General features: G+C 65.4%; 39 protein-coding genes and 3 pseudogenes. 19 read left to right on the top strand and 23 right to left on the bottom strand.

What is annotated here, in order from left to right; all coding sequences use genetic code 11:
• Window positions 1-70 precede the first annotated feature (70 nt).
• Complete coding sequence (paoC, locus tag MKK64_RS12185) at window positions 71-2,281, top strand: aldehyde oxidoreductase molybdenum-binding subunit PaoC (protein ID WP_243935135.1); 2,211 nt, start codon at window positions 71-73, stop codon at window positions 2,279-2,281.
• A gap of 220 nt (window positions 2,282-2,501) precedes the next feature.
• Here the strand turns inward: paoC and MKK64_RS12180 are convergent, their stop codons facing one another.
• The 4 genes from MKK64_RS12180 to MKK64_RS12165 all read right to left on the bottom strand — a co-directional run bounded on the left by MKK64_RS12180 (window position 2,502) and on the right by MKK64_RS12165 (window position 5,837).
• Window positions 2,502-3,908, bottom strand: coding sequence for an amidase (locus MKK64_RS12180; RefSeq protein WP_243935133.1), 1,407 nt, complete (start codon window positions 3,906-3,908; stop codon window positions 2,502-2,504).
• A gap of 123 nt (window positions 3,909-4,031) precedes the next feature.
• Window positions 4,032-4,715: a type 1 glutamine amidotransferase domain-containing protein gene (locus MKK64_RS12175; protein WP_243935132.1), complete on the bottom strand. Its 684-nt coding sequence runs from the start codon at window positions 4,713-4,715 to the stop codon at window positions 4,032-4,034.
• A 164-nt stretch (window positions 4,716-4,879) separates the two neighbouring features.
• Window positions 4,880-5,113, bottom strand: coding sequence for a hypothetical protein (locus tag MKK64_RS12170; RefSeq protein ID WP_243935130.1), 234 nt, complete (start codon window positions 5,111-5,113; stop codon window positions 4,880-4,882).
• 121 nt (window positions 5,114-5,234) lie between these two features.
• The gene (locus MKK64_RS12165; protein WP_243935128.1) at window positions 5,235-5,837 is read right to left on the bottom strand and encodes a TetR/AcrR family transcriptional regulator; all 603 of its coding nucleotides are present in this window, start codon (window positions 5,835-5,837) and stop codon (window positions 5,235-5,237) included.
• A gap of 551 nt (window positions 5,838-6,388) precedes the next feature.
• Between MKK64_RS12165 and MKK64_RS12160 the strand changes: the two genes are divergently transcribed.
• Entirely contained in the window at window positions 6,389-6,877 is a 489-nt protein-coding gene (locus MKK64_RS12160; protein WP_187274927.1) for a response regulator, read from the top strand.
• Window positions 6,878-6,921: 44 nt separating this feature from the next.
• Here the strand turns inward: MKK64_RS12160 and MKK64_RS12155 are convergent.
• Window positions 6,922-7,014: pseudogene (locus MKK64_RS12155) on the bottom strand (IS5/IS1182 family transposase); the annotation flags it as partial.
• A gap of 224 nt (window positions 7,015-7,238) precedes the next feature.
• Between MKK64_RS12155 and MKK64_RS12150 the strand changes: the two are divergent.
• Window positions 7,239-8,573, top strand: coding sequence for an MFS transporter (locus MKK64_RS12150; protein ID WP_147725706.1), 1,335 nt, complete (start codon window positions 7,239-7,241; stop codon window positions 8,571-8,573).
• 244 nt (window positions 8,574-8,817) lie between these two features.
• On the opposite strand, the gene MKK64_RS12145 is transcribed toward MKK64_RS12150, so the two are convergent.
• The 8 genes from MKK64_RS12145 to MKK64_RS12110 all read right to left on the bottom strand — a co-directional run bounded on the left by MKK64_RS12145 (window position 8,818) and on the right by MKK64_RS12110 (window position 17,232).
• Window positions 8,818-10,191 carry an LLM class flavin-dependent oxidoreductase gene (locus MKK64_RS12145; protein ID WP_243935126.1) on the bottom strand — a complete coding sequence of 458 codons (1,374 nt, stop codon included), beginning with the start codon at window positions 10,189-10,191 and terminating at the stop codon, window positions 8,818-8,820.
• On the bottom strand, window positions 10,188-10,841 hold the full coding sequence (locus MKK64_RS12140; RefSeq protein ID WP_243935124.1) for a methionine ABC transporter permease: 654 nt from the start codon (window positions 10,839-10,841) through the stop codon (window positions 10,188-10,190). Before MKK64_RS12140 ends, MKK64_RS12145 begins: the two co-directional genes overlap by 4 nt.
• Window positions 10,822-11,955 (bottom strand): methionine ABC transporter ATP-binding protein, encoded by a 1,134-nt coding sequence (locus MKK64_RS12135; protein ID WP_409567939.1) that lies wholly within the window; start codon window positions 11,953-11,955, stop codon window positions 10,822-10,824. Before MKK64_RS12135 ends, MKK64_RS12140 begins: the two co-directional genes overlap by 20 nt.
• A gap of 2 nt (window positions 11,956-11,957) precedes the next feature.
• Window positions 11,958-12,758, bottom strand: coding sequence for a MetQ/NlpA family ABC transporter substrate-binding protein (locus tag MKK64_RS12130; protein ID WP_243935122.1), 801 nt, complete (start codon window positions 12,756-12,758; stop codon window positions 11,958-11,960).
• Between the two features lie 109 nt (window positions 12,759-12,867).
• Window positions 12,868-13,668 carry a MetQ/NlpA family ABC transporter substrate-binding protein gene (locus tag MKK64_RS12125; RefSeq protein ID WP_243935121.1) on the bottom strand — a complete coding sequence of 267 codons (801 nt, stop codon included), beginning with the start codon at window positions 13,666-13,668 and terminating at the stop codon, window positions 12,868-12,870.
• A gap of 174 nt (window positions 13,669-13,842) precedes the next feature.
• Window positions 13,843-15,180 (bottom strand): LLM class flavin-dependent oxidoreductase, encoded by a 1,338-nt coding sequence (locus MKK64_RS12120; RefSeq protein ID WP_243935117.1) that lies wholly within the window; start codon window positions 15,178-15,180, stop codon window positions 13,843-13,845.
• 14 nt (window positions 15,181-15,194) lie between these two features.
• On the bottom strand, window positions 15,195-16,238 hold the full coding sequence (locus tag MKK64_RS12115) for an LLM class flavin-dependent oxidoreductase (protein ID WP_243934438.1): 1,044 nt from the start codon (window positions 16,236-16,238) through the stop codon (window positions 15,195-15,197).
• A gap of 4 nt (window positions 16,239-16,242) precedes the next feature.
• Window positions 16,243-17,232: an ABC transporter substrate-binding protein gene (locus tag MKK64_RS12110; RefSeq protein WP_243935115.1), complete on the bottom strand. Its 990-nt coding sequence runs from the start codon at window positions 17,230-17,232 to the stop codon at window positions 16,243-16,245.
• 463 nt (window positions 17,233-17,695) lie between these two features.
• Between MKK64_RS12110 and MKK64_RS12105 the strand changes: the two genes are divergently transcribed.
• Both MKK64_RS12105 and MKK64_RS12100 read left to right on the top strand, forming a co-directional pair.
• Window positions 17,696-18,916, top strand: coding sequence for a monooxygenase (locus MKK64_RS12105; protein ID WP_243935113.1), 1,221 nt, complete (start codon window positions 17,696-17,698; stop codon window positions 18,914-18,916).
• A gap of 31 nt (window positions 18,917-18,947) precedes the next feature.
• Window positions 18,948-19,687: pseudogene (locus tag MKK64_RS12100) on the top strand (NtaA/DmoA family FMN-dependent monooxygenase); the annotation flags it as partial.
• 22 nt (window positions 19,688-19,709) lie between these two features.
• Here the strand turns inward: MKK64_RS12100 and MKK64_RS12095 are convergent.
• The 6 genes from MKK64_RS12095 to MKK64_RS12070 form a co-directional block, all read right to left on the bottom strand.
• A complete protein-coding gene (locus MKK64_RS12095) occupies window positions 19,710-22,073 on the bottom strand; it encodes a hypothetical protein (protein ID WP_243935111.1) in 2,364 nt (787 codons plus the stop codon).
• A 36-nt stretch (window positions 22,074-22,109) separates the two neighbouring features.
• On the bottom strand, window positions 22,110-22,568 hold the full coding sequence (locus tag MKK64_RS12090) for a hypothetical protein (protein ID WP_243935109.1): 459 nt from the start codon (window positions 22,566-22,568) through the stop codon (window positions 22,110-22,112).
• Complete coding sequence (locus MKK64_RS12085) at window positions 22,549-22,794, bottom strand: hypothetical protein (RefSeq protein ID WP_243935107.1); 246 nt, start codon at window positions 22,792-22,794, stop codon at window positions 22,549-22,551. The genes MKK64_RS12090 and MKK64_RS12085 overlap by 20 nt, the downstream gene beginning before the upstream one ends.
• Before the next feature lie 284 nt (window positions 22,795-23,078).
• Window positions 23,079-23,573 carry a hypothetical protein gene (locus MKK64_RS12080; protein WP_243935106.1) on the bottom strand — a complete coding sequence of 165 codons (495 nt, stop codon included), beginning with the start codon at window positions 23,571-23,573 and terminating at the stop codon, window positions 23,079-23,081.
• Window positions 23,570-24,628, bottom strand: a complete 1,059-nt coding sequence (locus tag MKK64_RS12075; RefSeq protein ID WP_243935104.1) for a hypothetical protein — start codon at window positions 24,626-24,628, stop codon at window positions 23,570-23,572. The genes MKK64_RS12080 and MKK64_RS12075 overlap by 4 nt, the downstream gene beginning before the upstream one ends.
• A 2-nt stretch (window positions 24,629-24,630) precedes the next feature.
• Window positions 24,631-26,799: a type I secretion system permease/ATPase gene (locus MKK64_RS12070; RefSeq protein WP_243935103.1), complete on the bottom strand. Its 2,169-nt coding sequence runs from the start codon at window positions 26,797-26,799 to the stop codon at window positions 24,631-24,633.
• Window positions 26,800-27,925: 1,126 nt separating this feature from the next.
• On the opposite strand from MKK64_RS12070, the gene MKK64_RS12065 reads away from it, so the two are divergent.
• From MKK64_RS12065 to MKK64_RS12055, 3 genes are all read left to right on the top strand, one after another.
• The gene (locus MKK64_RS12065) at window positions 27,926-28,513 is read left to right on the top strand and encodes a hypothetical protein (RefSeq protein WP_243935101.1); all 588 of its coding nucleotides are present in this window, start codon (window positions 27,926-27,928) and stop codon (window positions 28,511-28,513) included.
• A 439-nt stretch (window positions 28,514-28,952) separates the two neighbouring features.
• Window positions 28,953-29,489 (top strand): hypothetical protein, encoded by a 537-nt coding sequence (locus MKK64_RS12060; RefSeq protein ID WP_243935100.1) that lies wholly within the window; start codon window positions 28,953-28,955, stop codon window positions 29,487-29,489.
• 10 nt (window positions 29,490-29,499) lie between these two features.
• Window positions 29,500-31,341, top strand: coding sequence for a hypothetical protein (locus MKK64_RS12055; protein ID WP_243935099.1), 1,842 nt, complete (start codon window positions 29,500-29,502; stop codon window positions 31,339-31,341).
• Between the two features lie 262 nt (window positions 31,342-31,603).
• Here the strand turns inward: MKK64_RS12055 and MKK64_RS28430 are convergent, their stop codons facing one another.
• Window positions 31,604-31,930 (bottom strand): hypothetical protein, encoded by a 327-nt coding sequence (locus MKK64_RS28430; RefSeq protein ID WP_409567938.1) that lies wholly within the window; start codon window positions 31,928-31,930, stop codon window positions 31,604-31,606.
• A 321-nt stretch (window positions 31,931-32,251) separates the two neighbouring features.
• Here MKK64_RS28430 and MKK64_RS12045 point away from each other — a divergent pair, with 321 nt between their 5' ends.
• From MKK64_RS12045 to MKK64_RS12025, 5 genes are all read left to right on the top strand, one after another.
• Window positions 32,252-33,463, top strand: a complete 1,212-nt coding sequence (locus tag MKK64_RS12045; RefSeq protein WP_243935098.1) for a tyrosine-type recombinase/integrase — start codon at window positions 32,252-32,254, stop codon at window positions 33,461-33,463.
• Window positions 33,456-34,310, top strand: a complete 855-nt coding sequence (locus MKK64_RS12040) for a hypothetical protein (RefSeq protein WP_243935096.1) — start codon at window positions 33,456-33,458, stop codon at window positions 34,308-34,310. The genes MKK64_RS12045 and MKK64_RS12040 overlap by 8 nt, the downstream gene beginning before the upstream one ends.
• A 171-nt stretch (window positions 34,311-34,481) precedes the next feature.
• Window positions 34,482-34,688: a helix-turn-helix transcriptional regulator gene (locus MKK64_RS12035; RefSeq protein ID WP_243935095.1), complete on the top strand. Its 207-nt coding sequence runs from the start codon at window positions 34,482-34,484 to the stop codon at window positions 34,686-34,688.
• Window positions 34,689-34,888: 200 nt separating this feature from the next.
• Window positions 34,889-35,140, top strand: coding sequence for a hypothetical protein (locus MKK64_RS12030; RefSeq protein ID WP_243935094.1), 252 nt, complete (start codon window positions 34,889-34,891; stop codon window positions 35,138-35,140).
• Window positions 35,130-36,395 carry an AAA family ATPase gene (locus tag MKK64_RS12025; RefSeq protein WP_243935093.1) on the top strand — a complete coding sequence of 422 codons (1,266 nt, stop codon included), beginning with the start codon at window positions 35,130-35,132 and terminating at the stop codon, window positions 36,393-36,395. Before MKK64_RS12030 ends, MKK64_RS12025 begins: the two co-directional genes overlap by 11 nt.
• Window positions 36,396-36,476: 81 nt before the next feature.
• Here MKK64_RS12025 and MKK64_RS12020 read toward each other — a convergent pair whose 3' ends face one another.
• Together MKK64_RS12020 and MKK64_RS12015 are read right to left on the bottom strand one after the other, a co-directional pair.
• Complete coding sequence (locus MKK64_RS12020; protein ID WP_243935091.1) at window positions 36,477-37,028, bottom strand: hypothetical protein; 552 nt, start codon at window positions 37,026-37,028, stop codon at window positions 36,477-36,479.
• A 212-nt stretch (window positions 37,029-37,240) separates the two neighbouring features.
• Window positions 37,241-37,441, bottom strand: a pseudogene (locus MKK64_RS12015) (hypothetical protein).
• Window positions 37,442-37,748: 307 nt separating this feature from the next.
• On the opposite strand from MKK64_RS12015, the gene MKK64_RS28425 reads away from it, so the two are divergent.
• The 4 genes from MKK64_RS28425 to MKK64_RS12000 all read left to right on the top strand — a co-directional run bounded on the left by MKK64_RS28425 (window position 37,749) and on the right by MKK64_RS12000 (window position 39,644).
• Window positions 37,749-37,976 carry a CopG family transcriptional regulator gene (locus tag MKK64_RS28425; protein ID WP_405044380.1) on the top strand — a complete coding sequence of 76 codons (228 nt, stop codon included), beginning with the start codon at window positions 37,749-37,751 and terminating at the stop codon, window positions 37,974-37,976.
• 11 nt (window positions 37,977-37,987) lie between these two features.
• Window positions 37,988-38,797 carry a hypothetical protein gene (locus tag MKK64_RS12010; RefSeq protein WP_243935089.1) on the top strand — a complete coding sequence of 270 codons (810 nt, stop codon included), beginning with the start codon at window positions 37,988-37,990 and terminating at the stop codon, window positions 38,795-38,797.
• Window positions 38,794-39,063, top strand: a complete 270-nt coding sequence (locus MKK64_RS12005; protein WP_243935084.1) for a hypothetical protein — start codon at window positions 38,794-38,796, stop codon at window positions 39,061-39,063. Before MKK64_RS12010 ends, MKK64_RS12005 begins: the two co-directional genes overlap by 4 nt.
• A gap of 230 nt (window positions 39,064-39,293) precedes the next feature.
• On the top strand, window positions 39,294-39,644 hold the full coding sequence (locus MKK64_RS12000) for a hypothetical protein (protein WP_243935083.1): 351 nt from the start codon (window positions 39,294-39,296) through the stop codon (window positions 39,642-39,644).
• 13 nt (window positions 39,645-39,657) lie between these two features.
• On the opposite strand, the gene MKK64_RS28420 is transcribed toward MKK64_RS12000, so the two are convergent.
• Complete coding sequence (locus tag MKK64_RS28420) at window positions 39,658-39,909, bottom strand: PilZ domain-containing protein (RefSeq protein ID WP_409567937.1); 252 nt, start codon at window positions 39,907-39,909, stop codon at window positions 39,658-39,660.
• A 228-nt stretch (window positions 39,910-40,137) separates the two neighbouring features.
• On the opposite strand from MKK64_RS28420, the gene MKK64_RS11995 reads away from it, so the two are divergent.
• Both MKK64_RS11995 and MKK64_RS11990 read left to right on the top strand, forming a co-directional pair.
• Complete coding sequence (locus tag MKK64_RS11995; protein ID WP_243935082.1) at window positions 40,138-40,755, top strand: terminase small subunit; 618 nt, start codon at window positions 40,138-40,140, stop codon at window positions 40,753-40,755.
• Window positions 40,748-41,683: hypothetical protein (locus tag MKK64_RS11990; protein WP_243935081.1), on the top strand; the 936-nt coding region annotated here is incomplete at its 3' end. The genes MKK64_RS11995 and MKK64_RS11990, both read left to right, overlap by 8 nt.

The raw sequence follows: 41,683 nt of genomic DNA, 5'->3' as shown, positions 1-41,683 counted from the left end.
AACGCCTACAAGCTGACGCTCGCCGAGCGGACCCTGTCCGCGGCGCTCAACCAAGCGAGGGCCTGAAGCCATGAAGTTCGACCAGCCCGCCGGCCAAAACCCGATCGACCAGCTCAAGGTCGTCGGAAAGCCGACCGACCGGGTCGAAGGACCGCTCAAGGTCACGGGGACCGCGCCCTACGCCTACGAATGGCACGATCCGCACGCGAACCTCGCCTACGGCTTCATCGTCGGCGCCGGCATCGCCAAGGGCCGGATCGCGACCCTCGACGTGGCGCGCGCGAAGGCCGCCTCGGGCGTCGTCGCCGTCGTCACCCACGAGAATGCCGGGCCGCTCGGCCAGGGCGAGTTCTACGTCCACCGCTTCCTCGCCGCGCCCGTCGTCGACCACTACCACCAGGCCGTCGCGGTCGTCGTCGCCGAGACCTTCGAGCAGGCGCGGGCCGCCGCGGCCCTGGTCCGGGTCACGTATGTCGCGGAGCCGGGCGCCTTCGACCTCGCCGCGCAGGAAGCGACCGCGCCCGTGGCCGAGCAGGGCCCGTTCGGCGGCAAGCCCGAGACCCGCGTCGGCGACTTCGAGGCCGCGTTCGCGCGGGCGCCGGTCCAGCTCGACGCGCGCTACACCACCCCCGACCAGGCCCACGCGATGATGGAGCCGCACGCCACCATCGCCGCCTGGGACGGCGACCGGCTCACCTGCCACACTTCCATCCAGCAGATGAACTGGGGCGTGCGCGACCTCGCCAGGACGCTCGGCATCCCCAAGGACAGGATCCGCCTCGTCTCGCCGTATGTCGGCGGCGGGTTCGGGGGGAAGGGCACCGTCCAGTCCGACCTCGCGCTCGCGGCGGTGGCGGCGCGGGTGGCCGGCCGGCCGGTCAAGCTCGCGCTGCAGCGTGCGATGATGTTCAACACCACCATCCACCGCCCCGCGACGATCCAGCGCATCTGGATCGGCGCGACCCGGGACGGGCGGATCACCGCGATCGGCCACGACAACCTCAACGGCAACCTCGCCGGCGGCCGGACCGAGCCGTCGACGGCGGCGACGCGCGCCTTCTACGCCGGCGCCGACCGGATGACCCGCCAGCGCCTGGCGGTGCTCGACCTCGCCGAGGGCAACGCGATGCGGGCGCCCGGCGAGGCGCCGGGCCTGATGGCTCTCGAGATCGCCATGGACGAGATGGCCGAGAAGCTCGGGATGGACCCGGTCGCGTTCCGGGCGCTCAACGACACCCAGGTCGACCCCGAGCACCCGGGGATCCCGTTCTCGACCCGGCCCTTCGTCGCGTGCCTGCGCCTCGGTGCCGAGCGCTTCGGATGGGAGCGCCGCCAGGCGCAGCCGGCCGGCTTGCGCGACGGGCGCTGGCGCGTCGGGTTCGGCATGGCCGGGGCGATCCGCGCGGCGAAGATCGCCCGGTCCGCCGCCCGCGTGCGCCTCGACGCACGCGGCGTCGTCACGGTCGAGGTCGACATGACCGACATCGGCACCGGCAGCTACACCATCGTCGCGCAGACCGCCGCCGAGATGATGGGCGTGACGCCGGATCGGGTCGTCGCGCGCCTCGGCGATTCCGATTTTCCGGAGACGCCGGGCTCCGGCGGCCAGCAGGGGGCCCCTTCCGTCACCGCGGGCGTCTACGCGGCCTGCGTCAAGCTTCGCGAGGCGGTGGCCCAAAGGCTCGGGTTCAACTCGGCCGACGTCGCCTTCGCCGAGGGCGAGGTCCGCTCCGGCAACCGCGCCGTGCCGCTCGAACGGGCGGCGGAGGCCGGCGACCTCGTCGCCGAGGACACCATCGTGTTCGGCGATCTCGCCAAGCGCTTCGCGCAGCAGACCTTCGGCGCGCACTTCGCCGAGGTCGGCGTCGACGCCGACACCGGCGAGATCCGCGTCCGCCGGATGCTGGCGGTGTGCGCGGCCGGGCGCATCATCAACCCCAAGGCCGCGCGCAGCCAGATCATCGGCGGCATGACCATGGGGATCGGCGCCGCCCTGATGGAGGAGATGGTCGTCGACACGCGGCGCGGCTTCTTCGTGAACCACGATCTCGCCGGCTACGAGGTGCCGGTGCACGCCGACGTGCCCCATCTCGAGGCGGTCTTCCTCGACGAGGTCGACCCGACCATGTCGCCGGTCAAGGCGAAGGGCGTCGGGGAGCTCGGCCATGTCGGCGTCGCCCCGGCGATCGCCAACGCGGTCTACAACGCGACCGGCGTGCGGGTGCGCGACTACCCCATCACCCTCGACAAGCTCCTCGACCGGATGCCGGACTCGGCCTGACGACGCCTCGGGATGCGGGACACGACGATCCGCGCGCCCGGTGCGCGATCGATCCGCCGGCCCGAAGCCTGGCGGCCCTTCGAGAGTCCATCCGCCAGCGGCGCTCCGGTGGCGCCCCCTCGACCGTCCATCGCGAGAACGGTGCGAAGGTCGGCCGGATGCAGGCTTTCGTGCCGGCGGTCTGGGAGCGCGGTGCGCGACCCGGGCCTGTCCCCTCCCGTCAGAGGCTCGGGTGCAGGCCGCGGACCGGGCTCACGCCCTCCAGCAGCGCGGCGGCGTGCAGGATCGTCGCCTCCGCCTGCCAGCTGCCGACCAGCTGCACGCCGATCGGCAGGCCCTCGCGGCTGGTGCCGAACCGCATCGACACCCCCGGCAGGCCGGTGACGTTCAGGGGCACGGTCGCGCCCTGCAGGTAGGTCAGGTCGACGGTCTCGCCGTCGACGACGAGGTCCCGGATGCCGTGCTTGTGCGCCGGCACGGGCAGCACGGGCGTGAGGAGCACGTCGTAATCCCGGAAATAGGCGGCGTAGCCGTCCCGCAGCCGCTCGGCCGCCTGCTCGGCCGCAACGTAGTCCGCCATCGAGGTGTCGGGCAGCGACAGCATCGTCCGCGCCATCCTGTACATCCGGTCCTCGTGCCCGGCGGTCGCCTCCCGGAAGGCCGGCTTCATTTCCATGACGTGGAGCTTGTTGAACACGTCGAGGGCGAAGTCGCGTTCCAGGGCCGGGATGCGGACCTCCTGCACCGGGTGTCCCTCGCCCGCGAGCGCGTCCGCCGCCGCCCGGACGGTAGCCGCGACCTCCGTGTCGATCGGCCCGAAGCCCGGCCCGACCATCCAGCCGACGCGGAGCTTACGGCCCGGTGCGATGCCGGCTCCGGCGTCGAACGGGCCGCCTTGCGAGGCGAAGCCGTCGAGGCCGTCGGGACCGGCCAGCTGCGCGAAGGCGAGCGCGAGGTCGCGGATCGAGCGCGCCATCGGGCCGACGTGCCAGAACCGGCGCGGCGCGCGCGGCCAGATGCCGGTCATCGGCACGCGCCCGTGCGTCGGCTTCAGCGCGACGATGCCGGTCTGCGCGGCCGGGCCGCGCACCGAGATGGCGAGGTCGGTGCCGAGGCCCAAGGGCGACAGGCCCGCCGCGATCGCCGCCGACTCGCCGCCGCTCGATCCGCCGGGCGTGCGGTCGAGGTCCCACGGGTTGTTCGAGCGGCCCGAGAGCAGGTTGTCGCTCTCGATCCAGTAGGAGAACTCCGGCAGGTTGGTCTTGGCGAGCAGGATGCCGCCGGCGCTCTTCATGCGGGCGACGCTGGTGGCGTCGGCGTCCGGCCGGCGGCCCGCGAAGATCGGCGAGCCGCGCTGGGTGAGGACGCCTGCCGTGTCGATCGAATCCTTCACGGTGAAGGGCACGCCGTGCAGCGGCCCGAGCTCCTTGCCGGCCATGACCGCTGCCTCGGCCTCCCGCGCGGCGGCGAGCGCGCCCTCCGCGAGGGTGACGATAGCGTTGACCTTGGGGTCGACCGCCGCGATGCGGTCGAGATGGGCCTGCACGACCTCGACCGGCGAGACCTGGCGTGTGCGGATCAGCGCGGCGAGGCCGGTCGCGTCCGAGAAGACGATGTCGGTGGTCATGATCTGAGAGCCTTCGCGATCGCCGATGCGGGCATGGTGCCTCGGCCGGGTCATGGGGAGGGCCGTGCGGTGCGCCGGCCGTGCGATGGTCGGGGGCGGGCGCCGCGGGGGACGCCCGACCCGTCAGCGGTTCGCGAGGCGTGCGACGAGCGTTTCGGCGGCAGGGCCCGAGGAGGCGGGGTTCTGGCCGGTGACGAGCAGGCCGTCGGTGACGACGAAGGGGGCCCAGTCGGCACCCTTGGCGTAGAGGCCGCCGTTGCGTGCGAGCTCGTCCTCGACCAGGAACGGAACCACCCGGGTGAGGCCGACCGCCTCCTCCTCGGTGTTCGCGAAGCCGGTGACGTTGCGGCCCGCGACCAGGGGCGTCCCGTCGCCGGCCTTGGCATGGCGCAGCACGCCGGGGGCATGGCAGACCAGGGCCACGGGCTTGCCGGCCGCCAGCGTGGTCTCGATCAGCCGGATCGAGGCCGGGTCCTCGGCGAGGTCCCAGAGGGGGCCGTGCCCGCCGGGATAGAACACGGCGTCGAAGCCGTCGTGGCCGACGCCGACGAGCCGGCCGGTCTCGGCCAGCACCGCCATCGCCGCCGCGTCCGCTTCGAAGCGGCGCGTCGTGTCGGTCTGGAAGCTCGGCTCGGCGCTCTTCGGATCGAGCGGCGGCCGGCCGCCCTCGGGCGACACCAGCACCACCTCCGCGCCCGCATCCTTGAACACGTAGTAGGGGGCGGCAAGCTCCTCCAGCCAGAAGCCGGTCTTGCGGCCGGTGTCGCCGAGCTGGTCGTGGGAGGTCAGGACCATCAGGATCTTCATGTCGTTCTCCGGATCGTTGGCTTGGGTGAGGGGAGGTTGGGTGAGGGGAGGTTGGGCGAGGGGAGGTTGGGCGAGTGAAGGTGGGGTGCGAGGACGTCCTCGAGGGGGACTCCCCGCGCGGGGGCCGGCATGGGGCGGACCGGCGCTACCGCGGCTTGGCGGTGCTACCGCGCCTTGGCGGCGCGTTCCGCGGCCGGGTCGCGGGCCGGGGCCGCCTGCGCGGGGCGGAGTTCCGCATTCGTGCCGCGGACCTCCTCGAACCGGGCCATGCGGACGGCGCCGATGGTCTCCAGGGTGATCCGCTCCTGCGCCGTCGCGTCCGTGGTGGCGCCCGGGAGGGCCGTCAGGCCGGCGGCTGCGAGGAGGGCGGCGGCCAGCGTCTTGGTGTGGTGAGGCATCGGTTTTCTCCTTCCGGTTCGCGTTCCCCCCGCCGGCCCAGGGGAATGATGAGGATCTGAGTAGACCGGTCGTCTCGGTTTTGCGCGGCCATGCGTGCCGTTGCCGGCGCCGAAGGGATGATCAGTGCGACGCGAGGCCGAGGATGCGCCGCGTCGTGCCCAGGGCGGCCTCGAACGGGGCGTCGGTCCGCACGATCTTCGCCATCAGGCTGGCGCCGAGCCAGACGTGATACAGGTCCTCGGCGGTCGTGTGCGGCTCGCTCGCGATCGTGAGCGAGCCCTCCGCCACGCCGGCCGCGATCGCCCGCGACAGGCGTTCGATGATCCCGGCGGTGCCTGCCTTCAGGGCGAGGCGCATGGCCTCGGAAAGGTCCGAGACCTCCGCCGCGAGCTTCACCGCCAGGCACCTGCGCCGGTCGTCGATGCCCCCTTGCGTCGCCTGCCACTTCCGCCAGTAGGTCATCAGGCGGTCGGCCTGGCTCAGGCTCGGCTCGGCCAGCATCGCGTCGAGCTCGGCGAGGTAGGTGTCGAAGTAGTCCTCCAGAAGCGCCTCGCCGAACGCCTCCTTCGAGCCGAAGTAGTGGTAGAACGATCCCTTCGGCACGCCGGCCGAAGCGAGGATCTCGTTGAGCCCGACCCCGGAAAACCCCTTGGCGCCCACGAGGCCGTAGGCGGTGTCGAGGATGCCCTGGCGGGTGTCGGTCTGTGCGGTGACGCGTGCCATGACCGGGAGATAGCTCGGATTAGACCGGTCGTCTAGTGGGGCCGAAAAGATTTTTCCCTGGCAGGGGACGCGGCGGGCGAGACGAAGCTCGGGGCGAGCGTTCGAGGCGGAGGCCGGAAGCGTTCCGGCATCGCCTGGAGCAGGCCCGTTCGCTCCGCCGCCAGGCGAAGGCGGCCGCGCTAACCCTTCGGCGGAAGGCGGAGCGGGCTCGCAGGCACGCCGTCTCCCCTCCGAAACCGCGACCGCGGCGTAGGAAGCCGTCGTTCCATGACGTCGGAACCGCCGCGCCCGCCGACGCGGATGCGGATGCTCCGTCCCCATCCCGACCGCCCGCATCCGAGCAGGGTTCGGCCGGCCGGATATTGCCTTCCGCCATGCGCGATCGGACTTGGCGCGCCGAGGATTCCGATCGCGCCCGGATTAGGAGGTTTTCGTCGGGTGCGGTATCAGAGTTCGCGGCTTCGAACTCTTCGGAGCGGCCATCGCCATGCCGGAGTGCTCCGCAGCTCCTCGTCTTGACGACCTTGAGACGGACATCAGGAGCGTATTCGATGATCGGTGACGGCAGGCCTCTCGCCATCCTCATCGCGGAGGCGGACCAGCTCGTCCGCATGGTCACCGCCGACATGCTGACCGATCTCGGCTACCGGGCCATCGAGGTCGGCACCGCCGCCGAGGCGCTGGCGGTGCTCCAGGGACCGGACACCGTCCGCATGCTGATCACGGGGCGCAGCATCGTCGGCGACGGCGTCGCCCTCGTCCATCTCGTCCACCACCGCTGGCCCGGCGTCGGCATCATCGTCACCTCGGGCGCGGGCGCGGATCTTCGCAGCGCGCTGCCGCCGGGGACGCGCCTGCTCAGCAAGCCGTACAAGTTCGCCGACCTCATCCAGGAGGTCGAAGCCGGCCTGGGGCAGGTGCGGGACGAGCCCGCGACCGCGCCCGTGCTGCCGAGCGGCGTGCCGCCCCACCGGGGATTGGAGATGGGCAACGGCGTGGGCGCCCTCGCCGCCCCCTCGACCGAGCCGGACAAGTCCTAGCCGCCGCCCGCGGGATGCCCGGTCCGGATCGCCCGCCGCAGCGAAATTTCCCACGGCAGCCTCGTGCGCGGCCCGAACAGGATGCCCGTGAGGGCAGCCCGGTGCTCGATCGGACGACGCCCGCCCTGCGCCAACGGAACGCGCCGTTCGCCGCGGGAACGCCGGCATAGGCGGCCGTCTGGATGCCAAGGCGGCGCACCGTGCTCACCGGCTTCGTGCGACGCGACATCGATCATCGTCGGGTCGCCGATGCGGTCGATGGCCTGATGCTGCGCGGCAACCCCGGCTTGCGCGGCGGCGGCGGTCGTGACCTGATGACCAGCCGGGTGATGCGCGCTCGGCCCCCGGTCGCGGAGCGGACATGCAGGCGTCACCCACTCCCTCCGCGGGCGTCGCCGATCAGTCGCGCCGCGCCGCGGTCGCCGCCTTCATCGGCACGACCATCGAATGGTACGACTTCTTCATCTACGGCGTCGCGGCTGCGCTGGTGTTCGGCCCGCTGTTCTTCGCGGGCGAGACCCCGTTCCTCGGCACGCTGTCCGCGTTCGGCGCCTTCGCCGTCGGCTTCCTGGCGCGCCCGGCCGGCGGCCTCATCTTCGGCCACCTCGGCGACCGCTTCGGGCGCAAGCGCGCACTCATCGCCACGCTCGTCATGATGGGGCTGGCCACCAGCGCGATCGGGCTGCTGCCGACCTACGCCTCGGCCGGCATCTGGGCCCCGGTTGCCCTGGTGCTGCTGCGCCTCTTCCAGGGCATCGCGGTCGGCGGCGAGTGGGGCGGCGCCGTGCTGCTCGCCGCCGAGCACGCCCCCCGCGGTCGCAGCACGTACTTCGCCTCCTTCGCCCAGCTCGGCAGCCCGGCCGGGCAGATCCTCTCGCTGCTGGCGTTCCGCCTGGCCGGGCTGATGGACAAGGAGGCGTTCCTCGCCTGGGGCTGGCGCCTGCCGTTCCTTGCCAGCGTCGTGCTCCTGGCGGTGGGGTTCGTCATCCGGCTCGGCGTCGCGGAATCGCCGGCGTTCCAGGCCGCGCAGGCGGCCGATCGGGAGGCGCTCGCCCGGGCGGCGCCGATCCCGGAGGTGCTGCGCACGCAGCGCGGCCCGCTGCTGATGGCGATCGCCGCCAACACCTTCGCCATCGCCTCGGTGTATCTCTACCAGGTGTTCCTGATCACCTACGCCGTGCAGTACCTGCATATCGAGCGCGCGGTGATCCTCGACGCCCTGCTGATCACCGCCGGGGTGCAGTTCGTCGTCCAGCCGGTGGCCGCGCGCGTGGCCGAGCGGCTCGGCGACGAGAGCCGCTTCCTCCAGCTCTCGCTCCTTTGGTGCATCGTCACGCCCTACCCGCTGTTCCTGTTGCTGGAGACGCGCTCGTTCGCCGCGATCACGCTGGGCCTGTGCCTGATCCAGCTCGGTATCGCGAGCTTCTACGCGGTGGTGGCCGGCTACGTCGCCGGCGCCTTCCCGACCCGGGTGCGCTACACCGCCATCTCGATCGGCTACCAGTTCAGCGGCGCGGTGGCGGGGGGCCTGACGCCGATCGTCGGCACGGTGCTGGCGGAAGCCTCGGGTGGGGCGTGGCTGCCGATCGCGCTGTTCGGCACGACGCTCGCGGGCATCTCGCTTCTCGGCATCACGCTGCTGCGGCCGCATGTCCGGGCGCTGCGTCGCTGGGGCGAGGATGAGGCGGCGACCTGATCGCGGCTTGCCGGTCCCCGTTTCGCTTCGCCGCGCCGCTCGTTCCGCAGGACCGCCACCGTGATCGTGGGCGATACGTCATGTCGTCCGGCGGCAGGCCGGCCGGCGTCGCGGGCGAGGGCGCCGGCGACCCGTGAGATCCATCGCGGGGGACTCGCCTCGATCCGGCCGAAAGGGGGCCGGCCATCCGAGCCTCGCTGTTGTCGCAGCCGGGCTCTTCGGAATGGCGGCAGGACGCTTGCGGTCAGCCTCCGAGCGCGGCGGCGCCGCGATAGGCTTGTGCGGCGTGGCGGGCGGGCAGGCGGTCGCCCTGGCCGAACAGCTTGTTTCTGAGCGAGCCCGGCGTGTAGGCGGTCTTGTACAGGCCGCGGTCCTGGAGCTCGGGGATCACGAGGTCGATGAAATCCGAGAAGCTTTCCGGCACGACGAGGCGGCTGAGGTTGAACCCGTCCACCTCGCCCTCCTCGACCCAGGATTGCAGCTCGTCGGCGATGGACGCGGCGTCGCCGGTCAGCACCGCGTAGCGGCCGCCGAGGCCCATTTCCGAGAGCAGGTCGCGCTTGGTCAGCCTGCGCTTGGCCGCCGCGGCGGTGGCCGACTGGATCGCGTTGCCCGGGGCGTAGGGGATCGGCTCGTCGAGGCCGTAGCGGGCGAAATCGATGCCGGTGGAGGCGGAGAAGTGGGCGAGCCCGGCCTCGGCGCTGGCGTAGCGCATGTACTCGGCGCGCTTGTCCTCCGCCTCGGCACGGGTGCGGCCGGGGATGGCGGCGATGCCGATGAACACCTTCACGTCCTGCGGGTCGCGCCCGGCAGCGGCGGCCTCGGCGCGGATCGCGCGGACCGAATCGCGGGCCGACGTCTTGTCGCGCGCCGAGATGAACACGCACTCGGCGTGCCGTCCGGCGAAGGCCCGACCGCGGCCGGAGGCGCCCGCCTGGTAGAGCACGGGCGTCCGCTGGGGCGAGGGTTCGCACAGGTGGTAGCCGTCGACCGCCAGAAACTCGCCGCGATGGGAGACCGGCCGGATCAGCGCCGGATCGCTGAACACCCGCGCCTCGCGGTCCCGGCGCACCGCCGCGTCGTCCCAGCTTCCTTCCCAGAGCTTGTAGAGCACCTCGAGATACTCGTCGGCGTAATCGTAGCGCCTGTCGTGCGCCGGAAGCGCCTCGCCCCGGCCGCGATGGGCGCTCTCGAGGTAGCCGGTGACGATGTTCCAGCCGACCCGCCCGCCGGTGAGATGGTCCAGCGTCGAGAGGCGCCGGGCGAAGGTGTAGGGCGCCTCCGCGAAGACGTTGAGCGTGATGCCGAAGCCGAGATGCTCCGTCACCGCGGCCATGGCCGGAACGATCAGCGTCGGGTCGTTCACCGGCAGCTGCACGGCTTCCCGCGCCGTCACGTCGATGCCGCCGCCGTAGATGTCGTAGACGCCGAGGATGTCGGCGATGAACAGCCCGTCGAACAGGCCGCGCTCCAGAAGCTTCGCCTGGTCCGTCCAGTAGCGCAGGGTGTTGTACGCGGCCGAGCGGTCGCGCGGGTGGGTCCACAGGCCGTGGTTGATGTGGCCGACGCAGTTCATGTTGAACGCATTGAGCCGGATCTGCTTTCGGCCGTCGCTCATCGCGCCCGGAGCCTCCGCACGACGCTGTCGCCCGTGAATTGCACGAGGCAGACGAGAACGATCAGGATCGCGATCACCACCGACATCACGGTCGTGTCGAAGCGCTGGTAGCCGTAGCGGATCGCCACGTCGCCGAGCCCGCCCGCGCCGACCGCACCGGCCACGGCCGAGGCGCCGATCATCGACACGACGGTGATGGTGAAGCCGCCGACGATCCCCGGCAGGGCTTCGGGCAGCAGCACGTGGAGCAGGATGTGGCGACGGCGGCAGCCGATGGACTGGGCCGCCTCGACCAGCCCGGGATCGACCTCCCGCAGCGAGACCTCGGCGATCCGCGCGAAGAACGGCGTCGCGCTCACCGCCAGCGGCACGATGGCGGCCCAGACGCCGATCGTGGTTCCGACGACGAGCCGGGTGAACGGGATCAGCGCGACCAGCAGCACGATGAAGGGCACGGCGCGGAAGCCGTTCACGACGAGGCCGACCAAGCGGTTCGCCCGCGGCGCCGGGAAGATGCCGCCCGGCCCGGAGGTGACGAGGAACAGCGCGAGCGGGATGCCGGCGACCACCGCGATCCCCGCCGAGACCCCCACCATGAACATCGTGTCGAACGCCGCCTGCCAGAGGCGGTCAATCATCTGCGGCGACATAGCCGATCCCCTCGACGGTTTCCCCGATGGCCCTCAGCCGGGCCTCCGCCTGCATCCCCTTGGCGGCGATCAGCAGGCGGCCGACGGCATGCCCCTGGATGCGCTCGACGCCCGCCTGCAGAAGCCGCACCGATCCCCCCGTCGCCGCGACGAGGGCCGACAGGTCGGGCGCGGACCGCCCGGCATAGGTGATCCGCAGCACGGCCTGCGCGCCCGGCGCGGGATGCGACAGGAGCCGCTGCGCCAGGTCGTCCGGCACGTCGCGGGTGAGGGGAGCCAGCAGCGCCCGGGTCGCCGGGTGCTCGGGCGCGCCGAACACGCGCCAGACCGGGCCGGATTCGGCGATCCGCCCGGCTTCCAGCACGACGACGTCGGTGCAGATCTCGCGGATCACGCTCATCTCGTGGGTGATGAGGATGATGGTCAGGCCGAGCCGCCGGTTGATGTCCCGCAGCAGGCCGAGGATCGACAGGGTGGTCTCCGGGTCCAGCGCCGAGGTCGCCTCGTCGCAGAGCAGGATCTCGGGGTCGCTGACCAGGGCGCGGGCGATGCCGACGCGCTGCTTCTGCCCGCCCGAGAGGCGCGACGGATAGGTCTCGGCCTTGTCCTCCAGGCCGACGAGGCGCAGCGCCTCCGCGACCCGCCGGTCGACCTCCGCCTTGCCGATGCCGGCCACCTTGAGCGGCAGGGCCACGTTCTGCCGGACGGTCTTGGTCGACAGGAGGTTGAAGTGCTGGAAGATCATGCCGATGCGGCGGCGCAGGGCCACGAGACCGTCCGTGCGCAGGGCCTCGATGGGCTCGCCGTTGACCAGCACGCGGCCCGATGTGGGCTCCTCCAGCCGGTTGACGGTCCGGAGCAGGGTCGACTTGCCGGCGCCCGAGCGGCCGATGATGCCGAAGATCGCGCCGGACGAGACGTCGAGGCTGACGTCGTCGAGGGCGCGGACCTCGCCGCCCGCGGAGCGATAGGTCTTCGCGACGTTCTCGAACCGCACCGTGCCGACGCCGCGTGGGCCCGTTTCCGTCCGGGCCACCGGGACCGCGTTTGCGCCCGTCGCCTTCGGCGCGGCCGGATCGATCGATCCGAGACTGTCCAGAGCCAAGCTCGCCATCGTCAGTTCTGCCACGCGAGCAGGTACAGCTTGTCGCTGCCGGCAAAGGATCTGTCGATCTGCTGCTTCACGGCCTCGGAGTTCTGGAAGATCTGGACGAATTTCCGGATCGTCGGATCGTCCTTGCGAGCGGCCTTCGTGACGAAGCTCACCGCGAAGAGCTTGTCCTCGATCCCGGAATAGATCAGCCCGCTCGTCGGATCGAAGGCACCGGCGGCGACGATGAAATGCGGATACCCCTGCGCGAGATCAACATCGCCGGTGATCCGCACCAGTTGCGGCCCCTCGACCTCGGTGAATTTCAGCGTCTTCGGGTTCTCGACGATGTCGTCGACGGTGCCGAGGAAGCCGACATCGTCCTTGAGCTTGATGAGGCCGGCCTTCTGCAGCAGCAGCAGGCCTCGGCCCTGGTTCACCGGATCGTTGGCAATGGCGACCTTGCCCCCCACCGGGACCTGGTCGAGGCTCTTATGCTTGAGCGAGAACAGGCCGATGTTCTGCAGGATGCCGAGCCCGACGATGTCGAACCGGTAGCCCTTCTGCTTCGCGGCGTTCTCCATGAAGGGACGATGCTGGAAGAAGTTCAGATCGATGTCGCCCCCGTCGAGGGCGACGTTGGGCGTCGTCCAGTCGCTGAACTCGATCACCTTCACGTCGATGCCCTGCGCCTTGGCCTCCTTGGCGGCCGCGGTGACGGCGTCGCTGTAGGCGCCCGGCACGGTGCCGATCTTCAAGGTCTCGGCCTGGGCCGCCATCGCGCCCATGGACAAGAGAACGACGGCGAAAGTCTTCAGGAAGCGCATCGGTCGTGGACTCCGGTCGCTCGGCCCGGCGAAGCCAGGGCAGCGGGCGGGGGTAAGGGGGCAGAGGGTCGATCGGTGGGCCGGAGCTGGCTCGCCCGGGCCGTGCCGGTCAGGACGGGCGGACGGGGACGACCGAGCCGCGGTAGCGTTTGCGGATGAAATCCGCGACCTCGGCCGAAGTCAGCAGGGTTCCGAGGCGCAACACGCGGGGATCCTTCGCCAGGCCCTCCGTCGTGACGAGGACGTTCGCGTAGGGGTTGCCCTCGGCCCGTTCGAGCGCCAGCGCATCCCGCGCAGGCTCCAGCCCCGCTTCCAGCGCGTAGTTGCCGTTGATGACCGCGAGCGCCACGTCGTCGAGGGAGCGCGGCAGTTGCGGGGGCGCGATCTCGACGAACCGGAAGCTCTTCGGGTTCTCGACGATGTCGTCCACCGTCGCGTTCACGTCCGCCTCCTTCGCCCGCAGCCGGATCAGGCCGTTGGCCTGAAGCAGCGACAGCCCGCGGTGGGTGTTCGAGACGTTGTTCGACAGGGAGACGACCCCGCCGGCCGGCAGGTCCGCGAGCGCCTTGGCCCGGCGGCTGTACAATCCCAGCGGCTCGACATGCACCGCCGCCACGACGGCGAAGCGCATCCCCATGGCGGCCTCCTCCGAGCGGAGGAAGGGGACGTGCTGGAAGAAGTTGGCGTCGGCGTCGCCGTCACGCAGCAGGGCGTTCGGGCGCAGATCGCCCGAGATCTCGATCACCTTCAGCGGCAGGTCGGGGGCGAGCTTGTCGCCGACGAATTCGAGGATCTCCGCATGCGGCAGCGAGGAGGCCACGACCCGCAGGGGCGCCGACGCGGCGCGGGCCGGCCCGACGCAAAGGGCCAGGGCGCCGGACAGGAAGACGCGACGGGTCGATGCAGGCACGGCGCACGCTTTTCGATGGGATTTCGATGATGAAGACTGGTCTTGGTATCTCGAAACGAAGGTCTCGCATCAAGAGCAGCGATTGCCGAATTTCGGCGCGTTCGAAGGGGATCGTCGCCGTGTTTCGCGGCGGGAGGATAGCGATGTTCTCCCGGCCCCTTGCAGCGACGGGGCTCACGCCGAAGCGGCGGCCCCCGTCGCGGCGAAGCGGCTGGCAGGGCGCGCGAGGCCGAGATGATCCCGCAGGGTGGTCCCGGCGTAGTCGCGCCGGAACAGGCCGCGCCGCTGGAGGATCGGCACGACCGCGTCCACGAAGGTCTCCAGGCCGTCCGGAAGCACGTCGGGCATCAGGTTGAAGCCGTCCGCCGCGCCGGCCCGGAACCAGGCCTCGATGTCGTCGGCGATCGCTTCCGGCGTGCCCGCGACGATGCGGTGGCCGACGCCGCCGCCCAGGGCCCGCAGGAGCTGGCGTACCGTCAGCGCGTCTCGGCGCGCGAGCGCGACGGTGCCGAGGAACATCGTGTGGTTGGCATCCGGCGGCAGCGGCAGCGGATCGGGCAGCGGCTTGTCGAGGTCGAGGCGGGCAGGATCGATCCGCAGCGTGCCCGCGAGGCGCGCGAGGCTGTACTCCACCGGCACGAGGTCCCAGAGCGCGTCCTGGCGCCGCCGCGCCTCGGCTTCGGTGGAGCCGATCACGGTGGCGAGGCCCGGCAGGACGACCAGCGCGTCGGCCCCCCGTCCGTAGCGCGCCGCCCGCGCGCGCAGGTCGCGGGCGTAGGCGGCGCCGTCCTCGATCGTCTGGGCCAGGGAGAACACCGCGTCGGCGGTGGCGGCGGCGAGCTCGCGCCCATCCTCCGAACCGCCGGCCTGGAAGGTCACCGGGCGTCCCTGCGGGCTGCGCGGCACCGTGAGCGGCCCGGCGACCGAATAGTGCGTGCCGCGATGATTCACGGCGTGGACCTTGGCGGCGTCGACGAAGCGGCCGCTCGCCTTGTCGCCGACGAACGCGTCGTCCTCCCAGCTGTCCCACAGGGCGTGGACGAGGTCGGTGAACTCCCGCGCCCGGGCATAGCGCGCGCCGTGCGCCGAGGCGCCCGCGAAGCCGAAGTTGCGGCCGGCGGCGGCGTCGGCCGTCGTCACCACGTTCCACCCGGCCCGGCCGCGGCTCACGAGGTCGAGGCTCGCGAAGCGGCGGGCGAGGTTGTAGGGCTCGTTGTAGGTCGTCGAGGCGGTGGCCACGAGGCCGACATGGCGCGTCGCCGCCGCCACGGCCGCGAGCACCACGGTCGGCTCGAGGGCGTTGAACGGCCGGTGGTCGATCCGGTCGTTGATCGCTGGCGTGTCGGCCAGGAAGATCGCGTCGAGCTTGCCGCGCTCCGCGATCCGAGCGACGCGCACGAAGTGGTCGACGTCGACGAAGGCGTCCGGCCGGCTGTCCGGCAGGCGCCAGGCGGACGGGTAGACGCCCGAATGCAGCAGGTTGACGTTGAGGTGCAGCTGGCGGCCGCTCATCGATGGTCTCCGGTTCAGCGCACGCGCGGCAGGATCTGCTCGGCGAAGCGGCGCATCTCCGCCTCGAACGGCTGGAACTGCAGCATGAACAGGTCGATGCCGGCGGCGTGGAAGGCGCGGATGCGCTCGGCCACCGTGTCGTAGCTGCCCACCAGCCCGGCGGCGGTGCCGCCATTGGTTCCGACGTGCCGCGAGGCGGCGGCATCGGTCTTGGCGAACATCACGCTCGCCTGATCGGTCCGGGCGCGGGTGTCGGCCCGCAACGGCGCGTCGCGCTCTGCGAGGGCGAGGAGGCGGGCATGCTCGGCTTGCGCCTCGGCATCGGTGTCCCTGGCGATCACGAAGGCGGAAAGCCCGTAGCGCAAGGGGCCGTTGGCGGCGGGACGCCGGCGCAGGTCGGCGATCAAGGCCGCGACGTCCCGCAGCGGTTGGCCGTTGATGAACCACACGTCGGCGTGGTCGGCCGCCAGCGCCCGGGCCGGCTCGGATTCGCCGCCGAGATAGATGGTCGGCCGCGGCCGGAAGGTGCCGGCCGGGCGGAGCCGATACTCCTCGACTTGGAAGTGCGCACCCGCGAAGGTCACGGTCTCCCCGCGCATCAGCCGGTCCACGAGGCCGATCCATTCGCGGCCGTAGGCGTAGCGGTCGTCATGGGCCGGGAAGGGCAGGCCGGCCCGCTCGAACTCCGCCTTGTTCCACGCATTCACGAGGTTCAGGGCGAAGCGCCCGCCGCTGATATGCTCGATCTGCAGCGCCATCTTGGCGAGCACCACCGGGTGGTACAGTCCCGGCTTGATCGCCGCGATGATCTCGATGCGCCGGGTCAGCGCCGCGAGCGCCGCCGCCCCGGTCCAGGCCTCGAGCTGGTCGCGCCCGGAATCGTAGGGGTTCATCGTGTGCTGGGCGACCAGCACCGCGTCGAAGCCGAGCGCCTCCGCCTCGAGCACCAGGGCGCGGTTGCGCTCCCAGCCGGCATCGTCCGGCTCGTCGGGATCGTGGTGGGAGGCGCGGGAGCCGTGGACGGCGGCCCAGATGCCGAAACGGGGAGCATGGGTCACGGCGTCAGCCCCGGCCGACGGGGGGCTGGAAGATCGGCACGTCGGTGGCGTCGATCCGGCGGGGGATGAGCTTGGCCTCGTAGAACACGTCGGCGATGGCCTGCTGCTCGCCGAGCTGGGCGCGCTCCACCGGCTCGACGGCGTAGGTCCGGCGGCTGTTGGCTGCGGCGACGACCGCGGGCGGCAGGTCGCCCCAGATCGGGGCGAGCAGCGCCACGGCCGCCTCCGGGTTCGCCTTCATCCAGGCACCGGCCTCCACCAGGGAGCTGTAGACGGTCGCCACCACCTCGGGCTGTGCCGCGACGAAGCTGTCGTTCGCCAGATAATAGCGGTGGTAGCTCGTCAGCCCGCCGCCGTCGGCGATGACCCGCACCGGGCGCTTGGCCTCCGCGAAGGCCAGAAACGGGTCCCAGATCGACCAGGCGTCGAGGCTGCCCTGATCGAAGGCGACGGCTCCGTCCGGCGCCTGGAGGTAGGCGGGCTTGATGTCGGCGAACGTCAGGCCGGCGCGCCTGAGCGCGGCGGCCAGCACGTAATGGCTCCCCGAGCCGCGGGAGACGCCCACCGTCTTGCCCTTCAGGTCGGCGATCGTGCGGATCGCGGAGTCGGCCGGCACGATGATCGCCTCGGCCGCGGGCGCGCCCCGCTCGCGGGCGTAGAAGGTGAGCGGCGCCTTGGCCGACTGGGTGAAGATCGGCACGGCGTCGGCGACGTCCGCATGAATATCCACGGCGCCGGCATTCATCGGCTCGATCACGCTGGTGAACAGGTGCCAGGACGGCGTGAAGCCCAGCGGGGCGAGCCGCTCGGCGAGCGTGCCCTTCACCTTCAGCACCGTGAACAGCACCGACGAGCGCTGCATGCTGATCTTCACCTCGCGCGGCGCCGCGCGTACGGCCGGCGCACCGAGCGCCAGGGCAGCGGCTCCGCCGAGCCCGGTGCGGAGGAGCGAACGGCGGGAGGGCGCGATCCGCCACGGGGTCTCGTCGGTCATCGAAGGCTCGCACATCTGCTGGAAGGCGGGAGAGAGGCCGATACGGTGGCGGCCACGCCGTCTCGGGCCCGCCCGCCGCTCGCCGGCTCGCGTATTGAAGTCGAGCAAGGGCGTCGGATCAAGAAACCACGGTTTCGATTTTCCCCGGATGCGTGGAAGCGCCTTCTTCGATCGGCTTGTCGGAGAGTATAGGTCTCCTGTCTGTTCGTGAGCGGCCGTATACGGGCAACACCGAGATCCTGCCGAGCGATCGGTCCGAGCTTGATGATCCAGATCTGGACCGGGAAACCGTCTTCTTTCCTGTCGGCACAGATCGAAACGAAATTGCCTTGCTCTCCACAAAGCCAGGGCAGACGTTCCAAAAACATGTGCTTGCACGATGCTCGGCTTGAGATCGGAGGGCAATTCATCGATTTATCGGTCGCTCTGTCGCGCAGTCGGCCGGAATCGGGAAATCGTGTTCATGTCTCAGACGGATGCAGGCTGGGGTGCGGGGCCGAGCGGGCGCTACGAAGAGCTCGCGGACCGGTTCCGCCCGGTCCTCGCCGAGATCCGCGCCACGGCGATCGAGCGGGACCGCAGCCGTCGCCTGCCTCATGCCGAGATCGGCTGGTTGCGGGAAGCCAACTTCACCACCCTGCGCCTCGCGCCGGCCGAGGGCGGCCACGGCGCGAGCCTGCCCGAGCTGTTCGCCCTGCTGGTCGAGCTGTCGGCCGCGGATTCCAACGTCACCAATGCGCTCCGGGCCCATTTCGGCTTCACCGAGGATGCGCTCTGCTCGTCGTCGCCGGAATGGCGCGCGGCCTGGATCGGGCGGATCGGAGCCGGCGAGACCATCGGCAGCGGCGTCTCGGAAACGGGGCCGGCCAAGGTCGGCGCCTTCGACACGGTGGTGCGCCGGCGTGACGGCGCCCATGTGGTGGATGGCCGGAAATTCTACACGACCGGCTCGCTCTTCGCGGACTACATCCACCTCTCGGCCGAGGACGAAGCGGGCGGCCCGGTCACCGCGGCGGTGCCCGTGCGCGCGCCCGGCGTGACCATCGTCGACGATTGGGACGGATTCGGGCAGGCGCTCACCGCCAGCGGCACCGCGACCTTCGAGGGCGTGGTGCTCGATCCGGGCCTGATCAAGCCCGATCCCGCCCGCTTCCCCTATGCCATGGCGTTCTTCCAGCTCGTGCACCTGGCGACGCTGGCCGGCGTCGGCCGGGCTGCGGCCGACGACGTGGCGCGGCTGGTGGCCGAGCGGACCCGCGTCTACAGCCACGGCAATGCCGGGCGGACGGCCGACGATCCGCAGATCCAGGCGGTCGTGGGCCGCGTTCGGGCCAACGCCTACGCGGCGGGCGCGATCGTGCTCAAGGCCGCCGAGGCGCTGCAGAGGGTTTACGACGCGCACCGTGCCGGATCGCCGGATGCGGAGCGACAGGCGACGCTCGCCGATGTCGAGGTCAACCAGGCGGTCGGCGTGGTCACCGACCTGATCCTGACCGCGACGACCAGCCTGTTCGACGCGCTCGGCGCCTCCGCGGTCAAGGTCGGAACCGGGCTCGATCGCTACTGGCGCAACGCCCGCACCATCGCCTCGCACAATCCGCGGATCTACCGGGACCGCTCCGTCGGCGCCTTCGCGATCTCCGGCGCGGCGCCGCCGCGCCAATATCGCGTCGGATCGGCGTGAGGCGGCGACGGACATAGGACGCCGCGACCGCATGCGCCTGGGCGCGTTCCTGTATCGCGGCGGACACCATGTCGCCGCAGGCGGCATCCGTCGTTGCAGGCCGATGCCGGGATCAACGCCGCCCATGACCGGCAGATCGCCCGCACCGCCGAGGCGGCGAAGTTCGACCTGATCTTCCTCGCCGACGGGGTTAGCGTCCGGGGCGACGACCTCGACGCCCTGAGCCGGACGGCGATCCGCTATGTCGGCCGGTTCGAGCCCTTGACCCTGCTGTCTCACCTCTCGGCGGTCACGGAGCGCATCGGCCTCGTGGCGACCGCGTCCACGACCTACAACGAGCCGTTCCACGTCGCGCGCAAGTTCGCCTTCCTCGACCATCTGAGCGGCGGCCGCGCGGGCTGGAACCTCGTCACCTCCGCCGACCCGCGCGAGGCCTGGAATTTCAGCCGCGCGAGCCACCTCGCCCATGCCGACCGATCCGCCAGGGCGGAGGAGTTCGTCGATGTCGTGCGCGGCCTGTGGGATTCCTACGCGGACGACGCCTTCGTGCGCGATCGCGAATCCGGGCGCTTCTTCGATCCCGAAAAGCTGCACCTCCTCGCGCACGAGGGGGCGCATGTTTCGGTGCGCGGCCCCCTCAACGTGCCGCGTGCGCCGCAGGGGCATCCGGTCGTGGTGCAGGCCGGCTCCTCGGAAGCCGGCAAGGCGCTCGCCGCCCGCACCGCCGAGGTGATCGTCACGGCCCAGCAGGCGCTGGAGGACGCGGTCGCCGGGAGGTGCCATTCCGGACAGCCTAGGCCGCCAGCCTGCGCGCTTGCGCGGCGGTCGGATCGACCGTCAGGGCGATTTGACCCGATGGCGGGGCGGTCTGCACCGTGCTTTCCGCAGCGGGGCTGACGCCGAAGGTCGACAGCGCCGCGACGAGCTGCGACGCCTGCGTCTGGGTTCCGGGATCGATGGCGGCCGGGCCGTTCGAGACCGGCGACGGGTTCGTCCGGAACCGCAAGGCGACGTCCGCGATGTCGCCGCGAGAGCCGTCGGCCCACGTGAACCTCCCGTCGGCCAAGATCGTGTTTCCGTGATCGAGGCGACCATCCGGCGTGGCGTTCAGATCGATAGACACGATGCCCAGATCGCCCAGGGAGTGGAGCGAACCGGGGTCCGATACCGCGGTCCCGGACGCATCGACCCAGACCTTCAGGTTGCTCCAGCCCGCATCATGCGCATCGAGCACGCTGTCATGGTTCGTATCCGCGGCTCGTAGGGCTTCGAAGGTCGGCACGAGATCGGCAGCATCGGTCGGGGTCTGGGCACCGCTCGGAAGGTCGACGAGATAGGCTTCGCCTGGCGTTCCCCATCCTGTCTGAACCCGGCTGCCGTCGTTCCCCATATCGAAGCGCGCGGGCGAATGGTCGGCGTTCACGGTCTGAACGCCGCCGTGGGCGAGGTCGAGGATCAGCGGTTCGCCGAAGCCACCAAAGAAACCTCCGTCGTCCCCGCCGTCCGCACCGATTGACCCGTCCGAGCCGTCCGAGTTGCCGGGGCTGGTGGAACCGTCCGAGCCGTCCGCGCTGCCGGGGTTGATGGAGCCGTCCGACCCATCCGAGCCGTCCGGGCTTCCGGGGCTGGTGGAGCCGTCCGAGCCGCCTGGATCGTCTCCTTGACCAGAACTGCTTGGATCATCCCCGCTATAGTATCCGTTGTCGAAAGGCGCGTTTCCTTCGTAATCGCTCATGAAGTCATCCGGGGACGTGATCTGGTCCCCCGGCGCCGATGAGTATCCGTCGCCCGTTCCGTTGAGAGACGCCTGCGTTTGGGGGCCGAAGAAGATCCCGGTGGTCTGGTGATCGATCGCATCCGAATTCTCGCGGTCATTGCTGACATTAAGTGTATCGGGATTACCGTCTGTATTTCCGACGTAGATGCGTTCGTCGGCGCCCCCGTTGATGGTGTTTCCCCCGCCATGGACGGCAATGCTGTCGCCGGTGTTGAGATTGATCGTATTACCAGAGCCGTCGATGTTCGCGGCCGAGTTGGCGGTGAGGTTGATGCCTTCACCCGATCCGCTGATGACCTCGTTCACAACAGCCGGCGCGGTGTTGACGGTCGAGCCGCTGTCGCCGAGCATCAGGCTTTGTCCATTGTTAATAAGGCCTACAGTGCCGCCACCGTTGACGGTTGCCGTGGTTCCGTCACCGCCGAGGTTGACTACGTCGTTGCCCGTGTCGCCGTTGACGGTTTGGTTTTGGCCAAACACGCCGATCTGATTGTCGGCGTTGCTCTGAAGTTGAATAACGTCCCCTGTCCCAGAAATGTTTATTAATTCACCTGACATAATATTTATATTTGCGCCGTCAAAATTATAATTTCCACCAGCATATATATCGACAGATTGTAGATTTCCACTCTGATCGTAATGGTAGACCGAATTTTCAACACCTGTTGTACTATAGTCGGCGATACTGTTGTTACCGTCTTCGTCTTGGCTTTTATATTTATATGCACCAGCCTCACCAATATCTGGGGCGTCATATTCATCTTTTTGCGCCTTAGGCGATAGAAATTGCTTAATACCGCTGTTTTCATCCCTAAGGATATTTATTGCTTGTGCGGTATTATTGATTTGATCTAATTTTATGCCGCTTGCCAAAAACGCGTCATTTTGATTTGCATCAGCTAAATCACTAGTGCGCGCGGCATTTTCATCACTATCATGATTTCCAAACAACCTGTTTGCCGTGTCTATAGTTATGGTCCTAAATAAATAATCGCCGACTGCATTGTCGTGCCCAATCCTCGTGTCCCCAGAAAAATCTGGGAATTCTACGTGTACTGCTTCATGCACTGCGGTGATCTCAAAGGGCTTGGCTACACCATTTGAATTTATCATTACAACGCCCCCGGCACCATCGGGATGCATATTGTTAATATTAAACGTTGTGACTGCATTCTCCCCGCCGCCGCTCGTTGTTGCATTTTTAGCTGGATCGCCGTTTGAAAAAGCAATTCGATAGCTGGTATTCTGTCCTTGTATCAAATCTGACGTTTGCGCGTCGCCGCAAAGCGTTGCAAATGTTGATTTCACCGACGATAACATATTTGCCGGAACACCAGTATAGTCAATTGTCACATTGCCAATTCTTTGTGTGTTAGCCATTTGTCATCTCCATGCAAGAGTAATGACGTATTGATTTTACTTTAGGCTTGTCTTTTCCCAAGTGCCATTTAATCCGCAATCTTCGAATTGTAATTTGGAATTGTCTATTGAAACATTGTATTTACATTTATCTACTTCATTTGGAGAGGGCCACCCATTTCCGGGAAACCCCATGATTGTGATAGAGGTTGATGTGGCCTGGAAAATACCATTTTCGGAAAATGCTTCGCCGCTTTTTGATGTAATTCCGGTAACTGTGCCCTTTGAGTCAAAGCACAAGCGATCGATAATTTCTCCATCTGATTTTTTCCAGCACCCTAAAGCAAACAAGTAAAATGGTGTATTCCTGTTTTTGGCGTATGAATGTCTCGGAATGGCAGTGAAAAAAATTATAGCTACAAGAAAATATGATCGAGATGTTGCAATCAGAAATTTGACAATCCAGACGGATATTGGGGAGATAGCGGCCGATTTTCTATAAAGTTTTACCGACATGCCCGGCCTCCTCGACATGATTCTCGATGGGATTCAAGAGGAAAGCGATCGCCCAGTGCTGGCTGGTGGCGATGTCGACCTGCGCTGGCATCCCCAGCCGCAGTGCAATGTCCGCCCCCTCCGCGCGGACCTGCGCGCGATGCAAGGAGACGAGGAGACGGTAGCCTTGTCCCCCGCGGTCGCCCGACAGGCCGTGAAGTTGCGCCCGACTGATCGTTGGCAACACCTAGTGGTTTCTGTCTATTATTTGTAGAATCGTCATATAGCACGCTATAGATGCTGATAAGCAACGGAACAGGTAGATCATTTGGGTTGTCGGTCGCAACCACATCGTTAGACCCGCGATGAAATCCGTGCCCGGTTATGACAATCGAGCGGTCGACCCGAGCATCGGTGTCGATCAACTTATGAGCATAATTCACCAGTGCATCTTGGTGGCTCCCGCTAACGATGATTTTGACCGGGCCGCCATCAACAGTTTGTGCCATTTTCTTCTCCTAACAATGAGGTTCAATTTATCCTGCAGAGTCGATTTATTTGATTTCTTTCAACGTCTATTCTTTTTATTTTTCCATCAGGGCTTCTTGTTGCATGAATAATAAAACTACCTCCCACTATATCAGTCACTACTATGTATCTGATGATAGAGGAATCATCCGGCAATTGTTCGATGTGATCATATGTTTCCATAAAAATCCCCTTGACATTCTCGACTGAATACGTCGGGTTGCCTCTTACAGTAGTTATTACAGCACTTTCATCAGAAATATGCACTTTAAATATCTGATGTCCATCCAGCTTGTAAACGAATGTGTCTTTGTCTTTCGTCGGGGAAAAGCTTTTGATTTTGGATACAAATTCCTTTATGTCTGTACATCTATTGAAGATTATTTCCGCATGCGATCTTGAACATGAGGATGATATTGTGAAATAAAACACGGTAAATAACACGTGCATTGTCAACGTACGGAAATAAGCGACCTGTCCTCTGGTTCTATCGTTCATGTCCTGCCTCCGAGACGTGTTTCTCGAGGGGATCGAGGAGGAAGGCGACGATCCGGCGCTTGCCCGTGGCGATGTCGACCTGCGCCGTCATCCCCGGCCGCAGCGCCACCTCCGCCCCTTCCGCGCGGACCTGCGCCCGACACCGAAGCCCGCAAGTGCCGCAAGGCCTCGCGCTGGCGCTCCTTGCGCAGGCTCTGGTCGGCCACCGCCACCTTCTGGAGCGCCTTCACCCGCTGGTCGGCCGCCTCCTTCAGGAACTGCGCGTGCACCTGCGCCCGCTTCTGCTCCAGTCCCGCGATCTCCGCACGGAGCTGATGTGCCTGCTCGGGCAGGGATCGTTTCTCGGTCAACTTGTCGATCAGGTCGTACTGCGCCTGCAGCAGATTGAGCTTCGAGGCGTTGCCGCGATCGTACAGGCCCTTCTGCGTCGCGTAGCGGTCCTCGGCCAGCGGGGTCAGCTCGGTGTTCCTGGCCGTCTCGAACGCCTTCGCGGCGAGGGCCGCATTCTTGTCGGCGATCTCGCTGCCGAGCTCGGCCAGGGCCGCGCGGTGCTCGCTCATCTGCAGCCGCACCTGCTCCTGCGTCGCCGCGAGCAGGGCCGGCTCCACCTCCGCCAAGGGCGCGATCACCGGCTCGGGCGTCTCGCTCAGGAGCAGGCGCGCGGCCTCCGCGTCGAGGAGCGCCTGCATCCGCTCCATGCGGGTGGCTTCCAGGTCCGCCGAGGCCTCCGTCGGGTCGAGGTCGACCAGCACCTCGCCCTCCACGACATGCTGTCCCTCGAGCACGTGGATGCCGCGCACCACGCTCGTCTCCAGCGGCTGCACCAGCTTGACCTCGCCGACCGGCACGACGCGCCCCTGCGCGGTGGCGACGATCTCGATCTCGCTGAAGCAGGCCCAGCCGACGGCGCCGGCGACCAGCGCCATCAGGACCCAGCCGGTCGCCCGCAAGGTCGGCGAGGCCGGCGTCTCCAGCAGCTCGAGGTGGGCCGGAAGGAAGGCCCGCGCCGTCGCCCTGCCGGCCTCGGGGATCGGGAAGGGGTGAACCTGGCCCATCGTCAACCTCCCGCCACGGCGACGAGGCCGGCGTAGAGCCCACCGGGCCGGGTCGCGAGATCCTGGTGCGTGCCCTCCTCGGCGAGCCGGCCGCGGTCCATCACCAGGATGCGGTCCGCCCCGCGCACCGTCGAAAGCCGATGGGCGATGATCAGCACCGTCCGCCCCCGGCAGATCGCGCGCATGTTGGCCTGGATCGCCCGCTCGCTCTCGTAGTCGAGGGCGCTCGTCGCCTCGTCGAAGATCAGGATGCGCGGATCGGTGGCCAGCGCCCGGGCGATGGCGATCCGCTGGCGCTGGCCGCCCGAGAGGTTGGCGCCGCGCTCCTCCAGGACGGTGTCGTAGGCCTGGGGCAGCTCCAGGATGAAGTCGTGCGCTCCGGCGAGCTGCGCCACCGCGATCACCCGCTCCATCGGCAGCGACGGATCGGCGAGCGCGATGTTCTCGCGCACCGTGCGGGCGAACAGCACGTTCTCCTGCAGCACCACGCCGACCTGCCGCCGCAGCCAGGCCAGGTCCATCAGGGCGAGGTCGACGCCGTCGATCAGCACCTTGCCGCGCTCGGGCACGTGCAGGCGCTGGATCAGGCGCGTCAGGGTCGACTTGCCCGAGCCGGAGCGCCCGACGACGCCGACCACCTCGCCGGCCCGGATCGCGATGTCGACGGCGCGCAGGACCTCGGGGCCGTCGGGGCGGTAGCGGAAGCTCGCGCCCTCCAGCCGGATCGCGCCGCGCAGCGGCGGCAGGTCCTGGCGGGTGCCGGTGCCGGCGAGTTCCGTCGGCGTGTTCAGGATGTCGCCCAGGCGCTCGACGGAGAGGCGGAACTGCTGGAAGTCCTGCCAGAGCTGGGCCAGCCGCAGGACGGGCTGGTTGACCTGCCCGGCCAGCATGTTGAACGCGACCAGCGCCCCGATCGTGAGGGCACCGTCCATCACGTCGTGCGCACCGAACCACAGCACGATCGCCGTCGTCAGCTTGGCCACGAGCTGGATGGCCTGGCTGCCGGCGGCGGCGAGCGACCCCACCCGGAACGAGGCGGCGATGTAGGCGGCCAGCCCCTCCTCGTAGCGCCGGCGCGCCTGCGGCTCGATCGCCATGGCCTTCACGGTCTCGATGCCCGCCAGGCTCTCGACGAGGAACGATTGCTGCGCGGCGCCCTGCCGGAACTTCTCGTCGACCCGTCGCCGCAGCATCGGCGTGAGAATCAGGCTCAGGGCGACGTAGAGCGGCAGCCCCAGCACGACGATCAGGGTCAGCCTCGGGCTGTAGCTGGTCATCACCGCCAGGAAGACGAACGAGAACACGAGGTCGACGGTCAGCGTCATCGCCGACGAGGTCAGGAACTGGCGCACGTTCTCCAGCTCGCGCATCCGGGCGACGGTCTGCCCGGTGGCGCGCGCGCCGAAGTACGCGATCGGCAGGTCGAGCAGGTGCCGGAACACCTGCGCGCCCAGCACGGCGTCGAGCCGGCTGGTGGTATGCGCGAAGACATGGGTCCTCAGGTAGCCGAGCACCGCCTCGAAGCCGGTGACGGCCACGAGCCCGAGCACCAGCACGTCGAGGGTGGTCAGCCCCTTGTGCACGAGCACCTTGTCGACCACGACCTGGAAGAACAGGGGGGCGGCGAGCCCGAGGAGCTGGATGACGAAGGAGACCGCCAGGATCTCGCCGAACAGGGCCTTGAACCGGGCGGCGGCCGGCAGGAACCAGGCGAGGCTGAAGCGAGTCTCGTGCGGGCCGGGCGCCCCGTCACGGCTGGTCAACAGGACGAGCTCGCCCGACCATTCCTGCGCCAGATCCGCATCGGTCCAGACGGCGGGCGCCTCGCCGGGCCGCTGCACCAAGGTGCGATCGTCCTGCCGGCGGGCCAGCACGAAGAACCGGCCGTCGCGGGATCGGCCGATGGCCGGCAGCGGAAGCGCGGCGAGGCGGGCCGGTCGCGATCGAACCGCTCGGGCACGGAAGTGGCTGCGCCGCGCGGCCAGAACCAGTTCCGATAGCGTCAGAGGCTGTCCCGGGCGTCCGGTCTCGTGCGCGATCCGGGACAGGTCCAGCGGCCGCCGATGAACCGCGGCGACGATGGCGAGGGAGAGGCCGCCCGTGTCGATCAGCGCGTTTTGCTGCTGTCCGGTCCGATGATCGTCGGATGAATGCGCGGCCTGATCGAGCAAAACCGATGCTCCCCCTCGGCTAGGAACGTTAGCCGGATGCCTAGGATCGATATGGCATCTGTAGGCCCGTTTTCTCAAAAGCCATGGTCATGAGTCAAGGCCGCGAGAGACTTTGTTAACGATCAGAAATAACGCCTAAATGAATGCAAGATCCTATTTCGAGGGATTCGGATACAGGCTTCCCGCTGGCATTCGGCGCATTCCGCGACGCGCACATGGCATGCGCGCTTCTCATGTCGGCCGACGCCCATCATTCAAAAGGCATTATTCAAGTGCGGATATAAGAAAACATGCTTGACGTGAGCGGGATTTGATCCTAGCCCTTCCCGGCGGCGTGAGCTTCGATTGCTTGGATAAGGGCAGGATCCTTATGCAAATCACTGGCGCAATTGGTCGGCTGGACACTATCAACGCGGATCCCGGTAGTAGATCCTTCGTCGATACGGATACGGTCTCCGCGGTCCTCTCGATCCTCGCGGCCGCGCATCGACGCCCGATCGGCATCGCTCGCATCGGCCGCGACGACGGACGCCTCGGCCAGCCTCCTAACCTCCAGGAACGCGTCCCGGCCGCACCCTGACCAGCGACCCGGCGAGGCCCCCGACGGCCAGGAGCGCGGACGCGCTCGCGCGGGCCTGGTCCGGCGATCTCCTCCCCCTCGGCGCACGCGAGGGCACGGCGGGGGCGCCTCGATCTTACTTGGTTCCCGACCGCAACTGCTTGGTTCGAGGCGCGGTCGACGAGGTCCGATCACGCTCGACGTGCTGGTCCTCGGCTTGGCCGCGTTCGCCGTCGTCGAACTCAGGTTGTCTTCCTTCGCACGAATAGGGGGCAGCGCACACAGGCATGGAGGCGTGAATCGATGGAACGATGGGAAGCGTCACTCATCGGCTGCTGGCTTGATCCGGGTTCCAAGAAACGGATGGACGTTGGGCCATAATAATAAGACGCATCGATCCAGCAGAACTCTATACTCTGATGGCGCGAGCGGTGCGCTGAAGCGGCTTAGCGTAGAGCGATGCCGTCGGGCTCCGGTACCGCCGCCCCAGCTCACGTTTCATGCGGCAGGCGACGAGCCTTGCCATTTCCTCACAACCGGGTGCGCGACATATGGCGGAGAGCAAGCATGAGCAGTAAGCATTCGTCACGCCTGAACGCGAGAAGACGGCGCGGCGCGATATATCTATGTCTTTACTTGATTTCTGCCAGTGCAACACCGGGCCGCGCAGAGGTGAGGGCAGATGACGCAACCCGGCACGAATCGATCACTCCGGAAACATTCGAAAAGGAATACGTCGAATTAAAAGAGACAAAGCATTTGAGAGCGACGCACAATTCCGAGACTGTCGATATCGTCATCGACACATATGTCAAAGAAATCTACAATAATCACAGCTATAAGATTCATATATTCAGCACCGAAGCCGAAGGTCGCAGATACATTATACCATTCGATCAGCCGGATCATTCATCAGAAGATTTCATCGGCTCTGCATTGTATGACAAATGTCAGGGAAGCGAGGTCAGATTCAAAAAGTCTGATGGTCAAATTCGCATTCTTGAGATCAAGCCCATATGGTCTGATCGGCATCAAGCAAGATATGTACTAAGTCAACTTTCATTTGAGGACGGCAGTATCGCGGGCATCACAAAGATGTACTTCTCCGTCGTGGGGGAGGGGCAATTTACACACCAATGCAAAGATGAGGAATAGGCAGGAGAATTAGGCAATGTCATATATCGCAGCCATGCAGGGGCCGGTACCTCACGGGTTTATCTTTATGGGAACGGCAATGTCGACATTCTCAGTGGAGGAACGAGGGCCGCAAGCGCCTACGATCCGAACGACACCTGCGCGCCTTACGAGCCCGGCGATCCGGAGCCCGGAACGCCTTTCGATCCCGGTGTGCCTGCATTCCGGGTCTCCCGAAGCCGGGCTCCGGTTGAGCGCCGAGGATGGCAGCTACCGGATCGCGGTGGGCCCGGACGGGAGGGCGTGAACGTCGCAGCGCACACCATGCCATTGCATCCCGGAACGGCGGCCCAGACGGATACCGGAACAGGTCAACGGCCTGCGACCGCGGTCCTGTTCGATCCGATCGCGAAGCATCTCGCGGAGGCGGGCATGAGGGACAAACCTCGCTGCGACGTGAATGCTGATCGTTGATGTTTTAGACAGGCGCGAGAAGATGAGAATCATCAGGAAGTGCAATAAAAAATTTATTCTGAGTTCTATATCGATAGTAATTCTATTTACTGCTATATATAATTTTTACGCGCTGATCGGGTTGTTCGTTGGAACAGTTAGATCTACCGAAGACAAAACCAGAGATGCAATGTTCGATAAGGCAATCGAGCAAATTTCTGATGATAAGAGCAAAAAAATCGAACTTTACGATGTCGATCTATCGCACTATTTCGCAAATGTAAGATCCGGCCTAACCGATAAGGAGTACGAAAACTATATCGATAAGCGGCTCGGATTAAAAAGAGGTCCGACGATATCGGAATATCTCGGATATTCACCGGTCTACCAGCTCTCTGGTGGTATTTCTGGTCTTACTCTCAAATCCTATAGTCATAATTTTTCGCTAGACGAACTATTGATATTTGGCTTTTCATTTTCTGATCCGCAATATTCTCATTTAATAAGAACTGGGACACATCTTGTGTATACAGGCGCATTCTAGGAGAACAACCATGGCGACGATCGAGTTGTTTTTCAAGCCGGCGACGAGCTCTGGCGTATCTTCTACTGACGGCGTCGGTGTCGCAAGCCACGGGTTCCTCATTTATAGGGATGATGATGGGCAAGTTACTGGATATGCACGAGGAGGCCCAGAAGCAGCGAGGACATCAAGTTTGACTGGCTTGGGTGTGTTCGGCAACATTGTTACCGATCATGGTCAATATATCGATGGCACTAGAGATTTTGATATATCAGTCCTTCATAACCCTGGATTCATTGTGCATAGTGGAACAAATGATGAAATAGAGGCAATAAAGCAAAAAGATTACAATACTTTGGATCAAATTCAAGATCTTGGATTAAAATACAGTCCGTTTTACAGCAATAGCAATTCCGTCGTTGGGACAATATTGAAATCTGACGGTTTCGATGTTCCCCAAGCGGCCTTGAAAAGTATTTATTCGGCTCCTGCCATCGACCAAGATCTGCTAGATCAGAATTTCATTAACAATGATCGGCAAACACAAGACGCTTTGCGAAATCTATCTGATTCACCGAAAACTTACGATGCTTTATCATTTGAGGAAGGTAAGGCAGGCGGTATTACAGCGGTAAGGGGCGATCAAGTCCCTGTAAATCAATCCGACCAAAAGATAGCAGTTGTGGATGATTCTACGGTAAGTATAAATGGGGATAGAAATAGCATAACTCTTGGAATCAATGCCGGCGGCGGGATTTCCGGCACCGGAAATACCATCAACCTGCAGGCCGACAGCAACGAGACCATCGGCATCACGGGCCAAGGGCTGACCGTGACCGGAGACGCCGGCAACGACGTGGTCAACCTCAATGCCGACACCGCGGCCACGGTTTCGGGCGGCGGCTACGTCGGCCTCTGCGGCGACCGCGCGAGCGTCACCCTCACCGACCCGGGCTCATCGGTGCAGATGGTGGGCAATGCCGAGAACGAGTCCGTCAGCGCCAACAATTCCACCATCACATTGAGCGACGGCTCGCTGGTGAACATCAACGGCACCAGCAATACCATCAACCTGCAGGCCGACAGCAACGAGACCATCGGCATCACGGGCCAGGGGCTGACCGTGACCGGAGACGCTGGTAACGACGTGGTCAACCTCAATGCCGACACCGCGGCCACGGTTTCGGGCGGCGGCTATGTCGGCCTCTGCGGCAACGGCGCGACCCTCAAGACCGACGCCGATCAGGCCTTCACCATCAACACTGCCCCGAACGTCACGAACGACACCATCTACGCCGACAACTCGACCATCAACCTCGCCCCGGGCTGGTCTGGCAGCATCTACGGCCTGGGCCTGACCATCAACATGAGCCCCGACAGCGGCTCGGACGTCACGGTCTACGGCTTCGACGATCAGGTCACCGGTAGCCGGGGCGACACCCTGCAGGCCGACGCCTACGATCCGAACGACACCAGCGACCCCTACGCGCCTTACGAGCCCGGCGATCCGGAGCCCGGAACGCCTTTCGATCCCGGTGATTTCGACCCGTTTGATCCCCTGGATCCCTACGATGACGAACGCGTCGCGACGACGTCGACCAAATCCCCGCCTGCCGCTCCGAGCGCGACCGCGGCGCACGACATCCCCAGCATGCAGGCAGGCGCTTCCGCCACCCTCGCGAGCGATGCACCCTCCGCGATCGACTCCTCGAGCCACATTGCGACGCAGGTGTCGCAACTCGTTTCAGCGATGGCGGCCTTCGGTGGGAGCTCGGCCGGCATTACCAACCTGACGACCGCCACGTCGACGGCGAACACGACGCTGACCGCCGATCCGAGCCAGGCCACGCACGCGTTCCGCCACGCAGCCTGACATCTCCCCGGTCCGGGGGGGGCGCCCCCGGACCTCACGGGCGTGAGGACGGGCCCGACGGCGAGCGCGGCATCGTCCAGCAGACGGCCCCGTTCCGGTCCGCCTGCGCGCCAGGATGGTCGATCATGGCCCCGTCCCTGCGCGTATGGTCCCCGTCGGAAGTTCGGTCGCGCATCGTGGATCGATGCCTTCGTGTGGAGGATGTCCACACGGAGGCTCTCGCTGGGCCGAGGTCCCAAGCCTCCCCCACTCGGTCGCGGACTCATAAAGCTCGCAGCCTGACCCGGACGGCAGCGCGTTTGACGCTGGCGAGGGAGTTGTCGGGATCCGTGTCGTAGCGCGTGGCGACGGCGCGGGCGTGCTTGATCTTGCCGAAGAAGCGCTCGACCCGGTTGCGGTGCTCGTACGGGAACGGGCTGAAGGCCAGGACCCGCTTGCGGTTGGCATCGGCACCGACCGTCACGAGGACCGGTCGGGCACCGATATGGAGCATGACCCGCGTCCCCTTCACGCGCGCAGCGAGATCCCGCGGTGGACGCTGCCGCAGGTGATCGGTCCCGGTCTTCGGATCCTTCCAGGGACGGGCCATGCGAAGCGCCCTGTGTGAGACCGCTGTGCGAGAGTCAGCAGTCCCTAAGTCCTTGTCAAACCATAACGTCTTGCGCAGAAAGGCGAAAGGCTGGTGCCGGTGGAGAGGATCGAACTCCCGACCTTCGGTTTACAAAACTGACGTAAGTCAATCTCGAAGCCTAACATTCGCTCACAGTATGTGCCCTAAGCAAGCCATTCAGATCGCTTGCCTTTTGGGGATTGTGATCTAGTGTTAATCACAGAACCAAACAGAGCCAAACGCGACTCCTGTGTTACCCTCTCGATACCCGGGCGGGATGAGTGGTTTCAGATTAAGGCCATGCCGAAGGCGCTGACCGTAAGGGCCATTGAGGCCATGAAGGCTGGACCGGTCCGGTCTGAAATCCCTGATGGTCTGATCCCAGGTCTCTATCTCGTCTGCCAGCCTAGCGGCGTGAAATCATGGGCAGTGCGATATCGAGCGGGAAGTAGAACCCGGAAGCACACGCTCGGCCGCTATCCAGGCATCGACCTAGCTGGCGCACGCGAACTCGCCCGGCGCACACTCCTATCGGTAGCATCCGGGCGCGACCCGGCGGGAGAGAGAGCCGAGGAACGCCGTAGCGCCGCTGGCATAGCTGGCTCATCTCGCGACCGGTTCGATGCCGCTGCGGCGTTGTTCATCGAGCGGTACGCCAAGGCCAACACGAAGGAGCAGACTTGGCGGGAGAGCGAGCGGCTGCTTGCGACCCACGTCCTGCCACTCTGGCGCGCGCGCAGCATTCAGGAGATCACTAGGCGCGATGTCGTCGAGCTGATGGATGCTATTGTCGATCGCGGCGCCCCCGTCTCTGCTAACCGAACCCTCGCGGTGATCCGGCGCATGTTCGCCTGGCTGGTCGAACGCAGTGTCCTCGTTACCAATCCATGCACCGACGTGAAGGCACCAACGGCCGAGAAGAGCCGGGATCGCGTACTGACTGATGATGAGTTGGCCGCCGTCTTGCGCGCTTGTGAAGGCCTCAATGAGCCGTTCGGGGCACTCATCAAATTGCTGGCACTGACGGCCCAGAGGCGTGATGAAGTCGGGCAGATGTCCTGGCGCGAAGTGGACCTCAATGCGCGGATGTGGACCATTCCGAAGGAGCGCGCGAAGAACGGGATCGCTCACGACGTGCCTCTCTCCGAGGCCTCCGTCACGGTGCTGGCGGGTATCCGTCGCATCACCGGAAGCCGCGGACTCGTGTTCACGACGACGGGCGAGACGTCGGTCTCTGGCTTCAGCAAGATCAAAAAGCGTCTCGACGCGGCCGTGCCAAACTCCTCTCCATGGGTGCTGCATGACCTTCGCCGCACGGCAGCTTCTGGGATGGCGCGGCTCGGGATCACTCTCCCTGTAGTGGAGAAGGTTCTGAACCACACATCCGGGTCGTTTGGTGGGGTCGCTGGAATTTATCAGCGGCATCACTTCGCGGACGAAAAGCGGGCTGCGCTAGGGGCGTGGGCAGCGCATATTGAGACAATCATAGGTGGAAGTGCGCACCATGGATGAGGCATGGAAAAAGGCGCGCCGTAACGAGCTATGGGACGCCTATGTTCTGAAGGTCCCAGATGTCGATCCGCCGGCTGGGGCTCCGGATCGGACCATGCAAGCTGTCGCGATGCTACGCACGCTCCGCCTCCTTCACGAGGAGGCTGTGAATGCTAATGATAAAGATCAGGCAACGCATACGGCTGCACGAGGCCGCATGGTTTTGCAGCTACTTACTTTGGAATTCGGGGAATGGCTCCTCGATGCCTTTGAACTAAGCCGCCGCCTGACGCACGCAAGTGATTGGGAAGAATGCGAGCGCGTTGCGCTTAGTTTCCTCCTGCAAATCCACGAAGAATTGGGGCCGCACCCTCACCGGCCGTCTATAGACCCGGTTTCTATTTTGGTGCCACGATGGCTACTGCGCAAATTGGCAGGCGCACTAGAAGCTCTCAATGACGGTGAGGTGCAAGGTATGCTCCGCCCATCTGTTGTTGGACGCCACGGCGACGCATGGTCATGGGATAAGATGCGGGCCGGCGCTTTGGACCACGTAGCGTTCCTGCATGGACAGGGACAGACGAAGAAAATGGCCCAGCAACGTGTAGCCGCTCGCATGAACATTCCCGCGGCTACTCTTCGAGATTGGGAGAGGGATGCTACCTTAAAGAGGGGATATGAGGCTGCATATGAGGCGGGTAAGCTAAAAATTGTTTTCGAAGACGACCCAAGGTACGCCGAAGGTGACGGAAATTCGGTCGACAGCGCTGCTCTTGCTAGACTAATCCAATTTAAATCTGAGCCGTCACTTGCCGATTTTGGACAGTCATACCGTGTAAGGTTTGGTGCCCGGCACAACCCTGGCTGAGTGTGGGCAACTAACACCTATCTGCCCTCGCATTTGTGTAGCAAACAGCTAGTCCTTCGACCACACAATCGCGTGGGCAGCTAGACTTCGATCATCAACATAGACGCGACCTGTTGTTCGAAGCAAATTGCTTTCGAGCGCAAGAGTTTGCGCGCGTTTGGAGGTGTGAAGATGAGCGACCGACAGAAGCTCTACTGCACCGCAACCCAGGTCCGGCGCCGTTATGGCGGCATCTCGGAGATGGGACTGTGGCGCTGGATCAATGATGGGAAGGTCGACTTCCCGAAGCCCGATCTCATCGTGAACGGACGGCGGCTGTGGAGCGAAGAAACTCTTGATGGCTTCGACGCTCGCCTCTCTTGGAAGGAGGCCGCGTAGCACATGCTAAAAACAGTTGAGGGACGCGAGGCTGCCAGGCCTGCACGTCCCTCGAAAGCTGTCGTCTGCCAGATCGACGCTTTCGAAAATAGCACTAACCATCCGATCGTCCAACGGCTTTCTCGTCGCTTTGGCGTCTCTCCAGAGGTTGCGGCGCTCGTCGCAGAGCTGAGCGGGCTCGGCCCGCGGGAGGCGAGCCGATGAGCAACGCATCCGACCACATCGCCCACGGCACACCGGGTGCGCTGCGCCATTTCGTCGCCGAATGCCTGCACATGGCGGCGTTCTATGCCTCGATGGGCGTGGACTATGGCGCCGTCGGCGACGACGTGGGGTTGGAGCTTTCCACCCGGAAGGCGACGGCTGCCATGCGGCAGGCCATCAGCGTGATGACGATGCTGAAGGAGGCCAACGGAACGTTGCGCCAGAAGGGGCAGCCGCATGAGGCATGAGCCCTTCGCCGATGATCTTGGCGAGGCGCTGCGCGCGCTTGGCCCGGAGCGCGCGTGGCCCCCACTGCGTAGGCCTGCTGAGGACGATCCACCGGCCCGACCCGCGATCAGGGCTACTCGGTTCGAATGGATCGAGCCCGCCTCAATCCCGGTGCGGGAATGGCTTCTCGGCCGGCACCTCATCCGCAAGTTCATCTCGGCGACCGTGAGTCCCGGTGGCATCGGCAAGTCATCGCTGGTGATCGCCGAGGCGCTGAGCATGGTCACAGGTCGCGACCTAATCGGAAGCCAGCCGCACGGTCGGTTCAAGGTCTGGTACATCAACCTCGAAGACCCGATGGACGAGCTGCAGCGCCGCGTGATGGCGACGGCGCTGCATTATGAGTTGGACGACAGCGACCTTGCCGGTCGTCTGTTCGTCAACTCGGGTCGCGACACCCGCGTCGTCGTCGCCGAGCAAAACCGAGCAGGTCTGATGATCGCGCACCCGATCATCGAGCAGATCCGGGCGACGATCCTCGCCAACGTGATCGACGTTCTGATCATCGATCCGTTCGTGTCGAGCCATGGGTGCAACGAAAACGACAACGGCGCCATTAACGCCGTCGCGACCGTCTGGGCCGAGATCGCCGACCACTGCGGTTGCGCCGTCGAGCTTGTCCATCACGCCCGAAAGACTGGCGGCAATGAAGTGACGGTCGAGGACAGCCGCGGCGCCAGCGCGCTTCTCTCGAAGGCCAGGGCGGCCCGCGTGCTCAATCCCATGTCACGGGAAGAAGGTGAGCGGTTGGGCGTAGAGCAGCCGCGCCTTCACTTCCGGGTGGACGGCGGCAAGGCCAACCTCGCGCCCCCGGCGTCCGACGGGTCGAAGTGGTTCAAGCTGGCATCCGTGCCGCTCGGCAACGGACCGCTCGGCTTGCTCGACTACGGCGACAGCGTGGGCGTCGTCACGGCTTGGGAGAAGCCCGACCCCTTCGAGAGCGTGACGCTGGCAGACCTTCAGGCGGCGCAGGCGGCGGTACGAGCCGGCGGCCCGTGGCGCGAGAACGTCCAAGCCCGCGATTGGGTCGGCAGGCCGATCGCTCACGCCTTGCGGCTGAACCCTGACGACAAGCGGGACCGGGAGAAGGTGAAGGGGTTGCTGCGTGCCTGGATCGGCAATGGCATGTTCGTCGTTGTCACTGGTATAGACGAGAAGCGCAAGCCTCGGCCCTTCGTGGAGGTCGGCAAGGCCGCCAGCCACGAAGGCGATTGATGGCTGAAACCGAAAGTCTAGGTTATCCGTCGCTGTCAGCGGCAGCCATGAATTACAGGTTTTTGCTTAATCCTGCAGGACTTACTGCTGTTCTACGTGGGTGATGAAATTTGCATATTCACGCCACCCTGGGCCATATGACGGATGTCGTATTGCATAGCACATAGATACATCGCCATTATTCAAGTTATATCCTTGTATACTATCTTCGATTTGTATCTGGGTATCCGGCATTTTGCTCCACATAGTCAAGCCTAGAACAATAACTTTCTTAGGCTGTATTATATTTATTAGATCATCCCATTCGTTGTAGGCCTGCGTCCACGCGGCTGCCGAAGGTCTCATTGACGGGCCGACGCCGACCGAAAGCGGTACATAGTTGGTGAACGCGACCGTATCCCACGCTTCTTGAGCTTGAGCTTCGGTGGGATGTTCAACTCCGCATAATGAGCGGGTGAGACACCTCATAAATCGTCCATAGCCCGGCGGTTCTTCAATGGCTGCTTCAACTATGTTCACCGGGTGGTTTGGCTCGGGGTGGATCAGTTGCCCCTCATTGTGCCAAGCGTAGCAACTTTCTCCTAGAAGTAGGAGGCGGTTGTTGTAGTTCCGGCCGCGCCATGGTTGCCACATGCAAAGCTCCTGTTAAGCGCGCAGCGTACACCGGCTTGAAGGCTTAAAGCGAGGCTCGTTCGCTCAGGCATACTTCGACTCCACCTCCACCTTGCCAATCTGCTCCACCACCACCCCCACCCCCTATAAGGGGTGGTGGTGGAGCGCGGTTTGCCCCCACTTGCTCCACCTGTCTCCGCTCCACTTTGGAAGGTGGAGCAGAATGCCAGCGGCTACTTGTTCGTGCGGCCCTGGCGGTTTGGATCAATCCCGCCGTCGAGCTTGGTCTCGTTGACCGTGTCTCCCTCGACGGTTGGGTCCGCTTCGATGTCCTCGATGTTGTGACCCGTCAAACCCTTGGACTATCCGATCCCCGGATTGAGTTTCAGATCGGCATAGGTCGGCACGTCGGTCTTGAGATGCTTGTTCGACATGTTTCCTCCGGTGCATTGGCGCAGCAGCGTTGCGCTCCGACCTTGAGGCAGAAAGGACGTGCGCGGTACGCGACTTTCGGGACGGGGCGGCGCACGTCTGCGTCGCAATCGAATGGTTTCACAAGATCTGCGGAGATGCGACAAGATGTCGCTGAAAGCTACGATAGATTATAACAAATCGTAACGGTGGATAACACCGAACGATGGCCGATAAGCTGTCTAAAATTAAGATGAAAGTCCGCACTTGCACTTGGGAATTAAGATTAGCATTGTCACGGCCACGCAATCGCAATGCCGTGGTGCCCCGATGCCTACCGCAATCCCTCGTCCCAGTACGCTTCGTCTCAAGGTCGAGACCGAACTCGCGGATGCCGTCGATACCGCCGCTCGCCAGCGCGGCCAGACCATGTCGGAGTTCGTCCGCCAGTCCGTCCGGGCGCAGCTCACCGCGCACGGTGTGCGCCTCAGCCCGACCAGTACCGACGACGGTCCCGGCCCTGCTCCGTCTGCCCCCGCGATGCGGCAGGCCGCCTGATGAGTGCCGGCATGACCCTTCCCCGTGTGAACGTGCGCGAGACGCGGACCATTCACCCTGTCGTCACCATCAGATCGCAGCCCCGCGATCCGGTCGTTCGGGACGCGGCTCATCTTGTGCCGCGTACGTCAGTGGATATCGCGGCTGATCGCGATGCTGCCGTTGCCGAGCGCACTGCGCTGGAGGGCAGCCGCTCCGATCTGCTGCTTACTGGCACCGCCGACGAGGTGGCCGCTCTCGACCGGCGTATCGCCGTGTCCAAGATCCGGATCGATGCAGCCGAGATGCAGCACTCGGCGGCGGTCATCGCTGAGGCCAAGGCTCGCTCCGACCACGAGGCCGAGCAGTCCCGTCGCAAGGTGCTGCGCAAGGCCGGGATGAAGGCCAGCGCCGAGGCGGCCAAACTCGCCGATCGGTACATCGTCCTGGCGAGGGAGATGGCCGGCGTGCTCGGCCAGCTCCGCGCGCAGGAGGGCCGGATCGCTGAGGTTAACGCAGCCCTACCGGACGGCGCAGAGCCGGTCCCGCCGGGCGAGCCGTTCAACGGCACCGAGACCATCCCGATGCGCTCCGAGACCACCCATGACCTCGTCTGGGTCGACACCCGGACCGGTCAGCCCGCTGGTATCCTGGCCGGCAACGATCTCCGGCATCGGGTCGCCAAGACGATTGAGCGCCGGGTCGCCGTGCCCAGCATACCTGGCGAGCCGCATGTTCCGCTCTCGCATCGCGTGACGCTGCCCGGTCTCGGTCGGGATGCCCCGCCGATCTGGCGCAGCCTTCCTCAGCCCCTCAGATCCGACACGGGATACCGCGCATGACCATTACCCGAGAGAACACCGAGGCCAATCAGGCTCACTGGCGTCGCGTGCTGGGCAAGGACCGCGCTCCGGCAGCGGCAGAACGCACGCCCACGCAGGCCGAGCGCTACGCGGCGTGGTCCGCCTCCGTCCGATCAGCCGAGCGCAAGGCAGCCGCGAGTGAGGAGCGCACGGTCGTTGCTGCTCGCGCCACGGCTTTCACCGCCTATCAGGTGGGCGATCAGCGCCATGCTGCCGACGGGACGCTCTGGCGCCGCGTGGCCTGACACGAGATTGCGCGGCCGACCCGCGAGGGCCTCCAGTCGCGCCATTGAGGGCGATCCGGTCAGCCCGACAACGAGAAGCCAGCCTGTCCTTCGCCTGATCCAAAGCCATGGGGGCCAGGATCCAAAGGTCGGCAAGACCGCCCGCTCTCCAAGCCAGCGGGACCATCGGAGATCGCGGCGGAGGGGGCACCCCGCTGCGGTCTCCTCCCTCAGAGCTTCAGGAGAGCCTTATGGCCACCGGTACCATTCGCGTTGAGATCCATCCGCCTGGCATTACGCCCCAGCATCGAGGCTCCGCGCCGATCGCCAGCGCCACGCTGCCCATCTCCGGCACTACACCGACCGACCCGAACGCATTGCCCACGGTGCAGTCCTTGGTGCCAGGCGGCCTAAGCGGCCCCTGCGTAGCGTTCGTCACGCCATCGTTTTCCGAGCCCGCGTTGTGGTGCTCGGTGGGCAAGGCGCCGGACCCGTCCAAGGAACCGCGCCACCTGCTCACCTTCTCTAACATCGGCCTGATCCAGCCCTTCACCATCGAGATCGGCGCCACCGACCGCATCGTCTTCGCAGCAGTTGCGTGAGGTGCTTCGTCCATCACCCTGTGAAAGCAACGCCGAGCATGTGCGCCGTGCGGCGAACAACACGGCATCGCCTGTTCAACCCATTGCTCGGTATGGTCAGCCTGAACTGATCTGGAAGGCCATTCGTATGACCGACCTCAATGAGCGCTCCAATCTCAGAGCTGTCTCGCACCAAGCAGTCGATCACATATGAGCAATCATCCAACTGCATCTCGCCAATACGGAACAGCGTCTTCCTGACGCTTGATCGCTGTTCGCCAGACATCCCGACGCCCTCTCGTCTCACATCAAATCACATTGGATCTTGCGCCTTAACGACGGAACAACACAGCCAATGCAGCGCTCGGGATGCTTTCTAGTGTGTGCACGACAGCATGCGCGTTCTCTGGGTCCTTCCCCAGGGCGCGGAGGGTCGGGGGTCAGCGCGAGCGCAGTCTGTCACTAGCTACCAATGTTCAAATTCCTTTTTTATGTTTATGCCCGAGGCCAAAAATTGATTGAGACCGTCAATCGCAAACAGGTCGCAAGTCATTACGGCATAAGCCTTCCTACCGTGGACGCGTGGGTGCGAAAGGGCTGCCCGTTCGTCACCCGCGGGAGTAAAGGCGTCGAGTGGGAATTCGACTTGGCGGCAGTCCAAGACTGGGCATCACGGTTCTGGGCTCGACCTACGCAAGTCGTCACGCGAACCGGGTTGAAGACTTTCAGCACGACTGAGAAAGCCGAAGTTGTGAAGGCATTCGGCCATGTCGCTAGACACATTGGAACCTGGGCGGCGGACATGGCAGTGAAGGCCGGTGGGTCGATCGAGATTGCCTATGCCCTGAACCAAATGCTTTGTATCCGGTTCGCGGACGAAGCCGAGGCGTATCTGGCTACACGAGGCGTTGCAGAAGTCGATCTCGTCGAGATGTTCTGTCGGAGAGAAGACGAGCCTGACTGGCAGTCTGTAGCTCAGGAAGCCGGGGGCGTTTTCGATGAAGATGCCTGCGAAAAGTTCGTGAACGGGATCGATTGGCTGAAGCCATCTCCCGAAGTCCTAGAGGTTCAAGCTGCACGGCTTCGAGAGCGTGAGCGCCCTGCTATTCTAAAGGATGCCTCCCATGGCTGACGAACGCCTGCGCCTTGTTGCGGAAGTCACCGATCAGTTCACTGGTCCGCTCGATAAGCTTCAGACCGCGCTGAGGCGCACGGGGGCAGCCGGTACGCAGACCGGCAAGGATCTGAAGAAGGACTTCGAGGGCTTTCACGGGGTTCTCGGCAAAACGAACAGCGCTCTGCAGAGTATGACGGCTCCGCTGTCGGCGCTTGGGGTTGCCGGCTTGGGTGCCAGCTTATCCCTGACCGGCATCGCGACGGCCCTCTCGGGTTTCTCCAAGGGTACGCAACAGCTCAGCATCCTATCGAAGGAGACTGGGCTCGCGGTTGATCAGCTACGTGCCTTCGGGGCTCTGGGTGAGCGGTTCGGTGTCTCCGCGGAGACCATGCAGAGCGGGGTGAAGAACTTCTCCGTCCAGATGGAGCAGTTGCGCCGCCGCTGGGGGCAGACCTACGGCGACCTGCAGGCCATGAACCTGGGCGACCTCGTCGAGAAGCTGGTGAACGCGCCCAACATGCAGGCGGCGCTGGATGCCGCCATGGAAGCGCTCACGAAGATTGGAAACCCGGTCAAGCGCCGCGAGGTGGCGGAGAAGCTGTTCGGCGTCGACCAGATCGGTGCCGTCGCGGGCATGGTGGGCGACAAGTATCGCGTCATGGTCGACGAGATCCTGAAGGCTCAGGGCACCATGACCAAGGAGACGGAGAAGGCCGCCTCCGACTTCGAAAAGAACTTGAGCCGGATGGGTACGGCTGCGGAACGCCTGAAGCTCAACACGTTCGGCCCTCTGCTTAAGGGACTCAATACCATCGTCGAGAGCGGCGACAGGGCTGGCATCCGCGGTAACGCCGAGGCGATGGACAAGGATCTCAGCGGGCGCCTGACCGACGCCACCAAACGCCGGGATGTGTTGAACGCAGATCCAGTCAAGAACGCCGAC

Source organism: Methylobacterium sp. E-025, assembly GCF_022829705.1.
Taxonomy (GTDB): domain Bacteria; phylum Pseudomonadota; class Alphaproteobacteria; order Rhizobiales; family Beijerinckiaceae; genus Methylobacterium.
This window is presented reverse-complemented; position numbering and strand designations above follow the sequence as displayed.

Excerpts from the sequence above, each read along its gene's own strand:
- paoC (WP_243935135.1), top strand. The coding sequence starts at position 71 with ATGAAGTTCGACCAGCCCGCCGGCCAAAACCCGATCGACCAGCTCAAG.
- MKK64_RS12180 (WP_243935133.1), bottom strand. The coding sequence starts at position 3,908 with ATGACCACCGACATCGTCTTCTCGGACGCGACCGGCCTCGCCGCGCTG.
- MKK64_RS12175 (WP_243935132.1), bottom strand. The coding sequence starts at position 4,715 with ATGAAGATCCTGATGGTCCTGACCTCCCACGACCAGCTCGGCGACACC.
- MKK64_RS12170 (WP_243935130.1), bottom strand. The coding sequence starts at position 5,113 with ATGCCTCACCACACCAAGACGCTGGCCGCCGCCCTCCTCGCAGCCGCC.
- MKK64_RS12165 (WP_243935128.1), bottom strand. The coding sequence starts at position 5,837 with ATGGCACGCGTCACCGCACAGACCGACACCCGCCAGGGCATCCTCGAC.
- MKK64_RS12160 (WP_187274927.1), top strand. The coding sequence starts at position 6,389 with ATGATCGGTGACGGCAGGCCTCTCGCCATCCTCATCGCGGAGGCGGAC.
- MKK64_RS12150 (WP_147725706.1), top strand. The coding sequence starts at position 7,239 with ATGCAGGCGTCACCCACTCCCTCCGCGGGCGTCGCCGATCAGTCGCGC.
- MKK64_RS12145 (WP_243935126.1), bottom strand. The coding sequence starts at position 10,191 with ATGAGCGACGGCCGAAAGCAGATCCGGCTCAATGCGTTCAACATGAAC.
- MKK64_RS12140 (WP_243935124.1), bottom strand. The coding sequence starts at position 10,841 with ATGTCGCCGCAGATGATTGACCGCCTCTGGCAGGCGGCGTTCGACACG.
- MKK64_RS12135 (WP_409567939.1), bottom strand. The coding sequence starts at position 11,955 with ATGGCGAGCTTGGCTCTGGACAGTCTCGGATCGATCGATCCGGCCGCG.
- MKK64_RS12130 (WP_243935122.1), bottom strand. The coding sequence starts at position 12,758 with ATGCGCTTCCTGAAGACTTTCGCCGTCGTTCTCTTGTCCATGGGCGCG.
- MKK64_RS12120 (WP_243935117.1), bottom strand. The coding sequence starts at position 15,180 with ATGAGCGGCCGCCAGCTGCACCTCAACGTCAACCTGCTGCATTCGGGC.
- MKK64_RS12110 (WP_243935115.1), bottom strand. The coding sequence starts at position 17,232 with ATGACCGACGAGACCCCGTGGCGGATCGCGCCCTCCCGCCGTTCGCTC.
- MKK64_RS12105 (WP_243935113.1), top strand. The coding sequence starts at position 17,696 with ATGTCTCAGACGGATGCAGGCTGGGGTGCGGGGCCGAGCGGGCGCTAC.
- MKK64_RS12095 (WP_243935111.1), bottom strand. The coding sequence starts at position 22,073 with ATGGCTAACACACAAAGAATTGGCAATGTGACAATTGACTATACTGGT.
- MKK64_RS12090 (WP_243935109.1), bottom strand. The coding sequence starts at position 22,568 with ATGTCGGTAAAACTTTATAGAAAATCGGCCGCTATCTCCCCAATATCC.
- MKK64_RS12080 (WP_243935106.1), bottom strand. The coding sequence starts at position 23,573 with ATGAACGATAGAACCAGAGGACAGGTCGCTTATTTCCGTACGTTGACA.
- MKK64_RS12075 (WP_243935104.1), bottom strand. The coding sequence starts at position 24,628 with ATGGGCCAGGTTCACCCCTTCCCGATCCCCGAGGCCGGCAGGGCGACG.
- MKK64_RS12065 (WP_243935101.1), top strand. The coding sequence starts at position 27,926 with ATGAGCAGTAAGCATTCGTCACGCCTGAACGCGAGAAGACGGCGCGGC.
- MKK64_RS12060 (WP_243935100.1), top strand. The coding sequence starts at position 28,953 with ATGCTGATCGTTGATGTTTTAGACAGGCGCGAGAAGATGAGAATCATC.
- MKK64_RS12055 (WP_243935099.1), top strand. The coding sequence starts at position 29,500 with ATGGCGACGATCGAGTTGTTTTTCAAGCCGGCGACGAGCTCTGGCGTA.
- MKK64_RS28430 (WP_409567938.1), bottom strand. The coding sequence starts at position 31,930 with ATGGCCCGTCCCTGGAAGGATCCGAAGACCGGGACCGATCACCTGCGG.
- MKK64_RS12045 (WP_243935098.1), top strand. The coding sequence starts at position 32,252 with ATGCCGAAGGCGCTGACCGTAAGGGCCATTGAGGCCATGAAGGCTGGA.
- MKK64_RS12040 (WP_243935096.1), top strand. The coding sequence starts at position 33,456 with ATGGATGAGGCATGGAAAAAGGCGCGCCGTAACGAGCTATGGGACGCC.
- MKK64_RS12035 (WP_243935095.1), top strand. The coding sequence starts at position 34,482 with ATGAGCGACCGACAGAAGCTCTACTGCACCGCAACCCAGGTCCGGCGC.
- MKK64_RS12030 (WP_243935094.1), top strand. The coding sequence starts at position 34,889 with ATGAGCAACGCATCCGACCACATCGCCCACGGCACACCGGGTGCGCTG.
- MKK64_RS12025 (WP_243935093.1), top strand. The coding sequence starts at position 35,130 with ATGAGGCATGAGCCCTTCGCCGATGATCTTGGCGAGGCGCTGCGCGCG.
- MKK64_RS12020 (WP_243935091.1), bottom strand. The coding sequence starts at position 37,028 with ATGTGGCAACCATGGCGCGGCCGGAACTACAACAACCGCCTCCTACTT.
- MKK64_RS28425 (WP_405044380.1), top strand. The coding sequence starts at position 37,749 with ATGCCTACCGCAATCCCTCGTCCCAGTACGCTTCGTCTCAAGGTCGAG.
- MKK64_RS12010 (WP_243935089.1), top strand. The coding sequence starts at position 37,988 with ATGACCCTTCCCCGTGTGAACGTGCGCGAGACGCGGACCATTCACCCT.
- MKK64_RS12005 (WP_243935084.1), top strand. The coding sequence starts at position 38,794 with ATGACCATTACCCGAGAGAACACCGAGGCCAATCAGGCTCACTGGCGT.
- MKK64_RS12000 (WP_243935083.1), top strand. The coding sequence starts at position 39,294 with ATGGCCACCGGTACCATTCGCGTTGAGATCCATCCGCCTGGCATTACG.
- MKK64_RS28420 (WP_409567937.1), bottom strand. The coding sequence starts at position 39,909 with ATGTCTGGCGAACAGCGATCAAGCGTCAGGAAGACGCTGTTCCGTATT.